This is a genomic window from Natrialbaceae archaeon AArc-T1-2 (assembly GCF_030273315.1).
GTDB lineage: Archaea > Halobacteriota > Halobacteria > Halobacteriales > Natrialbaceae > Tc-Br11-E2g1.
The window spans coordinates 2,904,737-2,959,890 of sequence record NZ_CP127174.1; the positions used below are offsets into that span (position 1 = coordinate 2,904,737).

The 55,154-nt window shown below is 60.9% G+C and carries 54 protein-coding genes, 1 tRNA gene and 1 pseudogene (1 of these 56 cut by a window edge); 25 read left to right on the forward strand and 31 right to left on the reverse strand.

Annotation, left to right across the window (positions count from 1 at the left end; translation table 11 throughout):
* The 3 genes in view from QQ977_RS15015 to QQ977_RS15025 are tightly spaced (at most 40 nt apart) and all read right to left on the reverse strand, a layout consistent with a single transcriptional unit that may run on beyond the window.
* Positions 1–623, reverse strand: the 5' portion of a protein-coding gene (locus QQ977_RS15015) for a 3-hydroxyacyl-CoA dehydrogenase family protein (protein ID WP_285926577.1). Its footprint begins 259 nt before the window's first position; only the first 623 of its 882 coding nucleotides appear in the window; it begins with the start codon at positions 621–623; its stop codon lies off the left edge, out of view.
* A gap of 40 nt (positions 624–663) precedes the next feature.
* Complete coding sequence (locus tag QQ977_RS15020; RefSeq protein ID WP_285926579.1) at positions 664–1,011, reverse strand: AzlD domain-containing protein; 348 nt, start codon at positions 1,009–1,011, stop codon at positions 664–666.
* Positions 1,011–1,706, reverse strand: a complete 696-nt coding sequence (locus QQ977_RS15025; RefSeq protein WP_285926581.1) for an AzlC family ABC transporter permease — start codon at positions 1,704–1,706, stop codon at positions 1,011–1,013. The genes QQ977_RS15020 and QQ977_RS15025 overlap by 1 nt, the downstream gene beginning before the upstream one ends.
* A gap of 457 nt (positions 1,707–2,163) precedes the next feature.
* Between QQ977_RS15025 and QQ977_RS15030 the strand changes: the two genes are divergently transcribed.
* Entirely contained in the window at positions 2,164–3,300 is a 1,137-nt protein-coding gene (locus tag QQ977_RS15030; protein ID WP_285926582.1) for a thiolase family protein, read from the forward strand.
* 37 nt (positions 3,301–3,337) lie between these two features.
* On the opposite strand, the gene QQ977_RS15035 is transcribed toward QQ977_RS15030, so the two are convergent.
* Positions 3,338–4,762 carry a zinc ribbon domain-containing protein gene (locus tag QQ977_RS15035; RefSeq protein ID WP_285926583.1) on the reverse strand — a complete coding sequence of 475 codons (1,425 nt, stop codon included), beginning with the start codon at positions 4,760–4,762 and terminating at the stop codon, positions 3,338–3,340.
* On the reverse strand, positions 4,759–5,934 hold the full coding sequence (locus QQ977_RS15040; protein ID WP_285926584.1) for a thiolase domain-containing protein: 1,176 nt from the start codon (positions 5,932–5,934) through the stop codon (positions 4,759–4,761). Before QQ977_RS15040 ends, QQ977_RS15035 begins: the two co-directional genes overlap by 4 nt.
* Positions 5,935–6,032: 98 nt before the next feature.
* Between QQ977_RS15040 and paaK the strand changes: the two genes are divergently transcribed.
* Positions 6,033–7,319, forward strand: coding sequence for a phenylacetate--CoA ligase PaaK (gene paaK, locus QQ977_RS15045; RefSeq protein ID WP_285926585.1), 1,287 nt, complete (start codon positions 6,033–6,035; stop codon positions 7,317–7,319).
* 168 nt (positions 7,320–7,487) lie between these two features.
* Here the strand turns inward: paaK and paaI are convergent, their stop codons facing one another.
* Together paaI and QQ977_RS15055 are read right to left on the reverse strand one after the other, a co-directional pair.
* Positions 7,488–7,883 (reverse strand): hydroxyphenylacetyl-CoA thioesterase PaaI, encoded by a 396-nt coding sequence (gene paaI, locus QQ977_RS15050; RefSeq protein ID WP_285926586.1) that lies wholly within the window; start codon positions 7,881–7,883, stop codon positions 7,488–7,490.
* 77 nt (positions 7,884–7,960) lie between these two features.
* Positions 7,961–8,599: a helix-turn-helix domain-containing protein gene (locus QQ977_RS15055; RefSeq protein ID WP_285926587.1), complete on the reverse strand. Its 639-nt coding sequence runs from the start codon at positions 8,597–8,599 to the stop codon at positions 7,961–7,963.
* An 88-nt stretch (positions 8,600–8,687) separates the two neighbouring features.
* On the opposite strand from QQ977_RS15055, the gene paaA reads away from it, so the two are divergent.
* Genes paaA through paaE form a run of 5 tightly spaced genes read left to right on the forward strand, consistent with a single transcriptional unit; the run spans position 8,688 to position 11,443 of the window.
* Positions 8,688–9,629, forward strand: coding sequence for a 1,2-phenylacetyl-CoA epoxidase subunit PaaA (gene paaA / locus QQ977_RS15060; RefSeq protein WP_285926588.1), 942 nt, complete (start codon positions 8,688–8,690; stop codon positions 9,627–9,629).
* A gap of 2 nt (positions 9,630–9,631) precedes the next feature.
* On the forward strand, positions 9,632–9,952 hold the full coding sequence (paaB, locus tag QQ977_RS15065) for a 1,2-phenylacetyl-CoA epoxidase subunit PaaB (RefSeq protein ID WP_285926589.1): 321 nt from the start codon (positions 9,632–9,634) through the stop codon (positions 9,950–9,952).
* Positions 9,952–10,848 (forward strand): 1,2-phenylacetyl-CoA epoxidase subunit PaaC, encoded by an 897-nt coding sequence (gene paaC, locus QQ977_RS15070; protein ID WP_285926590.1) that lies wholly within the window; start codon positions 9,952–9,954, stop codon positions 10,846–10,848. The genes paaB and paaC overlap by 1 nt, the downstream gene beginning before the upstream one ends.
* The gene (gene paaD, locus QQ977_RS15075; protein WP_285926591.1) at positions 10,848–11,273 is read left to right on the forward strand and encodes a 1,2-phenylacetyl-CoA epoxidase subunit PaaD; all 426 of its coding nucleotides are present in this window, start codon (positions 10,848–10,850) and stop codon (positions 11,271–11,273) included. Before paaC ends, paaD begins: the two co-directional genes overlap by 1 nt.
* 2 nt (positions 11,274–11,275) lie before the next feature.
* Positions 11,276–11,443: a 1,2-phenylacetyl-CoA epoxidase subunit PaaE gene (gene paaE, locus QQ977_RS15080; protein WP_285926592.1), complete on the forward strand. Its 168-nt coding sequence runs from the start codon at positions 11,276–11,278 to the stop codon at positions 11,441–11,443.
* 224 nt (positions 11,444–11,667) lie between these two features.
* Here paaE and QQ977_RS15085 read toward each other — a convergent pair whose 3' ends face one another.
* The gene (locus QQ977_RS15085; protein WP_285926593.1) at positions 11,668–13,119 is read right to left on the reverse strand and encodes an aldehyde dehydrogenase family protein; all 1,452 of its coding nucleotides are present in this window, start codon (positions 13,117–13,119) and stop codon (positions 11,668–11,670) included.
* A 132-nt stretch (positions 13,120–13,251) separates the two neighbouring features.
* Here QQ977_RS15085 and QQ977_RS15090 point away from each other — a divergent pair, with 132 nt between their 5' ends.
* The gene (locus QQ977_RS15090) at positions 13,252–13,638 is read left to right on the forward strand and encodes a PaaI family thioesterase (protein ID WP_285926594.1); all 387 of its coding nucleotides are present in this window, start codon (positions 13,252–13,254) and stop codon (positions 13,636–13,638) included.
* Between the two features lie 26 nt (positions 13,639–13,664).
* On the opposite strand, the gene QQ977_RS15095 is transcribed toward QQ977_RS15090, so the two are convergent.
* From QQ977_RS15095 to QQ977_RS15120, 6 genes are all read right to left on the reverse strand, one after another.
* Positions 13,665–14,672, reverse strand: coding sequence for an LLM class flavin-dependent oxidoreductase (locus tag QQ977_RS15095; protein ID WP_285926595.1), 1,008 nt, complete (start codon positions 14,670–14,672; stop codon positions 13,665–13,667).
* A gap of 73 nt (positions 14,673–14,745) precedes the next feature.
* Positions 14,746–16,020, reverse strand: a complete 1,275-nt coding sequence (locus QQ977_RS15100) for a M24 family metallopeptidase (protein ID WP_285926596.1) — start codon at positions 16,018–16,020, stop codon at positions 14,746–14,748.
* Between the two features lie 66 nt (positions 16,021–16,086).
* A complete protein-coding gene (locus QQ977_RS15105; RefSeq protein WP_285926597.1) occupies positions 16,087–16,251 on the reverse strand; it encodes a hypothetical protein in 165 nt (54 codons plus the stop codon).
* 55 nt (positions 16,252–16,306) lie between these two features.
* Entirely contained in the window at positions 16,307–17,269 is a 963-nt protein-coding gene (locus QQ977_RS15110) for an NAD-dependent epimerase/dehydratase family protein (protein ID WP_285926598.1), read from the reverse strand.
* A gap of 70 nt (positions 17,270–17,339) precedes the next feature.
* On the reverse strand, positions 17,340–19,088 hold the full coding sequence (locus QQ977_RS15115; protein ID WP_285926599.1) for a thiamine pyrophosphate-binding protein: 1,749 nt from the start codon (positions 19,086–19,088) through the stop codon (positions 17,340–17,342).
* Entirely contained in the window at positions 19,085–19,408 is a 324-nt protein-coding gene (locus QQ977_RS15120; protein ID WP_285926600.1) for an EthD family reductase, read from the reverse strand. Before QQ977_RS15120 ends, QQ977_RS15115 begins: the two co-directional genes overlap by 4 nt.
* 155 nt (positions 19,409–19,563) lie before the next feature.
* Between QQ977_RS15120 and QQ977_RS15125 the strand changes: the two genes are divergently transcribed.
* Entirely contained in the window at positions 19,564–20,325 is a 762-nt protein-coding gene (locus QQ977_RS15125) for an IclR family transcriptional regulator (RefSeq protein WP_285926601.1), read from the forward strand.
* Between the two features lie 711 nt (positions 20,326–21,036).
* Here QQ977_RS15125 and QQ977_RS15130 read toward each other — a convergent pair.
* Positions 21,037–22,683, reverse strand: coding sequence for an acyl-CoA synthetase (locus tag QQ977_RS15130; RefSeq protein WP_285926602.1), 1,647 nt, complete (start codon positions 22,681–22,683; stop codon positions 21,037–21,039).
* Between the two features lie 719 nt (positions 22,684–23,402).
* Between QQ977_RS15130 and QQ977_RS15135 the strand changes: the two genes are divergently transcribed.
* The 3 genes from QQ977_RS15135 to QQ977_RS15145 all read left to right on the forward strand — a co-directional run bounded on the left by QQ977_RS15135 (position 23,403) and on the right by QQ977_RS15145 (position 24,776).
* Positions 23,403–23,837, forward strand: a complete 435-nt coding sequence (locus QQ977_RS15135; protein WP_285926603.1) for a DUF2267 domain-containing protein — start codon at positions 23,403–23,405, stop codon at positions 23,835–23,837.
* 254 nt (positions 23,838–24,091) lie between these two features.
* On the forward strand, positions 24,092–24,367 hold the full coding sequence (locus QQ977_RS15140; RefSeq protein WP_285926604.1) for a PadR family transcriptional regulator: 276 nt from the start codon (positions 24,092–24,094) through the stop codon (positions 24,365–24,367).
* 94 nt (positions 24,368–24,461) lie between these two features.
* Positions 24,462–24,776 (forward strand): hypothetical protein, encoded by a 315-nt coding sequence (locus QQ977_RS15145; protein ID WP_285926605.1) that lies wholly within the window; start codon positions 24,462–24,464, stop codon positions 24,774–24,776.
* Between the two features lie 141 nt (positions 24,777–24,917).
* Here QQ977_RS15145 and QQ977_RS15150 read toward each other — a convergent pair.
* A pseudogene (locus tag QQ977_RS15150) lies at positions 24,918–26,371 on the reverse strand (transposase).
* A 269-nt stretch (positions 26,372–26,640) separates the two neighbouring features.
* Positions 26,641–27,870 carry a Cdc6/Cdc18 family protein gene (locus QQ977_RS15155; RefSeq protein WP_285926606.1) on the reverse strand — a complete coding sequence of 410 codons (1,230 nt, stop codon included), beginning with the start codon at positions 27,868–27,870 and terminating at the stop codon, positions 26,641–26,643.
* An 802-nt stretch (positions 27,871–28,672) separates the two neighbouring features.
* Between QQ977_RS15155 and QQ977_RS15160 the strand changes: the two genes are divergently transcribed.
* The 3 genes from QQ977_RS15160 (at position 28,673) to QQ977_RS15170 (ending at position 30,461) form a co-directional block, all read left to right on the forward strand.
* Positions 28,673–28,855 carry a hypothetical protein gene (locus QQ977_RS15160; RefSeq protein WP_285926608.1) on the forward strand — a complete coding sequence of 61 codons (183 nt, stop codon included), beginning with the start codon at positions 28,673–28,675 and terminating at the stop codon, positions 28,853–28,855.
* Positions 28,856–29,393: 538 nt separating this feature from the next.
* A complete protein-coding gene (locus tag QQ977_RS15165) occupies positions 29,394–29,885 on the forward strand; it encodes a plastocyanin/azurin family copper-binding protein (protein ID WP_285926610.1) in 492 nt (163 codons plus the stop codon).
* A gap of 219 nt (positions 29,886–30,104) precedes the next feature.
* A complete protein-coding gene (locus tag QQ977_RS15170; protein WP_285926611.1) occupies positions 30,105–30,461 on the forward strand; it encodes a hypothetical protein in 357 nt (118 codons plus the stop codon).
* 4 nt (positions 30,462–30,465) lie between these two features.
* On the opposite strand, the gene QQ977_RS15175 is transcribed toward QQ977_RS15170, so the two are convergent.
* Complete coding sequence (locus QQ977_RS15175; protein WP_285926613.1) at positions 30,466–31,812, reverse strand: tryptophanase; 1,347 nt, start codon at positions 31,810–31,812, stop codon at positions 30,466–30,468.
* A gap of 364 nt (positions 31,813–32,176) precedes the next feature.
* On the opposite strand from QQ977_RS15175, the gene QQ977_RS15180 reads away from it, so the two are divergent.
* The 5 genes from QQ977_RS15180 to QQ977_RS15200 all read left to right on the forward strand — a co-directional run bounded on the left by QQ977_RS15180 (position 32,177) and on the right by QQ977_RS15200 (position 36,672).
* Positions 32,177–32,422, forward strand: coding sequence for a ferredoxin (locus QQ977_RS15180; RefSeq protein WP_285926614.1), 246 nt, complete (start codon positions 32,177–32,179; stop codon positions 32,420–32,422).
* Positions 32,422–33,201 (forward strand): alpha/beta fold hydrolase, encoded by a 780-nt coding sequence (locus QQ977_RS15185; protein ID WP_285926615.1) that lies wholly within the window; start codon positions 32,422–32,424, stop codon positions 33,199–33,201. The genes QQ977_RS15180 and QQ977_RS15185 overlap by 1 nt, the downstream gene beginning before the upstream one ends.
* A 56-nt stretch (positions 33,202–33,257) precedes the next feature.
* Positions 33,258–33,332 (forward strand) — tRNA-Ile (locus tag QQ977_RS15190).
* 383 nt (positions 33,333–33,715) lie between these two features.
* A complete protein-coding gene (locus QQ977_RS15195; RefSeq protein ID WP_285926616.1) occupies positions 33,716–34,633 on the forward strand; it encodes a Hachiman antiphage defense system protein HamA in 918 nt (305 codons plus the stop codon).
* Positions 34,633–36,672 (forward strand): DEAD/DEAH box helicase, encoded by a 2,040-nt coding sequence (locus QQ977_RS15200; RefSeq protein WP_285926617.1) that lies wholly within the window; start codon positions 34,633–34,635, stop codon positions 36,670–36,672. Before QQ977_RS15195 ends, QQ977_RS15200 begins: the two co-directional genes overlap by 1 nt.
* On the opposite strand, the gene QQ977_RS15205 is transcribed toward QQ977_RS15200, so the two are convergent.
* The 4 genes from QQ977_RS15205 to QQ977_RS15220 all read right to left on the reverse strand — a co-directional run bounded on the left by QQ977_RS15205 (position 36,643) and on the right by QQ977_RS15220 (position 42,434).
* On the reverse strand, positions 36,643–37,983 hold the full coding sequence (locus QQ977_RS15205) for an ISH6 family transposase (RefSeq protein ID WP_285926620.1): 1,341 nt from the start codon (positions 37,981–37,983) through the stop codon (positions 36,643–36,645). The genes QQ977_RS15200 and QQ977_RS15205 overlap by 30 nt on opposite strands.
* 1,220 nt (positions 37,984–39,203) lie before the next feature.
* Positions 39,204–40,121: an NmrA family NAD(P)-binding protein gene (locus tag QQ977_RS15210; RefSeq protein ID WP_285926622.1), complete on the reverse strand. Its 918-nt coding sequence runs from the start codon at positions 40,119–40,121 to the stop codon at positions 39,204–39,206.
* A gap of 233 nt (positions 40,122–40,354) precedes the next feature.
* Positions 40,355–41,041: a haloacid dehalogenase type II gene (locus QQ977_RS15215; protein WP_285926624.1), complete on the reverse strand. Its 687-nt coding sequence runs from the start codon at positions 41,039–41,041 to the stop codon at positions 40,355–40,357.
* A 196-nt stretch (positions 41,042–41,237) separates the two neighbouring features.
* A complete protein-coding gene (locus QQ977_RS15220) occupies positions 41,238–42,434 on the reverse strand; it encodes an MFS transporter (RefSeq protein WP_285926625.1) in 1,197 nt (398 codons plus the stop codon).
* Between the two features lie 145 nt (positions 42,435–42,579).
* Here QQ977_RS15220 and ggt point away from each other — a divergent pair, with 145 nt between their 5' ends.
* Positions 42,580–44,196: a gamma-glutamyltransferase gene (gene ggt / locus QQ977_RS15225; protein ID WP_285926626.1), complete on the forward strand. Its 1,617-nt coding sequence runs from the start codon at positions 42,580–42,582 to the stop codon at positions 44,194–44,196.
* 186 nt (positions 44,197–44,382) lie between these two features.
* A complete protein-coding gene (locus QQ977_RS15230) occupies positions 44,383–45,396 on the forward strand; it encodes an Ldh family oxidoreductase (RefSeq protein WP_285926627.1) in 1,014 nt (337 codons plus the stop codon).
* 73 nt (positions 45,397–45,469) lie between these two features.
* On the opposite strand, the gene QQ977_RS15235 is transcribed toward QQ977_RS15230, so the two are convergent.
* The 3 genes from QQ977_RS15235 to QQ977_RS15245 form a co-directional block, all read right to left on the reverse strand.
* Positions 45,470–45,724: a hypothetical protein gene (locus QQ977_RS15235; RefSeq protein ID WP_285926628.1), complete on the reverse strand. Its 255-nt coding sequence runs from the start codon at positions 45,722–45,724 to the stop codon at positions 45,470–45,472.
* Positions 45,725–45,785: 61 nt separating this feature from the next.
* Positions 45,786–46,844 (reverse strand): TAXI family TRAP transporter solute-binding subunit, encoded by a 1,059-nt coding sequence (locus tag QQ977_RS15240; protein ID WP_345783341.1) that lies wholly within the window; start codon positions 46,842–46,844, stop codon positions 45,786–45,788.
* Between the two features lie 27 nt (positions 46,845–46,871).
* Positions 46,872–47,189 (reverse strand): hypothetical protein, encoded by a 318-nt coding sequence (locus QQ977_RS15245; protein ID WP_285926629.1) that lies wholly within the window; start codon positions 47,187–47,189, stop codon positions 46,872–46,874.
* 205 nt (positions 47,190–47,394) lie between these two features.
* On the opposite strand from QQ977_RS15245, the gene QQ977_RS15250 reads away from it, so the two are divergent.
* Together QQ977_RS15250 and QQ977_RS15255 are read left to right on the forward strand one after the other, a co-directional pair.
* Positions 47,395–49,320, forward strand: a complete 1,926-nt coding sequence (locus QQ977_RS15250) for a TRAP transporter permease (RefSeq protein WP_285926630.1) — start codon at positions 47,395–47,397, stop codon at positions 49,318–49,320.
* 40 nt (positions 49,321–49,360) lie between these two features.
* Positions 49,361–49,594 (forward strand): hypothetical protein, encoded by a 234-nt coding sequence (locus tag QQ977_RS15255; protein WP_285926631.1) that lies wholly within the window; start codon positions 49,361–49,363, stop codon positions 49,592–49,594.
* A 165-nt stretch (positions 49,595–49,759) separates the two neighbouring features.
* On the opposite strand, the gene QQ977_RS15260 is transcribed toward QQ977_RS15255, so the two are convergent.
* Positions 49,760–50,197 carry a universal stress protein gene (locus QQ977_RS15260; RefSeq protein WP_285926632.1) on the reverse strand — a complete coding sequence of 146 codons (438 nt, stop codon included), beginning with the start codon at positions 50,195–50,197 and terminating at the stop codon, positions 49,760–49,762.
* Between the two features lie 121 nt (positions 50,198–50,318).
* Here QQ977_RS15260 and QQ977_RS15265 point away from each other — a divergent pair, with 121 nt between their 5' ends.
* Entirely contained in the window at positions 50,319–51,569 is a 1,251-nt protein-coding gene (locus QQ977_RS15265) for a sulfite oxidase (protein ID WP_285926633.1), read from the forward strand.
* A 12-nt stretch (positions 51,570–51,581) separates the two neighbouring features.
* Here QQ977_RS15265 and QQ977_RS15270 read toward each other — a convergent pair whose 3' ends face one another.
* From QQ977_RS15270 to QQ977_RS15290, 5 genes are all read right to left on the reverse strand, one after another.
* On the reverse strand, positions 51,582–52,553 hold the full coding sequence (locus QQ977_RS15270) for a C-terminal binding protein (RefSeq protein WP_285926634.1): 972 nt from the start codon (positions 52,551–52,553) through the stop codon (positions 51,582–51,584).
* 175 nt (positions 52,554–52,728) lie between these two features.
* On the reverse strand, positions 52,729–53,058 hold the full coding sequence (locus tag QQ977_RS15275; protein WP_285926635.1) for a hypothetical protein: 330 nt from the start codon (positions 53,056–53,058) through the stop codon (positions 52,729–52,731).
* The gene (locus tag QQ977_RS15280) at positions 53,055–53,414 is read right to left on the reverse strand and encodes a hypothetical protein (protein WP_285926636.1); all 360 of its coding nucleotides are present in this window, start codon (positions 53,412–53,414) and stop codon (positions 53,055–53,057) included. The genes QQ977_RS15275 and QQ977_RS15280 overlap by 4 nt, the downstream gene beginning before the upstream one ends.
* A gap of 104 nt (positions 53,415–53,518) precedes the next feature.
* Entirely contained in the window at positions 53,519–54,682 is a 1,164-nt protein-coding gene (locus QQ977_RS15285) for a UxaA family hydrolase (protein WP_285926637.1), read from the reverse strand.
* Positions 54,683–54,700: 18 nt separating this feature from the next.
* Positions 54,701–55,024: a UxaA family hydrolase gene (locus tag QQ977_RS15290; protein WP_285926638.1), complete on the reverse strand. Its 324-nt coding sequence runs from the start codon at positions 55,022–55,024 to the stop codon at positions 54,701–54,703.
* Positions 55,025–55,154: the final 130 nt, after the last annotated feature.

A 55,154-nucleotide genomic window follows, 5' to 3' on the forward strand; every position in this document is an offset into this window, starting at 1 on the left:
TCGGCGACGCCTTCCTCGACCATTCGCATCGCCTCGACGCCCAGCGCGACGCCCAGCCGCGAGGAGGCAAAGCCCGGCGAGTCGGTGACCTCGACGGGGGTCTTCTCGATGTCCTCGACGTAGCCGTGGGCGAACTCGAGGGTTGCCTCGTCGGTCTGTTCGGCGACGACAATCTCGACGAGTCCCATGATGTGGACGGGGTTGAAAAAGTGCAGCCCGATCACGCGGCCGTCGTTCTCGGCGGCGCTTGCGATCTCCGTGACCGACAGCGAGGAGGTGTTGGTCGCGATGATCGTGTCCTCGTCGACCAGTTCCTCGACGTCTTCCATCGTTCCCTTCTTCAGGTCGATGTCCTCGGGCACGGCCTCGACGACGAGGTCTGCCCCCTCGACGGCGTCGGCCAGGTCCGTGGTGCCCGAGAGGCGCTCGAGCGCCGCGTCGGCCTCCTCGCGGGTGACTTTCTCGCGTTCGATGCCGCCCTCGAGGGTGTCCTCGATCGCCTCGAGTCCGTTCTCGACGTACTCCGTCTCGATATCCCGTACGACGACGTCGTGGCCGGCCATCGCTGTAACCTGTGCAATGCCGTGGCCCATAGTGCCGGCTCCGAGTACTGCAACCTGCATACACGGGAGTATCGCGGGGAATGTGAAAGCCGTTTTCGTTTCAGAAGACGAGTCCGGGACCGAACTGCAGCGCCCAGAGCGCGACCATGCCGACGATGATCGTCAACAGGATGTCGCCGCGCCACCACGCGACGGCGGTGGCGACGATCGCGGCGAACAGCCGTTCGTCGAGAACCATCTCGGCGACGTCCGGGCTCGGCGTGACGAGCTGTGGGGCGACCAGCGCCGCAAGCACCGCTGCGGGCACGAACTTGAGGAACAGTTTGACCCGCGTCGGGACCTGGTTGATCCGGCCGAACAGGTGGATGAACGATAGCCGGATGAGGTAGGTCGCGACAGCGATGACGAGGATCACGGCCCAGATCTCGAGCAGCGAGTAGTCGTTCATCAGCCAATCACCTCCTCTGTGGTCACGCCGGCAACGATCCCGACGGCCGCCGCGAGCAGGAGGTCAACCCCCTGAGGCATGCCGAACTCGGCGACGGCGTAGGCTGCAGCGATCGCGACGACGGCGCTGGCGAGTGCAGCGACGACCTGTGGCGCGTCCTCGATCGCCGGAACCAGGATGGCGAGAAAGACCAGCGGAACCGCGAACATGAGGTTCAGCGACTCCGGAATGCCGGCACCGAGGAGATACCCAATCGCCGTCGTCGCGACCCAGACGACCCAGATGGTCACGCCGAGTCCGAGGTAGTACAGCCGCTTGTTACGGTCGCTGTCGTCCTTGCCGTACTCGGCGATCGACATCGCGTAGACGTGGTCGGTGAGGAAGTACGCGAGGTACGCCCGCACGCGCTTTCCGTACTCGGTGAAATGTGGCGCGATCGACGCCGAGTACATGAGCATCCGCAGGTTGATCACGATACCGGTGACGATCACGATGACGAGTCCGGCGTTCGCGCCGATCAACTCGGCGGTGACGAGCTGTGCGGTGCCCGCGAAGATGACCGCGGACATCGCCACCGTCTGGGCGGTCGACAGTCCCGCACCGTCGGCGGCGATCCCGAAGACGATCGCGAACGGGATGAGTCCCAGCAAGATCCCGACGGAATCTCTGGCCCCCGCTTTGAAGTCCCCGTTCATTGTACCGAGTGGTTGTCTGGGGCGAGGGTACGGAGGGTGTTCGAGAGCGGTACGGCCGGTTGAATCGACGGGAGCGACGGCCCCGTCGATGCGGTATCTGTCCCTAACATAGTGGGATCGGTCCGAATGTCGACAGGTGGACGACCACGACCACACGGTCCGGTTCCGGCGACGAACGGGGATGTGGTCCCGCCGTCTCTGCCCAGGCAGTCGCCAGTGTGGAACGTGTGGCTATTTGTCATGGTCGTGGCACTACCTCGCAGTGGGCATTGCCTACGTCTCTCTCAGCCACGTCCCCTTCAAAACCGTATCGAACTTTCACGATATCGTGTGTTGGTACCTATCACACTACGGGTCGTCGTCTCACCGGGTCGTCGTCTCACCTCACCTCACCTCCGGGCGTGTGAGGCGGCCGAGAGCCGAAGGCTTAACCCCGAACCGTCCGACCTACCGCGTGATGACCGACGCCGAGGCTGTAATCGTCGACGCAGTACGGACGCCACAGGCGAAAAAGGACGGCGGACTCGCCGACACGTATCCGGAGGACCTCGTGATCGCGATCCTCGAGGCACTCGAGGAGCGAACCGGCGTCCCCGCCGGGGAGTGGGACGACTTCCGGCTCGGCTGTGCAAACCAGGAGAACGAACAGGGCCGAAACCTCGCTCGCCAGTCGCTGCTCGCCGGCGGGTTCCCCGAGGAGGTCCCCGGCGCGACGACCACCCGGCTCTGTGGTTCCTCGCTCACCACGCTCGTCGACGCCGCCCGCGCGATCGAGACGGGCGACGGCGAGGTCTTCCCCGTCGCCGGCGTCGAGCACATGAGCCGGATCCCCTTCTCGGACTGGCTCCACCCCGGGATCGAGGAGCGCTACGACCCCGACGACCTCCCGATGGGCGCGACCGCCGAACGCGTCGCCCGGAAGTTCGACGTCGGCCGGGAAGAACAGGACGAGTTCGCGCTTCGATCTCACCAGCGCGCCCTCGAGGCCTGGGAGGAGGGTCGGTTCGACGACGAGGTCGTTCCCGTCGAGACCGAGGACGGCGTCGTCGACCGCGACGAGGGCCCACGCGAGGACACGGACATGGAGACCCTCTCCGGCCTTCCGACCGTCTTCGCCGACGACGACCAGGGAACGGTCACCCCCGGCAACGCCTCGCCGCTGACCGACGGCGCGGCCGGCCTGCTGGTCACGAGCGCCGAGTACGCCGACGAACACGACCTCGACGTGCTCGCACGCGTCCGCTCCCGCGGCGTCGCCGGCGTCGACCCCACCATCATGGGGATCGGCCCGGTCCCGGCGACGAGAGACGCACTCGAGGGCACCGACCTCACCGTCGACGACATGGACCTCGTCGAACTCAACGAGGCCTTTGCCTCCCAGAGTCTCTACTGTGCGCGCGAACTCGGTATCCCCGAGGAGAAACTCAACGTCAACGGCGGCGCGATCGCACTCGGCCACCCACTGGGCTGTTCCGGTGCGCGCATCGCGACCACGCTGTTGCACGAACTGAAGCGTCGCGACGGTCGGTACGGGCTGGCGACGATGTGTGTCGGCTTCGGGCAGGGCGTGGCGACGGTGTTCGAACGATCCTGAAGCGGCACTCGTTTCGAAACAGACGACGTTTCGGCAGTTACGCGTCCGCGAGCCGCATCTTGAACCCGTAGCGGGTCACACCCTCCTGGGTGTAGATCCGGCGGATCGTCGCCTCGACGCGATCGCCGACGTCGACGTTCTCGTCGCCGACGGCGAGTACCTGCGTCGGGGTCGAGACGGCCTCGTCGCGGTCGCCGCCGGGACCGTCGAGGGCGACGACCGCGCTGACGTAGGCCCCTTCTCTCGCTTGCTGTTCGACGAACTCCGGGGGCGCGCCGCCCTGGCCGATGACCGTCGCGGCCTCGACGGTCCCCGTACCGGGGAGGGAGACCTCGTCGTAGGCCTCGAACGCCCCACACTCCGTACACGCACCCTCTGGCGGGAACGCGAGCGACCCACACTCCTCACAGCGACCGGCGACGAGCCGGTGGCGCTGGGGGATCGTGCGCTTCCAGCTCGGAACGGAGACGTAAGCGCCGCCGCCGTCGGGCTCACCGGGGGTGACGTCACCGCGCATCCGGAGGTACTCGCCGTAGGACAGCGTCTCCACGCCCTCGAGTCGGGTCCGGACGGCCACGCCCTCGCCTGCGAGCCGGGCCGCGGTCGCGCCGCCGCCGGAGCCGTAGCCGATCAGCCCGAGATCGGTGTGGCCGTCCTCGAGTGCGCTCGCGAGTCCGAGGAGAACGCTCGCCGCGCCGGTGTCGCCGAGATCGTGGACGGTCGTTCCCGCCTGGAGCGCGTCGGTGTCGACGCCGAGGTCGCCCGCTGCCCGGTAGGGGAGCTTGCCGTTTGGCGACTGCAGGCAGACCGCATCGGCGTCGGCGAGGTCACCCTCGAGGGCGTCGGCCGCGGCGGCGACGGTCTCCGTGAACGCCTGCCGGTCGTAGCCCGTGACCCCGAGACCGGTCGTCTCCTCCGAGCCGCGGGGACGGAACCGGGTGCCAGGGAAGAGGCTGACGTGTTCTGCGGTGTCGGTCACGGCTCCAGGGCCGTCGGGTGCGAGCACGACGGCAGCCGCGCCCGCGCCGCCGGCGTGTTCGACCTCGTCGTCGGGTGCGCCACGCGGGGCGTCGCTGGCGACGACGAGGGTCGGCTCGTCGGCGAACTCGAGGCCGGTCACCAGCGCCTCGAGGCCGGCACGGGTCGAGCCGGTGAACTGGCGGGTCTCGAGGTCCGTGCCGAGCCCGAGGGTGCTGGCGAGCCGTGGCGGAATCGCCTCCTCCTCGTAGGGCGGGGTCGTCGTTCCGATCAGCAACGCCCCGATCTCGTCGGCGTCGACGTCGCCGGCTGCGAGCGCGAGTGCCGCCGCCTCGTGGGCCATCGTCAACGCGTCTTCGTCGCCCGCGGGGACCGCCGTCTCGGAGATGCCCGCGCCGTGGAACTGGCCCCAAGCTTCTTCGACGGCCTCGGCGGTCAGCCGGTAGCGGGGCGCGTACGCGCCGACGCTTGCGATCCCGGTCATCGTTTCACCCCCTCGTTCTCGAAGACGTGAATGGCCGTCGCACCGCCGCTGCCGCCGACGTTGTGGGTGAGACCGTATGTGGGTTCCTCGAGCTGGCGGTCGCCCGCCTGGCCGGTGAGCTGGTCGAAGGCCTCGACGACCTGGCCGGCACCGGTCGCGCCGATCGGGTGGCCCTTCGATTTGAGTCCGCCGGAGGTGTTGACCGGCAGCTCGCCGTCGGGATCGGTGACGCCCTCCCGCAGCAGACGGGGAGCCTCGCCGGGCTCACAGAAGCCGAGATCCTCGTAGGCGATCAGTTCCGCGATGGCGAAGCAGTCGTGGACCTCCGCGAAGTCGAGGTCGTCGGGCTCGATGCCGGCCCGATCGTAGGCGGTCTCGGCGGCGACCTGCGAGGCGGAGATGCCGGTGTAGCTGTCTCGTTCGGCCAGTCCGACACGTTCGCTCGCTGCGCCCACGCCCGCGACGCGAACGCGTTCGTCGGTGTACTCGGAGACGACATCCTCGCTCGCGAGCAAGACGACGGCCGCTCCGTCGGAGGTCGGACAGCAGTGATAGAGGTTCAACGGCTCGGCGACCGCCGGCGCACCCGTGGCCTCCTCGAGCGAGCACTCGAAGCCGAGGTGGGCCTTCGGATTTTTCGCGCCATTTTTGTGGTTTTTCACCGCGACCCGGGAGAGGTCTTCGTTGGTCGCGTCGTACTCGTCCATGTAGACGCTTGCCATCTGGGCGTAGACGCCCGAGAAGGTGGTTCCGGTAAGACGTTCCCACTCGGTCTCGCCGGAGACGCCCAGCCAGTACTTCGTGACGTCGCCGGACATGTCGGACATGACCTCGTAACCGCTTGCGAGGACGACGTCCGCGAGACCGCTTTTGATCGCCTGGACGCCCTGTCGGACGGCGAAGCCGCCCGCGGCACAGGCGTTCTCGATCCGCGAGCAGGGCGTGTTGTGCAGCCCGACGTGTTCGGTCACTGCCGGCCCGGAGAGGCCGAGCTGGCGACCGCCGACGCCGAGGCTCCCGACGACGGCCTCGTCGATCTCGTCCGTGTCGATTCCGTACTCGACGCTGTCACGGGCCGCGGCGTACGCCTTCGCGAACAGATCCCGGTAGCTCCGGTCCGGGAACGCGCCGAAGGCGGTCTGTCCCGCGCCGATGACGTAGACATCCCGCATACTCGAGCGTTGGGACGGGCCGGGATATAGCTTCTGAACCGGACGCTCGTCGCGTATCACATCATTTTTGGTCCGGCACTCGAGATACGGAGTCGAGGATGACCTACAAGGCTATAGAGACTGCCTCACGCGAAGAGATTCGTGAGGTCCAGAACGAACGGCTCCGCGAGACGGTACGCAACGCCTACGAAAACGTCGAGTACTACCGCGAGGCACTCGACGAGGCCGGCGTCTCCCCCGAGGACATCGAGACCGTCGACGACGTCACGACGCTTCCGTTCACGACCAAAGAGGACTTCCGCGACGAGTATCCCGACGGCTTATTCGCCGTCGACGACGAGGAGATCACACGTATCCACGCCTCCTCCGGCACGACTGGCAAGCCCAAGATCGTCTCCTACACGGACGACGACCTCGAGGTCTGGAACGAGGTCGTCGCCCGCAGTCTCACCGCGGCGGGCGTCGAACCCGGCGACACCGTCCAGAACGCCTACGGCTACGGGCTGTTCACGGGCGGTCTCGGACTGCACTACGGCGTCGAGGAACTCGGCGCGACCGTGATCCCGATCGGTGGCGGCCAGACACAACGCCAGGTCGAGATGCTCAAGGACTTAGAGAGTGACGCCATCTCCTGTACGCCATCCTACGCGCTGTATCTCGCCGAGACGGCAGAAGAGATGGGCATCGACATCAAAGACCTCCCGCTGTCGACGGTCATCTTCGGTGCCGAACCCTGTACCGACCCGATGCGCGAGGAGATCGAAGAACGCCTCGACGTCAACGGAATCGACATCTACGGTCTCTCCGAAATCGTCGGCCCCGGCGTCTCCAACGAGTGTCACGAGGCCCAGGACGGGCTGCACATCTGGGAGGATCGCTTCTACCCCGAGGTCGTCGACCCCGAGACGGGCGAGCCCCTGCCCGAGGGCGAGGAAGGGGAACTCGTGCTCACCACGCTCTCGAAAGCGGCCCTGCCCGTGCTCCGGTACCGCACCGGCGACCTCACCACGCTCACCTACGAGGAGTGTGCGTGTGGCCGCACGATGGTCCGGATGGACAACGTCACCGGCCGCGCCGACGACCTCATCATCGTCCGCGGCGTCAACTTCTACCCGAGCGAGGTCGAGGACGTCGTCCTCGAGTTCGACGAGATCGCCCCTCACTATCGCATCGACCTAGAGCGCGAGGGCAACCTCGACACCATCGAGATCACGGTCGAACTCGTCGAGGATTTCGATGGCGACGAGGAGCGACTCCACAGCGAGATCCTCACCCGCCTCGAGAACGTCCTCTCGTTTACCCCCGACCAGCTGACGCTCGCCGAGTACAGCTCTATCGAGCGTTCGGAGGTCGGCAAAGTCCAGCGCGTCTTCGACCACCGGTAAACTGCGCTCTCGAGTCGAGACGGTGGCCTGTCCTGGCTTCGATTCCGTTCCGTACGGCTTATACTGTCGGTCATGGACCGGTGAACTGGCGTGTGCCAGAGCCGGCGGTACAGCGCATGTCAGCCCGTCCGCTCTCACAGGTAGGGTACGTATGTATGACCGACAGTATTACCCCAGAACGTACACCCGGCCGCGGAACGTCGAGATCCGGCCGTCGTTCTCGTCGGTGATGACCACCTCGTACTCCGCCGTTCGGCCGGCGACGTGTGTCTCTTCTGCAGTCGCCGTGAGGACGTCGCCGACGTCGACGGCGTCGAGGTAGGAGATGTTCGTCTCGAGCGCGACGGCGGTGTCGCCGTGGGAGTTCGAGGCGGCAGCGAACGCCGCGTCGGCGAGCGAGTAGACCGCCCCGCCGTGGGGCGTGCCGTGGAAGTTGAGCAAATCCTCGGTGATCTCGAGTCGGGTACGTGCCCGTCCTGGCTCGAACTCGACGAGTTCGATGCCAAGCGTGTCACAGAAGGCGTCGCTCTCGATCTCCGCTCTGATAGCGTCGATGTCCGTCATGTACGCACACGACTGGCTCGGGGGCCGAAGAATCTATTGGAATCGGAAACGAGATCGAGACGGACAGAATCGATCGTTCACTCGAAAACCTGGTGAAACAGCGTCTCCTCGGCGCGTCGGAGCCGTTCGAGGAACGCGGACTTGCTGATTCCCAGCTCGTCGGCGACCTCCTCGGAGGAGGCCTCTCGCGGGATCGAGAAGTAGCCCATCTCGAGTGCCGTCCGGACGCACGCCTCCTGTGGCGGCGTGATGTCCCAGCGCTGGCTGGGCGATCCTTCGGCGTCGGACTGCAGCGGGTAGACACGCTCTAGGCGGACGCCGACGGTTTCGCCGGCGGTCTCCATGACGCCTTTGAGCACGTCGCGACCGACGACGGCTCCGAAGAACGTCGCTGCGCCGTCGCGGTACCGGAGGTTCTCGACGATGAGTCCGCCGTCGATCAGCTTGTGGACGATACAGGGCTCTTTGGAGAGACAGCGATACCGGTACCGGCCGTCGGTCTCTGCGACGTGTAAGTACCGGATCCGATCGTCGTCGTCGAGTACACGTTTGAGTTCGTCGTCTCGAGGCGAACTGAACTGCAAGAGAGCGTAGCCGTCGGCCCGGAGCTGGGGCGGCTGGGCGTGGATCTCGACGCCGACCGCCTGCGTCGCCTCCGCGAGCGGGCAGCCATCGTCCTGGACGCGAAACTCCACCGCGAGACACTCGTCGATCATACCGGCGGTACGAGTCCGGGAAACTTAAAGCCCGTCTATGTGGCGGTCAAGGGATAAGGACACAAACGCCGTGTATTCGAACGAAACGATGGACATCGACACGGTCAAACAACGAGCGGGTCCGCGGGAGTTCAGCCCCGCGGACGATATGCCGGAGGAGTACCGGAAAGCGGCGACCCGGATGATCGAGTTCCACGCCAACAGCGAGATCATGGGCGCGTACCTCGAGCGTCCGTTCATCCGGGAGGCTCCGAGTATCGACCGGAAGCTCGCGTTCTCAGCAAAGGTCCAAGACGAGATCGGCCACGGGCAGCTGCTCTACCGTGCCGCCGAGTCCCTCGGCGTGAAAACGCGCGAGGAGATGCTCGACGACCTCGCCGAGGGCACGGGCAAGTTCCTCAACTGTTTCCACTACCCGATGGACAGCTGGCCCGAGACGGCGATGATCGCCTTCTTCGTCGACGGGGCGGCGATGCGCCGGCAGGCGACGCTGCGACGAACCAGCTGGGAACCGTACGCCCACGCGATGGACAAGGTCTGTTTCGAGGAGGGCTTCCACGTCAAACACGGCGAGGACATCCTCGCGACGCTGATGAGCGGTTCGAAGAAAGAACAGGAGATGACCCAGGCGGCCTTCGAGGAGTGGTGGCCTCGCATCATCCAGTTTTTCGGCCCCACCGACGACCAGAGCAAACACCACGGCTTCGCCTCCGAGGTCGGCCTGAAACAGCAGTCCAACGACGAACTCCGCACCGCCTTCCTCAACCAGTACATTCCGAAGGCCGAGAAGTACGGTCTCGAGATTCCCGACGAACCCCGCATCCGGAAAAACGACGAGGGCGACTACGAGGTCGTCGAGGACGATCTCGACTGGGAGGAGTTCTTCACGATCGCGAAAAACGAGTACGATCCCGGCGTCGGCCAGATCGACGGCCGCAAGGCCGCACAGGAGGCCGTCCAGTGGGTTCGAGACACCATCGAGGGTGACGACATGCCCTCGGGCAGCCAGACGCCACAGGCCGCTGACTGACCATGATCTGGGAAGTATTCAGACAGGAGAAACCGGGCGAGTACCACACCCACTGTGGGAACGTCCACGCGCCGGACCGCGAGATGGCAAAGCAGTTCGCCGCGATCCAGCACGGCCGGCGCAAGCCGACGAACAGCCTCTGGGTCGTCCCGAAAGACGAAATCGGCGAACTCGACGGCGAGGAGTACGCCTTCGGCGGAACGACCGACAAGAGCTACCGCTGGTCGACGGGCTACAACGTCACCGCCGACGACGCACGCGAGGTCGTCGAATCGTCGGACGAACAGGAAGACGCCGAGAGACGGCGCAGTGAGGTGGCGTGATGAGCGAATTCGACTCCCCCGCCGACCTCGACGACGACCAGGCAGACGCCCTCGAGGCGCTCTTGCTGTCCCTGGCCGACGACGAGTACGTCCTCGCGGAACGGTACACCGAGTGGCAGGTCCGTGCGCCCACCCTCGAGTCCGACCTGGCGTTCGCGAACAACGCCCAGGACGAACTGGGCCACGCTCGCCTCTGGTACGACGTCCTCGAGGACCTCGGCCACGAGGAACACGAGCTGATCTACGAACGCGAGCCGGACGCGTGGCGACACAGCACGCTGGTCGAACAGCCCTTCGCCGAGGGCGACTGGGCCGACGCCATCCTCCGGCACTACCTCTACGACGTCGCCGAACAGCTGCGTCTCGAGGCACTCGAGGACTCGAGCTACGCAAAGATCGCAGACCGCGTCGGCAAGATCCAGAACGAGGAGGAGTACCACCGCGAACACGCAGAGAGCTGGATGGAACGGCTCGCCGACGGCGAGGAGGGCCACGAACGCCTGCAAGAGGCCGTCAATCGGCTGTTCCCGCACGCGCTGACGCTGTTCGAGCCGTGCGCGCCGCTTTCAGACGCGGGAGACAAAAGCGGCGACGAGGACCTCGAGGAGACGATCGTCGAGGCCGGCTTCCGTGAGGTCTCCCTCGAGGAGCTTCGCGAGGAGTGGCTCTCGATCGTCGTCCCCTATCTCGACGAGCTCGGTCTCGTGACGCCAGTCTCGGAGATCCTCCACGACGACGACTACGACCTCGAGGTGACCGACGACACCCTCCCCGACGCTCGCGGCCGTGACGGTGACCACACCGACGCGTGGGAACAGCTCCAGGCGGAGTTCACCAACACCTACCGCGAGCTCGGACGGAGCGAAGCGACGAAGATCATGGCCAAACCCGAATAATGACCAGCGATACTCCGGACACGGATTCGAACGCCGACGCCACGCCCTGTGCGTACACCGAGTACCGCGAGGGCGAGGATATCGAAGAGCTTCCCGCGATCGGCGAGGGAGCCACCGGCGTCGAGGCCGACGTGTGGGAGACCCTCTACGAGATCGACGACCCCGAGATGCCGGTCAGCATCGTCGACCTCGGACTGATATACGGCGTCTCCGTCGAAGACGGCGTCGCGACGGTCGACATGACGCTTACGTACTCCGGCTGCCCGGCCCGCGACATGCTGCTCGAACAGGTCGAGCGGGAAGTCAGCGAGGTCGACGGCGTCGAAGCGGTCGACCTGCGGCTCGTCTGGAGTCCGGAGTGGACGATCGAGATGGTCACCGACCAGGGGAAAGCCGACCTGAAAGAGTTCGGCCTCAGCGTCTAAGCATGAACAAACCGGATCCAAGCGTGACGACAAGCGGCGAACAGGCGGGCGCGGAGTGTCCCTACTGCGGGTCGACGAACACGGTCCGTGAGCACCCGAAAGGGCCGTCGCTGTGCCGGTCGATGCACTACTGCAACGGCTGCGAACAGCCCTTCGAGAAGTTCGAGTAACCCCCGGATCACCACCAACCCCGTCACGAACGCATCCCTCGCGTAGCCGTCCGTCTCGAGAGCACGGAGTCGCTCCTCGAGCAGTCGCTCCCGGTTTCTCAGGCGTTCTGACGATTGCAAGAGGCGTACCCGATCGGGTCGACTGGCGCTTCGAGCGCGTTCCTCGGCGACCCAGAACGCTACGCTTGTCAGTCAGCCGGCTCGATCGCGACGGCACCGACGCGTCATTCGAAGTTGATGTTCACGTTCTTCGCCTGGGTGTACTCCCGGACCGCCTCGTAGCCCTGTTCGCGGCCCTCGCCGCTTTCCTTGACGCCGCCGAACGGCGTCTGCGGGAACGTCACCGGGTACTCGTTGACGCTGACCATGCCGTACTCCAGCTCCTGGGCGAAGCGGTGGGCCCGCGAAAGGTCGTTCGTCCAGACGCCGGCGAGCAGGCCATAGGGCGAGTCGTTGGCGACCTCGAGGGCTTCGTCCTCGTCTTCGACCTCGATCACCGACAGCACGGGGCCGAAGATCTCCTCGCGGGCGACAGTCATCTCGTTCGTGACGTCGGTGAGGACGGTCGGCTCGAGGAAGTATCCCTCCGGTTTGTCGGCGGGAATCTCGCCGCCGGTCGCGAGGGTCGCTCCCTCCTCGAGACCGATCTCGACGTACTCCATGACCTCCTCGCGCTGGGCCTCGCTGACCAGCGGCCCCATCCGGGCGTCGTCGTCGATGCCGTCGCCGAGTGGGGTCGCCTCGGCACCGGCGACGACCTGCTCGACGACCTCGTCGTGGACGTCCTCGTGGACGACCAGCCGGGAGCCGGCCCAGCACATCTGGCCGGCGTTCATGAAGATGCCGTAGTGGACGCCCTGGGCGGCGGCCTCGAGGTCGGCGTCGGGGAAGATAATGTTCGGTCCTTTCCCACCCAGCTCGAGGGTGACGCCGGTGACGTTCTCGGCGGCCTGGCCCATGACGCGCTTGCCGATCTCGGTGCTGCCGGTAAAGGCGAGGTGGTCGACGCCCGGGTGTTCGGCGAGTGCGTTGCCGGCGACGCTGCCACGGCCCGGCACCACGTTGAGGACGCCGTCGGGGAGGCCGACCGCCTCGGCGGCTTTCGCGTAGTACAGCGCCGACAGCGGCGTCTGGCTCGAGGGCTTGACGACGGCGCTGTTGCCACAGGCAAGCGCCGGCGCGAGGCTGCGGCCGGCGAGCTGGAACGGGTAGTTCCAGGGGACGATGTGGCCGGTGACGCCGACGGGTTCGCGGACGGTGAAATCGAGCCGGTCGCCGGGGACGGGAATCTGACTCCCCTCGAGTTTGTCGGCCCAGCCGGCGTAGTACCGGAACGTGTCGATCACCATCCCGACTTCCATCTTCGCCTCGAACAGCGTCTTGCCGTTGTCCCGGGACTCGACGAGAGCGATGTCGTCTTTCCAGGCTTCGATCTGCTCTGCGAGCTGGTGCATGTAGGAAGCACGCGCTGCCGGCGCGAGTTCGCACCACTCGCTTCCCCGCGAGACGGCCGCCTCGGCGGCGTCGACCGCCGCGTCGACGTCTCGGTCGCTCGCGGCCGCGACCGTCGCGTAGGGGACGTCCGTGGCCGGATCGACCGTCTCGATCGTCTCGTCGGTCTCGCCGTCGGTCCATTCGCCGTCGATGTAGCAACTCGTCGGTCCGTCGTAACTCATGCGTCCGTTCGGAGGGACCGAGCAATGTTATACGTTTATATTTCGACCCCGTTCCGGCGGTCGTGTGATACGGAAAACAGTGTGACTCGCTGTAGTTTTATGTCGATTCCGAACGTCGGTGGGAGTATAGACATGGACGCCGAAGCCTTCTTCGAAGGGATGCCCTTCGCATCGCTGCTTGGTATCGACGTGACCGAATGCGCCGACGGTCACGCCGAGGGCTCCCTCGAGATGACAGAAGAGCTCTCCTGGAACGAGGATCGGCTCATGGCCCACGGCGGGGTCACGTTCACGCTCGCCGACACCGTCGGCGGCGCGGCGCTCGTCTCACTCGTCGATCGGCCGGTGCCGACGATCGACATGCGAATCGACTACCTCGAAGCCGGCACGGGCGACCTCTACGCCGAAGCCGACGTGCTCCGGTGTGGGGACGACGTCGGAACGGTCGACGTCGAGGTCTACGCGGCGGAGGACGAGACGCCGGTCGCGGACGCTCGAGGCGTCTACAAGACCGGTTAGCAGTTTTCGATCCGAGATCGCCCGCGTTACCGAAGTTCGGGAGCTACCTCGTCGCCGAGCCGACGCACGCACTCGATCATCTCCTCGGTGCCGACGCCGGGGTGGTAGGTCCGGAGGATGACGTGGACGTCGTCGCCGACGGCTTCGCGGTAGGCCTCGAGGTCCTCAAGTACCTGCCCGGGTGTGCCGAAGATCGCCTGTGCTTTCAGCTCCTGTTTGCGCTCCTCGTCGAGTTCGTCGACGGACTCGCCGGAGAAGATCTCCTGGTAGCGTCGCTGGAGGTAGAGGTAGCCGTCGCACATGGTCTCCCAGGCCTCCTCGCGCGAGTCGCCGACCCAGCCGTGCTGGAGAACGTAGACGGTGAAATCGTCCTCGAGGCCTTCCTGCTCGCGCACGGTCCGGATGTCCTCGACGCGCTTGCGAACGCCCTCGACCGAGAGCGACGAGGGGGCACACCACCCCTCCGCCGTCCGGGCCGCACGCCTGACTGCGGGTTTGGCCGCGCCGCCGAGCATGATCGGCACCTCGCCGCCGACCGGCTTGGGCGTGATCGAGACGTCCGTCGGCACGTCATAGAACTCGGCGTCGTACGCGAGTTCGCCCTCGCTCCAGGCCCCTCTGAGGAACGAGACGAGGTCTGCGAGGCGAGCGGCGCGTTCCGCTCGCGGGACGCCGAAGACGTCGAACTCCCGCGGGTTCGAGCCGATCGCCAGCCCGAGCGTGAGCCGGCCGGCCGAGAGCAGGTCGACGGTGGCGGCGTCTTCGGCCAGCCGGATGGGGTCATACAGCGGACCGAGCGCGACACAGGAGCCGATCTCGAGGTCGTCGGTGACGGCGGCCATCGCCCCGAGCGTGGGCATCGTCGCCGAGAGGTAGCCGTCGTCGGCGAAGTGGTGTTCGGAGACCCACGCGCTGTCGAGCCCCGCGTCCTCGATCTCACGGGTCAGCGTCAGTATCTCGTCGTAGCGTTCGCTCGCCTCGCGGTCGTCGTCGGGCCGTCGCTGGGCGGTGAACAGACCGGTCCCGAGTTGCATACGGAGTATCTCCGTCCGAACGTTCATAACGGTTGGTGATGGCGCGGGTCGTCTGCTGTGAGTCGGTCCGCGATCAGTGATCGACGACGGTGATCTCCTCGATCGGCCACTGGCTCAAGATCTCGACGCCGTCTTCGCGGACGACGACCATCTCCTCGACGCGCACGCCCTGGCGATCCGCGGGTTCCTGGGTCTCGACGGCCATTGTCATCCCTTCCTCGATCTCGATGGGGTGCTCCGGCGAGAGGCCGCGCCAGATCAACGGCACTTCGTAGAGCTGTAGCCCGAGCCCGTGGGCCCAGTGGTTCGTCGTCAGCTGCCAGTGCTCGTCGGCGTCGTAGACGTCAGCGTGCTCGCCTTCCATGTCCGGAAAGCCCGTCGCGATCTCGTCGGTGGTCGCGCCGGGCTCGATACGCTCTAAGACGTCGTAGAGGTTGTCCCGGGCGGTCTCGTAGGCCTCCCTTTGCTCCCGGGTGGGCTCGCCCATGCTGAAGGTACGATAGTAACACGAGCGGTAGCCCAGATACCCGACGTTGTAGAAGTCAGCGTAGACGAGGTCGCCGGGGCGGATCATCCGGTCGGTCGTGTTCGCCTGATGTTTCGGCCACGTGTTCGGCCCCGACGTGAGGTAGCCGCCGCCGACGAACGCGCCGTGGCGCCAGAGTTCGCTCACGGCTTCGCCCCAGACCTCGGTCTCGCGCATGCCCGGCCTCGCGGTCTCCGTGATTTTCTGAAACCCCGCCTCGCAGATCGCCGCGACCATCCGCAGACACTCGATCTCGTCTTCGGTCTTTACCTTCCGGGCGTCTTCCATGATCGCGGTGCAGGTCTCGACGTCGGTTTCGAGGCCCTGGTTCTCGAGCGCCGAGACGAGCGCCTGATTGCCGACGTCGACACCGAGTGTCTCGTCGGCGACGCCGTACTCGGTCATCGCCTCGTTGACGCCGTCGGCCATCGTCTCGAGCAGAAACCGGCGGGCGGAGTCCCGACCCGAGGCCCGCGGGACGTTGCCCAGGCCGGGGCAGGCGTAGCGGATGTCAGAGAGCCACGGGCAGTTCGCCCGCTGGTTGCTCGCGTGGTCGGCGGTGTCCCAGTGGACGACGTCGCCTTCCTCGGTCAACAGCGTGTAGTGGTCCGCGCCGCTGCCGCCGGTCATCGCCAGCCCCGTGACGTAGCGGATGTTCGGATCAGAAAGCAGCAACATCGCCCCGAGGTCGGTCTCCTGTAAGCGCTCGAGTGCCCGTTCGCGCCGTTGCTCGCGCAGCCGCCTGACGTCGATCCGCTGTTCCCAGTCGACGGCCTGGGTCCCCAGCGTTCCCTCCATGAAGCTTCGCTCGTGGAATGACATGTATGATCGTACCAACCCGGGCGCAGGGCTAAACTGTACCGCTTTCGGCCGATCCATCCGGGACAGCTACGACGAGTCGCCCCGGTTCATCGCTACCAACGCGCCGCCAGCGAGTGCGACCATCGCGACGGCCCACACCACCCAGAGCACGGGATCCTCTAGCCGATAGACGACGAACAGCGTCACGCAGAACAGGGCAGCCAGCGCGCCGACCGCGTGTGTGTCGTCCATCTCGAGCGAGCGGTGCGCAGGCGACGATAAAAAGCGTTCCGCCGAACCGACACGTCTAGACGGGCTCGAGCCCCTCCTCCTCCCGAAGCACGTTGACGTACGTGCGGAAGCCGGACTCGAGGTCGTACTGGGCCTCGTAGCCGAGGTCTTCCTGTGCTGCGGTCATGTCGAGGTTCTGAGTCCAGGGCAGTTCGCCCTCGTCTGAGACCTCGACGTCTGCGTCGGGTACGATCGACGCGACAGTCTCGGCGGCCTCACGAACCGTCGCGAGGACGCCTCGGACGTTGTAGACTCGCTGGGTGAGCGCTGTCTCGGGCGTGAAGGTAGCCAACCGGAACGCCTGGGCGACGTCTTCGACGTGTTGCCAGTCGATTTCCTGGTCGCCGTAGTCGACGCTGTAGGACTCGCCGAGGGCGGGTTGTTCGACGATATTCGCGAGGAAGGCGGAGCCGCCGGTCTCGCGGTAGGGACCGTAGGCGACCGTCGGCCGGAGCGCGACGTGGTCGAGTCCGTAGTCCTCGTGGTAGACCCGCGCCTGGTGTTCGTTGTACTCCTTGGTCGCGCCGTAGAGGGTGTCGGGGTAGACGAGTTCGTCTTCGTCGACCCAGTCGGCGTCGTAGTTCTCGGGTGGCGCGTACGCCGCGGCCGAGGAGGCCCACGCGACGCGTTCGACCTGGTCGTCGAGGATGCGTGCGGCCTCGAAGACGTTGTTCGTGCCGACGACGTTGACGTTTGCTGCGGCTCGAGGCTCTTTCCGTGCCGCGGTCGTCAGCAACGCCGCGAGGTGGACGATATGGGTCGCTTTCGTCTCCTTGACCGTGCGGATCACGTCGGTCGGCTCGGAGACGTCGCCGCCTCGCACCTCGACGTCGTCGGCGACGCCGAGGTTCTCGAGGATCTTGGTGTCTCTCGAGCGGTCGTAGGCCACGACGTCGTGGCCGTGTTCGAGCAGGTCCTGTACCACGTAGGAACCGATGAAGCCGGTTCCGCCGGTGACGAGTACCGTGTCGTTGCTCATACGTCAGTCGTACTGGGCTCGGTGGTGATCTGTCCGTCGGTTCGTCCGGTCGCGCGATCGATCGTGGGGACTACTCATGAAGTCCCCCGATCGAGTCGTAGAACGAGGACGAAAGCGTCTCGGCCATGTCCTCTTCGCGGTCGATGCGAACGTCGAGGACGTGGGGGACATCCGCCGCTTTGCCTTCCTCGAGGGCGTCGGCGAGTTCGTCAGGGGTCGTTATCCGGGTGCCGACCGCGCCGAAAGCCTCAGCGACGCTCACGAAGTCGGTGTCGTGAAACTCCACGCCCGCGATATCCTCGTCTTCGCTTTGCATCTGGCGAACCATCCCGAGGCTCGTGTCGTTCAAGACGACGACCGTCGGGGCCACGCCGTATTCGACGGCGGTCTCGACGCTCGTCATCGTCATCGCGAAGCCGCCGTCGCCGGCGACGGCGATCACGTCCGTGTCGGTCGAGAGTTCCGCGGAGACGGCAGCCGGGACCGACCACCCCATCCCGCCGACGCCGCCGCTGCCGAAGTAGGTGCGGACGGCGGGCGTCTGCAGGTAGTACAGCAGCCAGAAGCGGTTGTTGCCGGAGTCAGCAGTGACGATGGTGTCCTCGTCGACGACCCGCTGGATTTCTTTAACCGCGCGCTGGGGTTTGATCGGACTCGAGTCGTCCTCGCACTCGGACGCGGTGAACCACTCGCGGGCCTCGGCCGCGCGCTCTGTCGCCCAGTCGTTCGATGCGCTGCCGGCCTCGGCGAGTGCCGCCAGACACTCTGTAGCGTCGCCGATTAACCCCACGTCGGCCGGATAGACCCAGCCAGCGTTTCGCGTGTCGACGTCGGCGTGGATGATCGTCTGCTCGCCGGGCCGGACGAATCCGGGTGCCTGCCAGTTGGTGTCCATCGGGTTCAGCCGACAGCCGACCACGAGCAGCGTGTCCGCCTCGCTGACGACCCGGTTCGCTCCTTCGTGGCCGAACGAGCCGATGACGCCGGCGGCCCGCTCGTCCGTCTCGGGGAACGTCGACTTTCCGAGGTAGGAGGTGGCGACCACGCAGTCGTACGTCTGCGCGACGGCCGCGAGCTCGTCGTAGGCTCCCGCGGCGTGGACGCCGTCGGAACGGCGTTCCGACGAGCCCCCGCTCGCTGCGCTCGCGTGGACGCCGTTTCCGGCGACGATGACTGGTCGGTCGGCGTCCTCGAGCGCCTCGACCGCCGCCGCGACGTCGTCGTCGGTCGGCGCGGCGTCCCACGTCCGCGTCTGCTCGGTCGGCTCCCACGTGGGCGGAATCGGCTCCTCGGGGACGTCGTCGGTGATTGCGTCCCCGTCGAGGATGACCGCCGTTGGACCAGGCCGACCCGCGACGGCGTGTTTGAATGCCAACTGGACCGATCGGAGGGTCTCGGTGGGCGTCCGGGGGAACCACCACTCCTCGGCCACGCCGTCTAAGACGTTCGGGAGGCTGATGCCGCCGTAGTCCCCGCGGGCCTGCTGATACGGCGCGAGCGTCGAGTACTCGCCCCGCTCTGAGGCCTCGGTGAGGACGACCATCGGCGAGGACGCGAGCCGACTTTCCATCTGACCGATCATCCCGAGACTACCGATCCAGGGACCCTGACCGGCCAACACCCCGGGGTTCCCGGTGAGTCGGCCGTACATCTCCGCCATTACGCTCGCCTCGCGTTCGTCGCGTGGCCGGACGAACTCGATGTCTGACTCGGGGAGGTGATCGAACAGTTCGATCACCCGCCCACCCGGGTAGCCGAAGACGTACTCGACGCCGAGTTCCTCGAGCGTCTCGACGAGTTCGGCGGCCGCGGTCGTCATTCGCCGTCGTCGACGTGAACCGTCTCCTCGACGATCATTCGTGGTCCCGCACCGACGTCGACGAACTCAGCGGCGTCTTCCTGGACGGCCCGGCCGACCTCCGACCGGAACGCCTCGCCCAGTGCCTGCTCGCTCTCGAAGGTGAGCTCGAGGACGCCGTCGTACTCGACCGACTCGGGATCGGTCGGGACCGAGGTGCTGTAGCGAACCAGTCCCGGAAGCTCGCGCGCGATCTCGGCGTGTTCGCCCTGCCAGCGCGCGAGAAACTCCTCGTGGCTGTAGCCGTCTCTCCGGACGAGCAACTCGACCAGTTTGATCATGCAGTTCACACCGTCGGGAGCGGGTGACTTTGCTCTATCGGTGTCTCTCGATTCGCCGTCCCGACGGCCTCGCGTCGCCGAAAGCGTGCCCGATCGCGACGCGGCTGTTCGGCTCTTCAAAACACCTAAGTTCGCCTTCTCCCTCGGGTTCGAGCATGAACGAGGGGACACGGACGATAAATGCGGTCGAAACCGCGTTCGACATCGTCGAACATCTGAAGGAGGTCGACGGTGCCGGCGTCACCGAGTTGGCGACGGAACTCGACCTCGCGAAGAGCACCGTTCACAACCACCTCGCGACGTTATACTCGAAGGGATACGTCGTCCGCGACGGCGACACCTACCGCGTGGCGCTTCGGTTTCTCGATCTCGGGAACTACGCTCGCGAGGAGGATCCACTCTACCAGGTCGGCCAGGAGAAAGTCGACGAGCTGGCCGCAGAAACCGGCGAGAAAGTCTGGATCCTGGCCGAAGAACACGGCAGGGCCGTTCACCTCTACGACGCGTCGGGCAAACGGTCGGTCCGAACCTACGCCCGCACCGGCCAACTCAACTACCTCCACCAACTCGCTGCGGGGAAAGCAATTCTCGCATACCTCCCGGACGAACGGGTTATGGAGATCATCGATCGATACGGCCTCCCCGCCCGCACCGACGACACCATCACCGACCCCGACGAACTCCGGGCAGACCTCGAGCGGATTCGTGAGCGAGGCTTCGCACAGAACCGTGAGGAGTCCATCCCTGGACTCCACGCCGTCGGAGTGCCGATTACGGATGAAGACGGTGTGGCGATCGGATCGCTAAGTCTCTCCGCGCCGGCGAAACGGCTTCGGGGAGAGCGATTCGACGAGAAGATCCCGAACCTGCTGCTCGGCGTCGCAAACGAGATCGAGATCAACATGGCGTACATCTAACCAGGCGTTCGCATGTTGCGAACGGTTTCGAGCCGTACCGTTTCGCCGCCGTCGGCTCGACGAACCGAATTGGCCGCCGACGCCGGACGATACACTGGTTCCACGGCGACCGCGACGTCACTTTCGTTCCCGCCTGCCGAACGGCTATGGGTAGCCATTACGAGTGTATGTATGTAATACGTTCATTGCTATCGGATACCATAACTAGCGGAACGCATTAGTTACGTTGTCCGTTACGGACCGGGTTTCGACGGTGGCCGAGACTGGAACCCGTTGCCAACTGCCGTGTCCGTCGCATTACACTCGTATATCTGTAACTCAATGTCAGGTCCAGAATTATATTTTAAGATATGTGTTATAGGAATGCATGATGGTATTAATATATTTATTCAGTTACAGTGGTGGCATACTACGTTTCAAGCTCGAGCCGATCACGGACGAAGACGGTTCGACCGGGACGTTTACCGGCCTCGAGTTTTCGGAATGGGGTTCTCGCACACTATCGGCTGTCGGATACGGCGCTGGCTGACTGAAGAGGGGCTCTTCCTCCAGAATACGGCCTTACTGCCACTTCCTCGGCGTTAGGCCAGTTGACCGCCGGTTTCTATAAAATCCCATACCTATTCATCTATCTGTCTGATCTGATACTGTTCAATTTACACACGGATGTGAGCAGACGCGTCATTCGAGGATACGTCCGAAACGGCAGGCTCAGTTTTCGGTCTCGCGCTCGCGCAGATCCAGCCGTCGGATCTTCCCGGTCGAGGTCGTCGGCAGCTCCGCGACGAACTCGATGTGGCGTGGATACTCGTACTCGGCGAGGTTCTCCCGGACCAGTTCTCTGATCTCCTCTCGGAGCGTCTCTGGGTCGAACTCGTCGACGGCGGGCTGGACGTACGCCTTGATCGCCTCGCCTCTCGTCTCGTCGGGTACGCCGACGACGCCGGCCTGTTCGACCGCGTCGTGCTCGAGAATCGCCGATTCGACTTCCATCGGACCGACGCGATAGCCGCTCGTGAGGATGACGTCGTCGGCCCGCGAGTGAAACCAGAGGTAGCCGTCCTCGTCGCGGGAGACGAGGTCACTCGTCAGGAACCAGCCGTCATCGGTTTGTTTTGCGGCCGTCTTCTCGGGCAGTCCCCAGTACTCGTCGAAGAAGATCCGCCGATCGTCGGGTTTCAGGGCGAGTTCGCCGACCTCGCCCGTCGGCACCTCCTCGCGCGTCTCCGGATCGAGAACGGTTGCCTCGTAGCCCGGCAGCGGTTTGCCCATGCTTTCAGGGCGGGTCTCGAACCAGTTCGAGGAGTTGGCGACGACGAGATTCAGCTCCGTCTGTCCGTAGACCTCGTTGATCTCGAGGTCCGCGAACGACTCGTCGGCCCACTCGAGGACCTCCGGGGTCAGCGGCTCACCGACGGAGGCGATCGTCTCGAGTGTGAGGTCGTACCGATCCTCGGGATCGTCGACGTTCATCAGCATTCGGATCGCTGTCGGCGGCATGAGCGCCTTCGAGATACCGTGGCGCTCGAGCAGGTCGAACGCCTCCTCGGGATCGAAACTGTCGCGTGGCCAGCCGACGATCGTGCAGCCGTTGTGCCAGGCCGCAAACAGCGTGCCCCCCAGCGCAGCTCCCCAGGCCCAGTCCGCGGGCGTCCAAAGCGTCGCGTCGTGCAGTCCCTGGTCGAAGTAGTTGTACGCAGCGGCCGCACGACCGAGCCACAGCGCGTGGCTGTGTAAGACGCCTTTCGGCGGCCCGGTCGACCCGCTCGTGTACATGATCGCCGTCGGCGTCTCCGGCGTCGCGTCGTAGACGTCGATCCCCGGCTCGTAGTCGGCCACGAGGTCGTCGAACGCGTCGGCGTCGCCTGCGACGTCGTCCGCCGATCCCAGCTCGACGACGTGCTCGAGGTCGGGACAGTCTCCGCGGATCGCCTCGACCGTCTCGCGAACGTCGGGGTCGACGACGACCGCCGTCGCACCGCTGTCCTCGAGGCGGTACTGGAGCGCATCCGGGCCGAAGAGGACGGTCAACGGCACCGAGATTGCCCCGAGCTTCCAGTTCGCGAGGTGGGTCAACGGGTTTTCGGGTTTCTGCGGGACGACGACCCCGACACGGTCGCCCTCCGCGACGCCGAGGTCGGCGAGTGCGGCCGCCAGGCGGTCGGATCGCTCGTCGAGGTCACGAAACGTGTACGTCTCGAGACCTGCCGGAGACTCGTATCGCAACGCGACCCGATCGGTGTCGTCGTGTTTCCGCAGGAAGTCGACGGCGGGGTTGAACTCCGCTGGAAGGTCCCACTCGAACTCCTCGCGTGCCTGCTCGTACCGATCGTACGTCGGCATGACTCGCCACGTCATTGGCTAGTTCGTTTCACTGCTGTGACTTAGAGCTTTTTGACATCCTCCAGCGCCGAAAGACGCGGGAATCCACGAAGTGGATAGCAACTCACACACCGGTAGCGTTCGTCGGGTTTCGGAGTGCCGTCTCTGACAAATCAACATTCTAATATTTCGACAGTATGATAATATATATGATGTATTTGTGGTGTCTGGGTTCGGCGTTTTCCGTATCGAAACCGGGGCCCGCGTCGGTTCAGCACAGCACGTACCGAATGTCGAATCAGTGAGGCGTGTGTGTCGCCTGCGTCGTGTTTCGGAGCGTTCGGAGAAGTCGATCTCCGCCGGATCAGTCGCTCGAGCTGAAGCAGACGCTGCAGGCTGGTATTCGTCGACCGCCGAGCCGTGACAGCGAACAGTTAGCATACCAGTTCGTGAACGGAGCCACGGTCGCCCGCTGTGACGCACTCTCGCCGGCTCGTCGCTAGACCTCTCTTTAAGAAATGAAATCTCTTGGAGAGACATATTATCGTATTGATTATGTCGCTCTCTCGTCTCGCCGCGTGGTCACGGACTCCCGGTACATTCCTTGAGGTGGTCGGGTTCTGTCGTCGATAGCCAGTTCCGGGAGCTGGCTCCGGGAGTGTATCGACACGGCCTCTCGGACGCAGCCTTGCTGTGCGACGTTTCGTGTACAAGCAGACGAACTATCCCGGCAGGTGCCAGACTGTCTACACGACATGGACCGACCTGAATTCACCGACAGCGGCGACAGCTTTACGGAAACGATCCAGTCCAGAACGGGACTCGACTCGCGTGAGGCGGCACAGGACGCCATCGTGGCCACACTCTGGACACTCGGGGAGTGTATCCCGGAGCCGCGAGCGAGGGCCATCGCCGAGGACCTCTCAGACGAGTTCAAGACAGCGCTCGTCGACGCAGGCGGTACGGAGGAGGTGTTTCCGATCGACGAGTTCCTTGATCGGGTGAACGACCGCGAACGCCGCTCGGATCACATCGACGAACCGGCCGCGTCGACGCACGTCGGATCGGTAATGGACGCGCTCTCGAATCGGATCGACCGGTCCGTCTGGCTCTCCGTGCTCGCTGGACTTCCACCGGAGTACCAACAGCGGTGGGGGGAGCGGTCGCCAGTCGGCGACCTCTCGGGATGAGGTCGCCGACGATCCCGAGAAGGTCGTGACTGATCGTGCTCATCCGAGGATGTCAGTCATACTGTCGATCATGGACCGGTGAACTGGTGTGTGCCAGAACCGGCGTTGCAGCGCATGTCAGCCCGCCCGCTCTCGCGGGTGGGTTACGTATGTATGACCGACAGTATCATCAGACCCAGACCTTCACATCACATATACATACCACATGATTCCGAAAAGAAGTCAAATACAGGCTCGTTGACGACTCATATGGGATGAACGACCTCACCGGGTTCCAACGTGATCTGCTGTACGTGATTGCAGGTGCTGACCAGCCGTCCGGTCAGGACGTCAAGGACGAAGTCGAAGCGTACTACAGCGCCGAAATCAATCACGGTCGCCTGTACCCGAACCTCGATACGCTCGTCAACAGGGAGTTGGTCGAGAAAGGACAGCTCGATCGCCGAACGAATTACTATGCCATCACCGATGCCGGTGAGAAAGAACTCGAGAAGCGGCGGGAGTGGGAGAACCAGTATGTAGAGGCCTAACGTGCGACGCGTATTCGGTTGCAGCGTACGTTCACCGAACCCGACGTTTTCATCGAAGAGAAGGCTTATACCGAGAGAATAGCCTCATCGGAGTATGTCGAGCGAGACCGACGACAACCTATCAAACCTCGTTACCATCGTTGGGAGAGGCGTGCCTTCGAACTACGAAATCACCGTCGACGGCGACATCGAGCTAGCGGATGCGGACCCACTCGAGGAAGCGACCGTCGTCACAGACCACTCCGCCGAGGGTGCAGTCGATACCGGCGTGATGCGGTTCCAGTTCTCCGGCCAGCTGGCAAACGTCCACGTTGTCGACTGGAACGGTGTCTCCGCGCTGGAATCGTCGAGCACACCGGAAGTCCACATCGACTACGGTGCATCCGCTCGAAACGAGAGCGACTACTGACGACGAAGGTTTCTTGCTCTCCGCATCCGGATACGTAGGACCCGAGGGTACAGGAGAAAGGAGTGTCGCAGGGAACCCCCATTTGACGTCCTCCACACGGCTGAGCCGTGGGATTCCTCCGTGGGCAATCCGGCCAGCAGATTACCCCGGCTGTGAACTTGCGGGTTCGCCGACGCTGGTTTGGTCGGTCGGACTCGACTGTTCCCCAAACCGAGCGGGTGTCCAGTCGTGTCCGTTCCACTCCCAGTACGCCCCATCGGAGGGTGCGTCCCTGTCGCGTCCAGCGGACAGGGCGGCGGGCCGCGCCATCGGCCCCTCCAACATCTTGGAGCAAATTCCACGCCCCGACGATGTCACTGTGGGCGTCCAACCCACAATCGTGACATCGGAACGAATCACCATCTCTCGACGCCTTTTCGCTTCCACACGCTGGACACTCACTGCTCGAATGAGCCTCGCTCACGTGCTCGACGCTGAGTCCAATATCGCCGAGTGTGAGCTCGAGTCGGTCGACGAGCTGTCGGTATGACCAGAACGCATGGGTTTTCTCGTTCACCGCTGCCGACCAGTGCGTGTCCAGCACGTCGGTGAGATCGCCGACGTAGACGGTGTCGACGTTGCGTTCGAGCAGCCAGTCTGCTGCGTGTTTCACCGCGGCATCCCGACTATGGTCGCGTTTCTCCCCACGTTTGTCGTACACGCGCTGCATCCGCTTGCTCGTATACTGGCCGTCGGGGAGTGTCGATTGCAACTGGGCAATCAGATCGGACAGGATCTGGAAGCGTTCAAACTCGGGTCGAGCGTGATAGACTGCGGTGTCTCCAGTGGTGGTGACGATCGCGAGCGTGTTGTTCGCGCCGATGTCGATCGCACCAGAGTGCGTCGTGTTCTCCGTTTTGAGTGTGTGAGTGAGGGCATCCCGTCGCTGTTCGCGTAGTTGGTCTGGCCGTATGCGAACCGGATGCGTGACACGAAGTCTATCTGCTGGGTCGTCGTAGACGAGTTCCAACCGCGCATCGTCACCATCCCACTGCGGGTTGCCGCGGACTTCGAGTGTGATGCGTTCCTGGTACTCGAAGTCGTACTTCGCTTCGAGTGCGTCACCGACGCCGAACTCCAAGGTACTCCGATTTTCGTCCCAGTCGAGGGTGTAGAGGTCGTTGCGGACGAGGCCGTGAAGTTCGTAGCCGTCGTCGCGGTTCCCCCAGTATCCGGACGGGGACGGTTTTTCGGTGACCGTCGGGTCCGAGTCGTCGTGGTATTTCTCGAGGAGGCGGAAGTGGCTTCGCCATGCGTCACTGTTCTTCCGGGCGACTTGCTGGCACGCAGCCTTCCCGAGTATCGGGGCGTACTCGTCGTACAGATCAGTGTACTCGGCGTCCCAGACGTCGCCGTCGTCATCGAAGTACTGCTGTCTGCGTCTCCAGACGCTTCGCGTCTGGATGGCCCACCAGAACTTCGTTCTGGGGACGTCGGTAGGTGATCTGGTTCCACAACGGAACGTGGGCGGCCAACCACTCGAACAAACACTGCCGATACCGGTCACTGGTGGGTTCGGCAGTGTACTCGTTCGTGCGTTGTGGTCGGTCGCTCACATCTAACATGTCGGTTTCTAGTACTGTAAACGTTGGGATTGCGGTCGGGCAACGGTGTCGTGGTTGTCTTCAGCAGTGACGGATTCATCCGCACGACTACAGTCGTGGGCATTCTCCTGTTGTTCCTGTAAGTTCAGAAACTCCCCTTCGGCTGGATTATCCAGCCGCTTGCGTCGGTGAGCAAGCGCTAATTTCCGCTCGTAGAAGCCGTAACTGTAGAACTACTCTTTCTCCATTCGCCCCGAGATACGTTGTCACCGAGCGTCTCCTTACTCCCCGTCGTCGAGCACCGCCAGTCGGGAGTCCCGGAGGAGGACCTTCTTCACAATCGACGGGTTCTCGAGCAGCCGGTGTTTCGCGTGAGCGCCGCGGCCACGGCCACGCCCCTCGCGTTCGGACTGGATCACGTTGAGGAAGTTCTGTTCCTGAAGGATTTCCTGGACGCGACGTTCCGAGAGGACGTCGAAATCGAGCTGGCGGGCGACTTCCTTGTACTGGTTGTAGATAATCTTCGTCGGAAACTCCTTTTCGGTGCTGTTTTCGGTCAAAAGTGTCAGAGAATATAGAATCGCTTTGGCTTGTTGGGGCGACCCTTCGATCAGTTCGTTGAACCGGTCGGCTTCAGTCTTCTCTTTCGCGTCGCGGACGTGATCAGCGGTGACGCGGGCGTCGTTTTGCTTTTTGGCGATCCGGCCGGCGTTTCGAAGGATATCGATCGCCTTGCGTGCGTCGCCGTGTTCCTGGGCTGCGAGTGCCGAGGTCAGCGGGATCACGTCGTCGGCGAGAACGCCGTCGTGGAACGCGTCACGACGTTTCTCCAGGATTTCGACGAGCTGGTTCGCATCGTACGGCGAAAAGACGAGTTCGTCGCGCGAGAGGCTCGATTTGACCCGTTCGGAGAGATGATCCGGGAAGTCGATCTTGTTCGAGATACCGACGATGCCGATGCTCGCGCTCGATATTCGGCGGTTCTCGCCCGCTCGAGAGAGTTTTCGGAGCACCTCGTCGTCCTCGAGCATGTCGATCTCGTCGAGGATGACGATCGTGACGTCGGTACAGCTGTCGACGGCCTCCCAGAGTCGTTTGTAGTAGTCACCTGTTCCGAGACCCCGGTCGGGAACGCCGACCCCACTTTTGCCGGGTTCGTTGACGATCTGGGCGATCGTCTTGACGATCGACGCCTCGGTATTCTGTTCTCCGCAGTCGATGAAGGCGTACTTGACCGTGACGCCGTCGCGTTTGGCCTCCGAGATCACACGTTTGGTGACCGACCGGGAGATCAACGACTTGCCGGTGCCGGTCTTCCCGAAGATGAATAGGTGGTTGGGCTCGCTTCCAAAGATCGCCGGGTTCAACGCGTCCGCCACTCGTTGCATCTGCTCGTCGCGTCCGACGATCCGGTCCGGGCCGGGGAGGTGGGTGATCTCGAGTAGTCGTTCGTCAGCAAAGACCGGATCGTCGTATCGAAAGAGCGGATCGCGGTCGTCGTCCGCAGCCATTGTCGTCTTCCTTTCTACCAGACCGGGATAAAGCCACGGGGATCGATCGCGGATGTAAATGCCGTCGTTGAGTGACTCGAAAAACGGGCTAAGTGGGGGAAGACGGGAGCACACGCTGACCGCTATCCTCGCGTTTCTAACGGTGACACCGAGCGTGTGACGGACCACCTGATCTCTGGTCGGATTCCGGGCAACTGGCACCGACACCCCCGTCGCGGGTGTAACGGCCGTCGTTCGATCGAATCCATGTCCTCGCCGAGTCGAGCGTATCGATCGTCATCCCACCTCGAGTGGCCGACGTGTCCGAGATAGGAAGAACCGTCGCGTCGAACGGCCGGCAAACGTCGGTTCGAGCAGGTACTGACCCGCTCTCCGGTCGAGTGTGGTACACACACACCCCCATCGCGGATGTAACGGGTTCGAACGTGGGTGAGTCAGGAACTCGGGTGGTTTCGAAGGGGAGACCGCTTAGTGACGCGAGTTTACATCCGCGATGGTGGTGTGTTCCGGTAGAAGACCACCCCAGGCGTGGACGGCCTTACAAACGCGAGGGTGGTGTGTCCCCGTCTCAAACCGCTGATCACAAGCAATAGCCACTCCATATCTCTCATATTATAATGTATTCTTATATCATATATGGTTTACATCACGTATACACACAACATATAGTCAGTGGGATAGTCAAAAGAACGCCTCGAATCGGCGAGATCGACCGGCAAAACGTTTTTCGGGACCGATTACCAGTCAGAACGTTCGAGTACGACTGCGATAACTATGCATCCAATTCGCGTAGCGTAGACGCATGTCACAGTCGAATAACCCGGAGATGCACGTTGGCTGTCCACGGTGTAACGCCACCGTGAACGCGACCGTCCCACCAGGTCCCGGCATCGACGGTTCCCGAACCGACGAGGAAGACCGGCTTCGGGGAACGGAAACAGCCTGCGATCACTGCGGGCACGAACTCGAGTTATACTACTACTAGGGATACCAGAACCATATCCACCTGATCCCTCCCGGCGTTCGCGCGGTGGGTGAAGCCGACCCCGTAAGAGCGCAGGAACGAGGCCGTCTCGAGCCGTCGAGTCGTTCTCTCGTAGATCGACCGCGTTTTCCGGGCGTGGTAAAGACTCGACCCCACCGAACGTAGTTTGGGAATGTTCCACGTGAAAGCGGACGAAGAATCATCGATCAGCATTGTCGGAGCGGTTGTGTCGAGTAATCGATCGAAGCTCGCACTCGATACCAGCAATACATGCCGAATGATACCATCCAACGAGATGTACTGATAGAACGACTCTCGAGACGACCACTGGAATCGGTACCAGTCGGAACCTACGCTGTACGTCCGCCTGCAAGGATTCTCTTCGGCCGCCAGCATACGATCGTCGTCACGGTAGTCGACGACGACGACTCCTGCAATTTACCAGAAGTTATTGCATTAATATTCTATATTGGATAGAATAGGAAGCTTTTGCACCTTTCGATGTCGTTATGCTCCCTGTATATTGAAGTAAACGTGGATGACAGACGACAGACACAGCCGTCGAAAGTACTTGAAATACGCAGGTCTGCTCAGTGCAGTCGGATTTGCAGGATGTCTCGGTGGGGACGAAGAACCGAGTGACGACCAGAATGCCGAACCGGACGACGATGGGCAAGACGACTCGGGATCGGACGACGACGCAGGTGAGGAAGACGAGAACAGAGTCATCGTCGCGCCGGACGGCAACTGGTCGTTCGAGCCAGAGGAACTCACGATCTCGGTCGGCGAAACGGTGACGTGGTACTTCGACGCGCCGGGTCACAACGTGTCGTCCCATCCCGATGGATCGGACGTAAACGAAAATCCGGACGGTGCGGAGCCGTTCGCTTCCTACGAGGGAGAGAATCACTTCGACCTGGACGAGCCGGGTACGGAGTACGAACACACGTTCGAGGTCCCAGGTGAGTACACGTACGTGTGTACCCCCCACGACGGAAGTATGATCGGCACGATAATCGTCGAAGAGTAAACAGCGTTCTTCGGTATTGGCAGACGATCAACCCGTTGTTCGAACGGTATCGACGATGGTAGCCGCTCGTGTCGGCTCGAGCACCGACTGCTGTTCGTCGACGGAGTCAGTGCACGATCGATGAAATACACAAACTAGAATATATTCTACGAATGGTATGTATCGACATCGTGATCACGTGCTAACAGCTATCAGTGACGACGTGGTACGTCGCCTCGCATGGCGCTACAACGGATGCTACGCGGCGACCCTGCGAAGAATTCGACGCTGTACCTGCTCGTGGGCGTCCTCTCGTTGGTGAAAGCGATCGCAGTGCGGGACGACCGTGATCGGTTCCGACGAGAGCTACTTGACGCCGGCCTGTTTATTGGCGTCGGACTCGCTCTGCGACGGTACAGCACGCTCAAAGAAGAAAAGCGCGACGAACTACGCGAGACCGTTCCCGACTGGGTAACGGGAGAGCCAGGCGAATCGACAGGCCTGACCGAACTGGCGCGGAGTCGGTTGGAACGCGAGCCCGAGCCCGAACCGACGATTCGAGACCGAGCCATGAACTTCGTCGGCAACCAGCGATAAGCGATCAGGCGAGGATCGGCTCGAGTTCGGCGGTGAAGTGGCGCAACTCGGGGATGGCAGACTCGCTCTCGATTCGCAGCCCCCGAACGTCGTCGCCGTTTTCGAGGACCGCGGCGGCGGTGTCGACGACGTGTTCCAGGTGCTCGCGGTGGTACGTTCGCCTCGGAAGTGCGAGCCGGACGAGTTCCGGACGGTCGGCGTCGGGAAAGGCGAAGCTCCCGAGTTCGACGCCCCGAACTCCGCCCTCGCGGTAGAGTTCACAGACGAACGCCTGGCCCGGAAACTCCGATGGAGCGAGATGTGAAAGCGCCGTCTCGGCGTCGACGTAGACCGCGTGTCCACCCGTCGGTTCGTAGATCGGGACTCCCGCGTCCGTGAGCATCTCTCCGAGCGTCCGGACCTGCTCGAGGCGGTCCTCGACGTAGGCCTCCTCGACGGCCTCGCGGAGCCCGACGGCCATCGCCGCCAGGTCCCGGCCGGCCATCCCGCCGTAGGTCGGAAACCCCTCGTAGAGGATCCCCCGTTGCTTGCACGTCTCGTACAGTGACGGGTCGTCTGTCGCGACGAAGCCGCCGGCGTTTGCGAGTCCGTCTTTTTTCCCGCTCATTACCACGGCGTCGGCATACGAGAGCTGTTCGCGAGCGATTTCTGCGACCGATACGTCGGCGAATTCGGGCTCACGACGCCCGACGAAGCAGGCATTCTCCGCGAATCGGCAGGCGTCGATCACGAACGTCGCATCGATCTCGTCGGCGAACGCACGGACCCGGCGGGTGTTCTCGACGCTGACCGGTTGTCCGGCCGCGGAGTTGTTCGTAATCGTCTGGATCACGACCGGAACTGCATCCGGGCCGACGTCGTCGACGACCGCGCGGGCGCACTCGAGCGAGACGTTCCCGTCGAAAGGGCTACCGTCGTCGGGATCGAACGCACCTGCGGCCGGACAGTCGACCGGCTCGGCTCCCTGATTGGCGACGTGAGCCCGCGTCGTATCGAAGTGGGTGTTGTTGAGTACGACATCGCCGTCCTCGAGCAGGCCTCCGTAGAGGACGTTCTCGGCACCTCGACCCTGGTGGGCCGGCACGACGTGAGAAAATCCCATCACGTCTGCGACAGCTTCCTCGAGGCGCTCGAAGCTCCGGGAGCCGGCGTATGCTTCGTCGCCACGGATCAACGCGGCCCACTGGGCGTCGCTCATCGTTCCCGTTCCGCTGTCGGTCAGCAGATCGATGTAGACGTCCGCAGCGTCGAGATTGAAGACGTTGTAGCCGGCGGCCTCGAGGTTTCGCTCTCGAGTCTCGCGATCGGGTAGCGTGATGCGCTCGACCATCCTGGATTTGTAGGCGACCATACCCTAGCTAGAACGGACGAACAGTTCAAATCGAGTGTCGAACGCTGATCGCCACACGACTGTACTGGCGGCGAGCCGACGGACCGGGCGGTTGATGGACGGATCCAGCCACATACTGTCGGTCATACCGACGTGAACACGGCTGGTGACAGCACGGCCAGACACACGTTCAACGGCTGGATCAACCGGACACCAGCTCACAGGTCCATGACCGACAGTATAACTGTCACCCGTTTCGGCTGTCGCGTTACGCGTCGCCACACCGACTCGGTCCGTCGAACCGGTAGCTCGGGTGGGTTGCTCCGCTGGCCCATCGAACGATCGGTCCGTCAAGGATTTACGCCGATCGGTCGAACGGTCAGCTATGAAAGTCGAATTCGACCGCGAGACCTGTATCGGCATGTACCAGTGCGTCGCCGAGTGGGACGCCTTCGAGGAGGATACTACCGCCGGCAAAGCCGTCCTCGAGGGAAGCGAGGAAGTCGAAGACGGGATCTTCGTCCGCGAGGTTCCCGACGACGCCGAACTGGACGCGAAGTTCGCCGCTCGAACCTGTCCCGTCGACGCGATCACGATCTACGACGACGACGGCGAACAGCTGATCCCCTAATGCCGACCGCGTCGAACGACGGCGTCTCGCTGTACTACGAGACCGCCGGCGACGGCGACGTCGTCGCGTTCGTCCCCGAGGCCGGCCTCGGTGGCTGGTCGTGGGGGTGGCAACACGCCGCCCTCGCGGGCCCCTACGAAGTCCTCGTCACCGACCTTCGGGGCACCGGTCGGTCTGACACCCCACCCGGTCCCTACGACCTCGAGATGCTCGCGGCCGATCTCGAGGCCGTCCTCGCCGACCACAGAACGCGTACCGCCCACGTCGTCGGTGCCGGCCTCGGCGGGGCCGTTGCGCTTTCCGCTGCGCGGATCTCGAACCGGGTCGAGACGCTCACGCTGTTTGGCACCGGCGCCCGCGCTGAAGCGTTCGACCTCGAGCCATTGTTCGCCCCACCGGACGATCCCGACGCCCTCTATCGCTCCCTCGAGACTGCGTTCTCGGCCGACTTCCGGGAGCGCCAGCCCGACGTCCTCGAGGGGATCGTCGACTGGCGCGTCGACGGTGACGCCACCCGTGACGGCTGGGAATCACAGATCGCTGCTCTCGAGAACTTCGACGCCACCGATTGGGGGTACGAAGTCACCCAGCCGACGCTGGTCTGTCACGGGACGGCAGACGACCTCGTGTCCGCCGCTTCGGGTCGCGAGCTTGCCGATGCGCTCCCTCGCGGCGAGTTCGAACCGCTCGAGGCGGGGCATCTCTGTTTCGTCGAGCAATCGCGCGTCGTGAACGACCGGTTGATAGGCTGGCTCGAAGCGCATACCGTTACGGGATGAGAGTCGCGGGATCGGACAGCAAGGATTAACTATCGGCCTCCGTTTCTCTTACTCGAGGGCCCTTAGCTCAGTCTGGTAAGAGCGCTCGGCTCATAACCGAGTGGTCGATGGTTCGAATCCGTCAGGGCCCATCCAGATTCTGCATGATTCTGAGCCACCGGAATCACAGGTTACAACGCCTACAGCGCTCATTTTCCAAACTCCGGTGGTGGTCGAACCGTGAGTCGTATTTGGGGTTCATCCAGCTGCTAGACGGGGATCGCTGCCATCGTGCCTTCTATGATAGCCGATGGACTGGGGCCATTTAATCAATTAGCGGTTGAACCGTGGCGACTCCATTATCCAATAAAATCCTCTTCTTTAAGTTTGACTGATCGGTAAATCCACGGATTTCTTCGATGAGGACGTACCCATCAAAAAGTAGGAAGGAATGGATATAGCTGATCTTCATATCCATATCGGAGAAAACATTATGTCCATGGGGTTGTAGATGAGCTAGTATCACTGGTCATGCATGTCTGAGTCAACGATGAAGTCTTGGTCCAACGCTACCCTGATTGACCAAAAGGATCTCTTCGAATACATATTTGAAGGAGGAGCCTGGGATTACGATAACTGTCTGGATATTTCTATTTACTGTATTAAACCGGCTCCCGACTCACTTGATGAAACAGCATTTGTCCAATTTCTTTCCGAGAAGTATCCCTATTTTGTGATGCCTGAGGATGAGGTGGAAGATCATAAATATCCTTATAGAGAGGCACAACGTCGGGCCGATTTCGATGAAGATTCTAGGTATGATGGAAAACTTGGGGAGCTGGTGCTGTTTGTCTTGGTAGACGCTCTTCTTGAACTCCCGTTAGTCTGCCACAAATTGGGTCAAATGCAGGAGCCGGTCCAGGATCAGAAGGGGGCAGATGCGCTGTTCTACGGCATTCACGAAGGAACTGAGTCATTGGGAGTCGGAGAAGCTAAAATCTACTCAAATCCGGACCAAGGCATTGACTCCGCTCTCGAAAGTACAGACCGTTTCCATGGTGCAGAGGGTGCGGCAAAGACTCAGCATGAACTTACCGTGGCCCGGAATAACCTCAGCGACAATCTAGACAAGGATCAAGTTGATAGACTTCTTGACGTCTTCTCCAGTCGACGCACCCAGTACAAACATCTTCATCCGATCTTTCTAGGTTATGAAGCCAATTGGCTGAAAGAGAAACAGAAGGAGTGTAGCGGCCCAGATGAACTGGAATCAGAAATTATCGATGAGATCGAGGACTGTGGGATTCAAGACGATATCAAGGAAACCCTCGAATCTGACTATAGTGACCTTGAGAAATATGAATTGGTATTCCTGATGCTACCTCTAGAGGATGTCGATAGATTCCGTGAGAAGCTCCAAGAAGAAATCTTTCCTCATGCGGTGAGACACTAATGAGCACCTACGATACAATTGAAGAGTTAGATGTCTTCAATCATTGTTTGGACGAGTTATCGATTGACTTGATTAAAAACGATCTTGGTGCAGAAGAAGTTCAGGGGACCAACGGTGAGATAGATTGGGGGAAATGGGGGAGCGGCGACGAAGAAATTCTTCCCGGTAGTTTGGACCACGAAGAAGTCGAAAAGGGTGCGTTGGCTGCTTCACTACTCGCCTCAAGTAACGATGATGTTCACAAACGTAAGGCACTTGCTTTCGGAATACTGGCTTATCTAAAGTACCATCATGAAGAAGAATTTGAGGAGATGTATGAACGATACTTGTACGTTATTCTTTCTCGGGTTGGGAATCTTCCTGCCTTCCAAAATGTGAAGCAAACTGAAGGTCGGGTTCAATTCGAATACGATCTTTTAGAGTCTCTTGACTCCGTGCTGAGTACTGAAATTGACATGAACCTGAGCCGATACAGTATGGAAGACGGTGGAGTTCTCTCTGGGTTCCAACGGCAGATTTACGACTACCTTATTGAGGGCAAAGACGTTGCTATTTCCGGCCCCACTTCTGCCGGAAAGTCTTTCATTCTCCGACGTTACATTGAACACAAGGCGGAGAGTGAATCTGACTTCGAGGCGATTTACGTCGTACCAACACGAGCCTTAATATCTGAAGTCAGTCAGAAACTCGCCGAGCTTAATGAAGAACTTGAGGAACCAGAGAAAGAATTCGAGGTGTTGACTGGTGCACACTTCTCTGATCAAGATACAGATGACGAGAGTGAAACGGATGCCACCACAAACAATCGTTTTCTCGTTGTTACTCCTGAGCGCTGTCTGAAGTTAATCGATCCAGAGGTAAGTCGTGAAATATCTCCTAACCTTGTTTTCTTCGATGAATTTCAAAACCTTGAGGATGACGAACGAGGCGTTCTTTTTGAGAGTATCATCCGAACGTTGCAAGAGAGTTATTCTAATGCACAGATCGTCGCAGCTGGTCCTTATCTTGAGGAACCGAAAAACACCCTTGAAAATCTTACGAATAATGAAGTGGAGCAGGTGACAACCAAGTTTACTCCTGTCTTACAGCTTAAATCTACTCTCAAATTTATTAGCCAGAGAAAATCTAGTGATAGAAAACTGGAACTAACCATTCACAGTCCTTCAGGTAACAAAAAGTCACTCGATATTAGAGAACCTGAGGAAATCACATATTCCGATGTGAAGGGCAGTTACAAGCAGACTCTCCCAGTCATTATTGAGGAGTTCGGTGCGGGAAGCCAGAATCTGATATACAGCGGTCGGAAGGACTATGCAGAGGACCGAGCGAAGGCGCTAGCAGGTTCTAATGATCCCCGACCGCGATCCGAGCGTACTGAGAATCTCATGAATTTCCTCGAAGAAACGATTCATGAAGAGTACTCTCTCATCAGATGCCTGAAACGGGGCGTGGCCTTCCACCACGGGATGGTACCGAAAATAGCCAGAGAGGAAATTGAAAACATCTATAGCGAGTCTGCAGATATCAGAACGATCGTTACTACTCCTACCCTAATGCAGGGTGTCAATCTCCCTGCGGAGAAAATTTTCTTAGTAGGTGCAAATCGGGGTCAGGACGAACTTAGTGACTTCGAATTCAATAATCTGATCGGACGTGTTGGCCGAATCGACGAGAAACTATACGGAGCCATCTACTGCATAGAAACTGAGGGCGACGAGTGGGCAGATGAGAAATTGGAAAACTCAGGCGAAAAGGAGATCGAGCCTGCGACTGATCAAGCAATTTCTGAATCCAATGAGTTGATAAATGCGCTACAGAAGCCAGATCTCGGAGATATCGATGAACCCTCGATTAAATATACTTCTGTACTACTTCGAGGTCGGTATTTGAAAGACAAAAGCGTGGACGATTACCTTGAAAAAAAGGGAATGAACTCAGAGGATATTAGCCGCGCCAAATCCGCACTTGAAAAGTCTGTGTCTAATATCTCGGTCCCGTCACAAACTCGTCTAGAGTTCGCCTCTGGTAGCGTCAACTGACACCTCCAATGTCATGGCTGTTTTGGCTGAACGCTCGAGCAGTTCGTCGGCGAACGCCGCGAACTGCTCGGAATCGGCATATCTCACGAGATTGAGCCAGAGGAGCGATTCTAAGCCGGACTCTGTCCATCTCATCCACTGGTTTTTACACCGCTTCGAGATTTCGCCCATGGCTCGTTCAACCACGTTCGATGTCCACAGAACCTCTTGTCCCTCGAGTGCGAGTTCGGCGAATGTGACGGTTGCTTGTGCCCATTTTCGGAGGTACGCCGCTGCTTTTGGAGAGTCCTGTTGCTCTAAGCGCCACGCCTCCTTCGTGAGGTTCTCGAGCGTTTGGTCGATCCGCTCGCGGATCGCCAAACGCTCATTCCTCGATGCATGGAGCGCAACCGAGTTTTTCAGATGGAACAAGTCGTTTGTGACGTCTGAGGCGATCGCTTTCCGCGTTTCGAGCGAAAAGGTACCGTCCTTCCACAGCTTGTATCCAAGCGTTCGACCGACATGAACGAGATCGAGCTGATGAGATCGATAGCTGGTCTCGAAGGCGTCGACGAGGGATTCCTCGGCGTCACTGACGACCGTCGCGTCGTCAGTGATCGCCTCGTTCTCTTCGAGATCTTCTGCTGTATCGTCCCACGGTTCGTTGACATTGACGTCTAAGAGCGTGGTTTCCGCGTTGTCTTCGGTGATCTGTCCGAGAGTGACGTTGACGTCGTGGTACGTGCAGTGATCGTCCTGGCTATGACACTTCGTTCCGTCAGGAACGACAGTGTCTGCATTCGTCCCAGGAAGCCGATCACGAACGAAGTCACCGAGTTTGCTGCCGTACTCACGGACTCGGCGGTTGATCGTGGTTCTCGAAGGCATCGGAGTGAAGCCGTCGCCGTGGGCAACGGCATCACGAAAGCTGAGCGACGTAGCGAGTTCGGTACTCTGGAGCGAAATATCCTCTTGATAGATGCGCTGCCCGTCGAATTTGATGAGATCTTCGAGAGGGCGGAAGTAGGTAGGATCGTCACCGGTGGCAGCGGTGTCTTTGACGTGATGAAGGGAAAATTCGTGCTCTCCTGCGGTTGTCACAGCTGTTCGTGTTGTGGTTCCGGCGCGCTGGAAACGGCGATCGCCGTTTCCGCGCGCGTGTTTCTCCCCACAGTACGCCTCGACGAGGCGCTCGTCGAGGCTTTTGACAAGCTCCTCGAGGATCGTCGCCTCGAGGTGAAGCTCTGTGAGAGATTCAGCGAGAGTGGCAAGCGGTAGCGTTTTGTCTAAGTCGATGCTAACCGTGACTTGCGCGTCGATTGTGGCGTGCATGGGTCACTTCGGGGTAGGTACCAGAGGTGACCCTGTTTCCACAGGAGTCAGTTACGACTCTAGACGAGTTTGGGACACGACCAAACCGTTTCGCTTGTTCCATGGGTCAAGTACTGACGCCGATCTTCAAATTACTTTTCAAGAAACACTGAAAGATGCCAAACTTGGACCGAGAGTGGATATGCGCATCGACGGGATCGAGAATTGAACCTGTGCGTCTACTGGGGAAAACCGTACAACATCCAGAGAATGATTTTAAAAGGATGTCTCGCCCGCTGAACTCGGTAAGGTTATCGATGCCGTCCTGTTCACACCACTGAACGAACTGCTTGAGTCGATACCGGTGAGATTGGATCGTCGCGTCCGCGAGTTCGTGTCGTCGTTCATCGAGGTACCTCTGCATGGCCTCTGCTGGTGCGAGGGGTTCGAGGGTGTCATTCATGGTCACTCACTGAAGGCCGAAGACAGCGAGTTCTAAACGCGCTTCTGAGTGCTTCTCGCGTGCACTAACAGCTGGATGAGACCCGGAAGATTCTGAATGTTCTCAATCAGCCACTATCCGGAACTTACTCAATCTGTGGGCAAAATAAAACCGGCCACTAACCGGATTCCGAACCACTCGAGAGAGACGCCTTTCGCTCTCGAAAGTGACAAAGTCTGAACACGAGCCGGCTAGCCACTAGTTTCGGGCTCTCGCCTGTCCTCTCCATCGAAACAATCTAAATACTGACCATTCGCCGAAACCATCTCTTCTAAATACTGTTTTGATAGCTGAGAGATCGGTACTATACACCGACGCTCAATCGTTCGTACTCGAAGCAGAAAACGCGCTGCAGCCAACCGGCGGCAAAAACACGGACCACAGTATATGAGATCGAAGCAGCCCAACGTCAGTACACTGGTTACGCCGCCGATCTCGAGACGAGCGGACTGTGTCATATCAGCACGGACGATTATGCGCCGCTACGTTTTCGGTGGCTCAAACGAACAATCCCTTCGGAAATACCGCCCTTTCGACGGTTCAGCGCCGTGGTTCATAGCTGTTCCTTACGGGCACAGACTCCCGTGCCGGTATAAATGACATGGGGTTGAAACGAAAGTGGAGATATAATATGGAAAAGAGGCCCTAAAGATTTTGATACATTCTCTTAAAACATCGAAATACAATCATGTCATATTGTATTCTGTGTTGGTAGACCGTCACTCCGTTCGTATCGGCTTTACTGCATTGCTTTCACCCAACCAGGGACGTGTGTCGGTTCGTCTTTTCCGTCTTCCCAGCCGTTCTCACGGAGGTACTCCTCGAGTGTCTGTGGCGTGAACCCGAAATCGCGCTCGATTCGACGAATGTTTGCCTCGAACGAGGTATGCCCGCCCTCGTTGATGAAGTGATCGCACATGACGGCGAACTCTTCGCCAAACTCCGCTTCGGCGTCCTCGAGTGGGACGTGATACGGATCGACGTGCTGACCAGTCACGTCACTAATGACAGCAGCGGTTTCATCCAACGTCAGGAGGTCACTGGCGATAGTGTACGCCGTACCGGCGAACTCGTCCGTATTGTGGAGTGCGATGGCGGATGCTCGCGCCGTATCGTAGTACGTCGTCTGGTGATGGTGCGTCTCTTCATCGAGCGGAAATGCGAGCATACCATCTTCGATGCCGATCGGTTCCCAGTTCTCCATGAAGTATACCGGCTTCAACGCGGTGTATGGGACACCAGTTTCGCGGAGGCGTTCGGAGACGACGTAATGGGAGTGGAGGTGTGGAACCTCCGTCTCTTCTTGTTGATCTCCGGCACCGCTGTAGACGACGTGCTCGAGGCCACCGACCGTTTCGATGGCATCTCCGAGGTTGTTACCCAACTCGATGTGAGCGTCGTAACCGACTGCCCAGAAGTTGATCGTCGCCCAGACTTTGTCGGCGCGCTCGAGATGCGGACGAAGGGTTTCCGGCTCTGTGAGATCGCCTTCCACGAGCTCGGCACCGAGTTCGGCAGTCGCCTGTGCGTGGGTGGTCGACGCGTCCCGTGTCAGGGCGATGATTTCGTCCCCAATTCCGAGATCGGTCAATCGATCGATCACGGCGCGGCCCTGGTTGCCGGTTCCGCCGACGACGAGGATCGTATCAGTTGACATGAGCCTACTCGAGATATGAACAAACTACTACTAAAAGTCTCGTCCTTGCCGGTCGCCGGTCGTTCGCTCGTGTAGGTTGTTGGCAGTGGTTAACGGCGAGTGAAGAAGAAACGACGTAAGCTGTCAGGGTTCGCATCAGAGATTGTCTCGTCAAGTATGTTACTATTCGATCGTCGATTATATTTCTAACCGGCGTCGCGACGCGGCGATCACCCGGCCGCGATGGGTCAGTACTACTTCTCGAGCGCCTCAACCAGACCAGTTAGGTCGTCGACGATCAGATCCGGATCGCCGTTGTACACTTCCCAGGGGCGGTTGCGTCTGTTAACCCAGACGGTCTGCATACCCGCATTCATTGCGCCGAAGACGTCATACCAGGGCGTCGCGACGTGAAGTACGTTCGCAACCGGGGTATCGGTTCGATCCGAAGCGTGGTCGTAGATTGCCACGTCCGGTTTGTAGGTCTCGATTTCGTCGGCGCTGATCGTGTCGAGAACGAAGTCGGTAACGTCTGCGCGTTCGACGATCGCGTCGAGGAGGCCGGGCTCGCCGTTCGAGACGATATAGAGGTCGTATCCCGCCTCGTCGAGTCGTTCGAAGCTGTCCGTTACGTCTTCGAATACGTCGAGGTCGTGGAAGACGCCGGCGATCTCGTCGATCGCTGTCTCCGGAAGGTCCACTCCATGAACCGCCAGCGCGTACTCCAGCGCCTGTCGTGTCGTCTTCTGGTACGGTTCGTACATCCCCACGAAGTTACACAACATCCGGTACTCGACGGCCCTCGTCCGCCAGCGGTCGACGATCGGGTCGGGCTCGTCGACGTACTGCTCGAGGACGCTGTGTGTCGACCCGAGCACGTCGACGAGGGTGGTAAACGAGTCGAACGTCACCGTTTCGATGTCGTCTACGGTCAGTTCCATACTGGCTCATGTACGCCAACCTGTAACAACATATCGGCCAACGCATTTCCGGGTACTGTCAAGGGATCGAACGTCACTCGAAGGAGCAACTTCGACGAGTCGCCGTCGGCGTCAGTCTCGAGTCACGGTATTTCGTGGTGTGGTGACCGCGAGTGAGGTTACCGCCGGAGCGTCGAGAGCACTGTGACCGGCAGAATCATTCTTTCATCGCCGGCTGCTCCGTCGTCGACTCGACCCGGATGACCTGAAGAAGTAACAGAGCCGCGACCACACATCCGGTCGCGAGAAAGAGCCAGCCCGCTCTGTAGCCGACCGCGTCGGCGAGGTATCCGAACACTGGCGGCGCGAGGAGTCCGCCGGTGGTGAGTGTGAGCTGCCCGCCAGCGGTGGCGCTACCGATCTCTTCGACTTCGACGAGCGTCGCCATACAGGAGTAGTAGATACCCGTTAGACCGAGGACGAAGAACCCAAGTATCGCGAAAGCGATCGCGGCGAACAGCGGCGTCGACGATATCGAAACGAAGACGAAAAGTACGACACTAGCGAGTGTCTGTGCGAGCAGTATACCGCCAATTCGAGCCTGGGGGTCTCCTGGAAGGACGTCACTCAGCCACCCCATCACGACCCGTCCCACACTGCCGAAGATCTGCAAGAGAGCGAGTACGACGCCGCCAAAGACGACCGAAGTTCCGATCGACTCCTCGACGTACAGGACGGTGTATCCAGTCGTCGTGAAAACTGCTGCACCCAAAAACAGTCCTGCGAGGACGAGACTCCGGTACGGGCGGTTCGACAACAGCGCACGGAAGTCGGGACGTCGCGACGATCCGTCCGTGTCGCCACTCCGATAGTGAACGTAGAACAACACGGCAACGACGAGACCAACGCCTGCGATGACGAGAAACCCGGACTGCCAGAACAGGATACCTGCAAGCCCCGTGATCAGCAGCGCACTGGCTCCGCTCCCGGCTGTGACTCCCACCTGTTTAATTCCGATTGCAGTGTTCTGACGCCCCGCCGTTACGTTGTCGTAGATCGCCTTGTTGGTACCGGGCATCGCCGTTCCGTATAGCGATCCAAGACAGAAGGCCGCGACCAACAGGAGTACGAACGTCGGCGCGACAGCGACGGCCAGCAGTGCAGTCGATAACCCGATCAGACCGATCGTGAGTATTCGCCGTTCGCCGAGCTGATCGGTCAGTGCGCCCAGCGGAAGCAAAAAGACGGCGTACCCGAACGTGACCATCATGATCACGATACCAACGCGAAACCGCGTGAGTCCGAACGCGTCTCGAAAGAACGGAGTAGCGGCGTACACGGAATAGTAACACAGACTCGCAGCAACCTGCCACGACAGTACGAGACCGACCGTTCGCCAATACGACTGCGCCATTGTATCGGGGTGATTCGTGAGAGGAAAAAATCGTATCGGCTTCGGCTAGAAGTGCGTCGCCGATAGAGACCGAGACGTTTTCACCACCGCTTCGGTCGTGGAAATCGCCCCGAGTTACTAATATCCTGCTCTCTCAACGGTAGCCATGGTCGATCCTGACCTCGATAGATTCTCGTCGCGCCGATCGACGGTGTATGCCACCCACGGAGTCGTAGCGACTAGCCAACCGTTGGCAGCCGAAGCTGGCGTTGACATCCTGCGTTCGGGCGGAAACGCTTTCGACGCCGCCGTCGGAACCGCCGCCACGTTGAACGTGGTTGAGCCGGCTTACACGGGACTCGGCGGGGACGTCTTTGCGCTGTATCGGACGGCCAGCGGGGAAACCGGTGCGATGCGAGCCTGTGGTGGTGCACCTGCCGAGGCCACTATCGAACGAGTCCGGGACGCAGTCAGCGATGGACACCCGTCCACGGCTACGATGCCGATGACCGGACCGCACACCGTCACAGTCCCCGGCACCGCTCGAGGGTGGGAGGCGACCGTCGAGGAGTTCGGTAACCTGACCCTTTCCGACGTACTTCAGCCGGCAATAAACTATGCCGTGGACGGATACCCGGTCACGGAAGTGATCGCCGAGGCGTGGAAACAAGCCGAGGATCTATTTACAGACGAACACGCCCGCGAGGCGTACCTCGTCAACGGGGAGCGAGCGCCGAGGGTCGGTGAAACCGTCCGCTTTCCGGAGTTAGGTGAGTCGTTACGATCGATCGCCGACCACGGGGCGGACGTGGTGTACGAGGGCGAGATCGGAGAGGCTATCGTCGAAGAGGTACGGTCGAAAGGCGGGTTTCTCACGATCGACGATCTCGCCGACTTCGACGTCGAATTCCCGGAGCCAGTTTCGACGACCTATCGCGGTGCCGAAGTCTACGAACTACCGCCGAACAACCAGGGACTGATCGCCCTCGAGGCGCTGAACATCGCCGCCGAGCTCGAGGCAGGCGCCGAACCGACGGGATCGGCCGCCCGGATCCATAAACTCGTGGAGGCGATGAAGCTGGCCTTTCACGACGGCCACCGTTACATCACGGATCCCGACTACGAGCCGATCCCGCCGCTTGCTTCTCGAGGATGGGCTCGCAAGCGAGCGACGGCGGTCGGCCAGGAGGCGCTCGAGGACGTCTCGGTTGGCGTCCCGAATGCGAACGCAGAGGACGCGGATACGGTTTTACTCTGTGTCGCCGACGACGAAGGCAACGTGGTCTCGTACATCAACTCCCGGTTCAAAGGCTTCGGATCGGGGTTGGTCGCTGGCGATACGGGGATCGCGCTCCAGAACCGAGGAGGATCGTTCTCTCTGGATCCGGATCATCCGAATCGGCTCGAGCCGGGAAAGCGTCCGTTCCATACGCTGATTCCCGGCCTCGTCCGATTCGAGGACGACGACTGGGCTGCCTTCGGCGTCATGGGTGGATACATGCAGCCACAGGGCCACTTGCAGGTTCTCTCACACGTTCTCGACGACGACCTCCCGCTTCAGCGTGCGCTCGACCAGCCGCGGTGGCGGTATCGTGAAGACGGCACGCTGGCAGTCGAAGACCGCTTCAGCGGTTCCCTCACGGCCAAACTCGTTCGGCGCGGTCACGACGTACGAATCGATCTGCCCTCGGGATTTGGGGGAGCACAGATCGCCCGAACCGACAGCGGAACGCTTTCGGCTGCCACCGATCCCCGGAAAGACGGTAACGCGACAGGGTACTGACGAACTCGGCACGCGGGAGATGTCGTCATCTCCGTCTCCCTACCCAAGTAATTTATACGAGATACGTCAACTAACGGGACGCCTGTCCAGACGAGCACCGACTGATGCCAGCCGGTGAACTGATAGCCGAACCTGTGACAGGGGAACCGTCGGTACAAACAATTAAACGTCAGAGATACACTACCAATGCAAATCGATCGGGAACACGCAGAAGCGATCGCCACCAAAGCGTTTCGTACGAAAGGTCTACAGGTAGACGATGCATCGTTGGTTGCGGACGTCCTCGTTACGGCGGACGCATCCGGGAAAAGTTCACACGGACTGCTTCGATTACCTCGCTACGTCCGTGGAATCGAACACGGAAACGTCAATCCTGAGGGGGCCATCGAAATCGTCCGTGAGAGCGGGGCGACAGCGACGATAGATGGTGGTTCGCGCCCAGGACCAGTTGTTGCAGCGACGGCGATGGGGGAGGCCATGGACCGCGCAGACGAGTTCGGAATTGGCGCCGTCGGCGTCCACAACAGCAATCATCTCGGAATGCTGGGGTACTATACTCAGAAGGCTCGATCGGAAGGGTACATCGGCGTCGGTATGACGAATACCGAACCGGCGATGCCCCCGTACGGGGGAGCCGAACCCGTCCTGGGAACCAATCCGATTGCGATCGGCCTCCCGACGGAGCCACCGTTTAATCTCGACATGAGTACGTCTGCAATCGCGCGTGGAACGGTACTCAAAGAGAAAGAAGCGGACGGCGCGATTCCGGACGACGTCGCGCTCGATGCAGACGGTGAGCCGACGACCGACCCCGAGGCTGCCCTGGACGGGACGATTCTCCCGTTCGGTGGGCCGAAGGGATCCGGTTTAGCGATCGCGGTAGAGGTTCTTGCCGGTGGACTCGTTGGGGCAGCTATGGGTCGCGACGTCACCGGAACGTATCACACCGAAGACCCCTGTACGAAAGGAGACCTGTTCCTCGCGATCGATCCAACAGCGTTCGCTGGAGACGGGTTCGTAGAACAGGCGAGTAGCTTTCTCTCCAATCTGAAAGACGAACCGACGGCTGCCGGGGTCGACAGTATCCGTCTCCCGGGAGAAGCCGCCCTCGAGCGCGAACGCGACGCAACGACCGTCTCGGTTGGTGACGATCTCTGGGAAACTGTCCGTTCGATCGCCGACGGTGAGACGGACGAGTAAGTGAACCTGGAGATCACTCGGTCGGAATAGTTGTTTTGCAGCCACCCCGGATAAATATCCGGGTGTTCGGGAGTTATTCCCCGTCAGGCCGAGCTGATAGGGTACTTTTCTTGAATTTTATCCCTGCAGTGATAGCGAACAGTACGACGAACGCGAGTATCGCCACCAGCGCACTCGGCTCGAACGGAAGGGGGAGAAAGCCACCCTCGTAGAATATTGCCACTGCGAAGACGATGAGGCCACCCAGAACGAGAGCCTCGAGCAGTGCTAGCCATGCCAAAATGACGGAGTCCGGAACGGGAAAGTCCCAATCGTCAAGGTCTACCATATTTTGTCTGTATTATCCTGGTGTTCGTTTCACAACGGCAAAAGTCTGAGGGTCGACCTCCTCACATCAGGCCGGCGTCCTCGTAGGCCTGTTCAGCGGCCGGATGGAGTTCGAACGGCGTATCGTCGAACATCGCTTCGTCGGCTTCGAACATCTCGAGCGTATCGGTGGTCTGTGGAACCTGCTCGGCTTCCTCTATAACGCCGGAGACGAACATCTCGATTGCCTCGTCTGGCGCGTCGACGTGGGTTGCGATGTGGCCGCCATCGATCATGGTGTCGAGATCACGCTCGAGTCCGGGCAGTCCGCCCTCTTCTAGCGTGTGCGGATCGAGGCCGTAATTGTCCTCGAAGAACTCCTGATCGTCCTCGGTCCAGTCGAGGAAGCGGGGGTCCCGGGTTGCTGTGATGTTTTCCAGCCACCCGACTGATCGACCACTCACTGCCAGGATCGCATCGAGGTCCTCATCGAGGAACATATCTGCTGCGTCGTCCCACTCCGTCCGGACGAAACGGCCACCGTAGTCTTCGATCTGTTCCTGACCGTAGTTCGCCTCCTCGAGGACGGTGTCCCAGACGAAGCCACCGAACGTACCATCGGCTTGGTTCATCACCTCGATCGGGTACTCGTCGTCGGCTGCTTCCTGTAAGGAATCGTACGGGAAGTCAGGCTGTGTGAGGACGTAGTAGAACTGCTCTGACTGGTCGTTTATCACTGACCGAATGTTCGATGGTGGCGTGTCCCAGTCTTCCTCGTCGTATGGATCTTGGCCGGTTGCAGCCAGCGTTGCAGCAACGACCGTCGTGTGTGCCATATCGACTTCCTGGTCCTGCAGCCGGTTGTTGTTCCCGAGCCATCCACCCGGAAGCACGTTGTATCCGAGATCCGGATGCGCTGAGGATGCCGTAGAAAGCATCGACGTCATAATGACATATCCGGTTCCCCCGGGCGAGCCAGCAGCCGTCTGAAGCATGACGTCGCCTTCGGCCATTTCGGAATCGTCATCACCAGTTCCGGCCTCACCATTGAGATCCCCTTCGGTACACCCAGCGGCAGCTATCGCGCCTGCACTACCGATCGCTGTAAGCATCTGACGTCGATTGAGCTTGTTATTTTTCATTGTTGAGTAAGTCGCGTGTTGGAATTATCACTCGTAACTCGTGCCACCCATCTCTGGCTCTTCGTGGAGCTGGTCCCGACTTCGCATCAGCTGCAGATACAACAGGAACCCGATCGTCATCACCCCCAGGGTAAGCCAGACGTTGAATCGGCTTCGGCTAATCGTGACACTAACGGCCCATGTTAGGATTGCTCCACCAGTTATCACCCCCATCAGTACCCACTCGTACCGACTTTGGATACCCTCGTTTCGTAGCGTGTTTATGACCGGGAGGAGCCCGAACACGAATACGAACAACAGCTCCATGGGGACGATCGCCAGTACGTCGATGTCAACCCCTAACATGGGATGTTCGATTTTTCTCCTAACCAAATATAAAGGTTTCCATTATTTATTGATCGGTAATATAAATTACAATAACGCAAACCCGTGAGACACTGTCCAGTAGCTGAAACTATATCTTTATGACATGAATAGAGCGTTGCAAGTACGTACTTCGAAGTTAGACAAAAGGTTTAAGTATAAAAGGCAGAGTTCTAAGCATAGTGCCATGGATACTATTACCATAGGAAGATACGAGTCTAATCTTCGAACGATCGGCGCATATGGTATTTCAGCACTTGCCATTATCACGTCGCTATTTCACCTTTATACGGGCGCGTTTGGTGTGTTTGGGGCGCTCATTCAACGACCCGTCCACGTGTACCTCCTCGCTGCCCTGACGTTTGCAATCGTTCCGTTCATGGGGGAGGAGAGAATCCGGTACCGAATCGTCGATCTCGTCCTCGTTACCTGTTCTCTCGGTGCGATGGGATACGTCCTCGTCGAATACTCCCGGCTTCTAAACGCGACCCCGTACGTCGGGATGCCCGAGACGATGGACTGGGTTGTCGGCGTCCTAAGCGTTATACTCGTAATTGAAGCGACGCGACGAATCGTGGGTCGGTTACTCGCTGCAGTGGCGATTCTCATACTCGTCGCCACGTTCTACGCGGACGTACTTCCGGCACCGCTTACGGCACCCCGACTTCCTGCGTCGAACTGGATCGATGGGCTGTTCGTTACAACACAAGGGTTGTGGAGCGTCCCTGTTCGTGTCAGTGCATCGTTCATTTTCCTCTTCGTGGTCCTGGCAGCGTTCCTCGAGGCGACTGGTGCAGGCCGATTCTTGCTCGATCTGGCAAACGCCTTGGTCGGACACCTCGTCGGTGGTGCAGCGAAGGTGTCCGTCGTTGCGAGTTCGATCTTCGGGAGTCTCTCCGGAAGTGCGGCTGCTAACGTATACGGAACCGGGATATTCACGATCCCGACGATGAAAAAGTTCGGGTTCTCCTCTCGAATGGCTGGTGCGACGGAGGTGTCGGCTTCGAACGGCGGTCAGCTAATGCCGCCGATCATGGGAGCAGGTGCCTTCATTATGGCACAATTCCTCGGGACGGAGTACATCGTCATTGCACTCGCCGCGATCATTCCGGCGGCGTTGTACTACTTATCAGTGTACTTCTCTATCCACGCACAGGCGATCAAGCTGGATATCGATCCGGTACCAAAAGAGGAGCAAAAGAACGCACTCAACGTGCTGAAAGAAAAACCCGGTCAGGCGTCCACGCTCGCTCTTACGGTCGGTGTATTGTTCTTCATGCTCATGCAGGGATACACGATCTACCGTTCGATCTTCTTCTCGATCGCGGTCATGATGATCGTGAGTTCCCTGCAACCGGATTCGAGACTCGGCGTCAAGGAACTCGTCGTCGCATTCGATAAAGGAGCCCGCAACGCCACGCAGATCGCGATGGCCTGTGCCGCCGCTGCGATTGTCCTCGGGGCGTTGAACATTTCTGGACTCGGCGTCGTCTTCGGTCAGATCGTGGTCGCGCTCTCTCAAGGAATCATTCCGCTGCTGTTGATACTCGTTGCAGCCTTCTCCATCATTCTCGGGTTCGGGATGCCGACGACGGCGGCATACATTTTGGCTGCCTCCCTTCTAGCGCCCGGACTTGCGGAGGTGGGACTCGCAGGACTGCCGGGGCATTTCTTCATCTTCACGTTCGCCGTGTATTCGACGCTCACACCGCCCGTCGCTCTCGCAGCGTTCGCCGCCGGTCAGATCGCGGATGCAGACCCCATCAGAATCGCTCTCATCGCGATGAAGATCGTTCTCCCCACCTTTATCATTCCAGCCCGGTACGTCCTCTACCCGGCAATTCTACTGGAGATGGCGTGGGCGTACGTGCTTCTTGACGTCTTCATCCTCTCGGTCGCCGTCATCGCGATCCAGGCGGGTATCTGGGGATGGCCGGTCAAAAACAAGATGGCACGCGGGTTCGCGACGTTCGGTGCACTGGTTTTGATCGTTCCACCACCGCTCCTTCCGATCGGCGTCATCGAACTGGCCGCTCTCGGCCTCGTGCTCGTGGCTTTCGCTGGCGTCTTACACGTCACGGCTGAACGTCGTGCACAGCAGCCAACGGCGTAAACACCGTTAGCGTTTTGGTTCCCCTTTCACTGTATTATCTATGGCACCCGCAGATGACGCCTCGAACAACGAAAACCCAATTGCCGAATTCCTGGGGCTGATTCCGACGTCACTGTTCGTTATTTTCATCACCTTTCTCTGGGCGGGCTCACTGTATCAATCGCTCGAGCAGTACGATCTCGCACCGGTACTGACGTACAGCATTATCGTCGGCAGTGCAATTCCCGTTGGCATGCTGTTTCGGCGTCTCCACGTACGTATCAAAGAGCGATAAGCTGTTCTTTCCGCTCACGCGATGTTCGTTCGGCTGAGACGGACCCCTCGTCCTCCAAGATGCCGACGAGGACGGGTTCGGACACCAGTTCTGACCGACGATCCAGATACAACGGGGTGAAACCTGCCGTTCCGGCAGATCGCTACAGCAGACCGTACCCAGCGGTTACGCGTCCTGTTCGTCGATAACGGAAACCGTTGGAGCTGGCGAATTCAGCAGGACCTGCTGTGCTACGCTCCCGAAGATGGCTTTTCCGGTCGGAGATTTCTTTCGGGGACCGATAACGACGTACCTCGCGTCAACGTCCCCAGCGTATTCGACGATCTCCGTGCTCGGTTCGCCGACCAGCCCAACACACTCCAACTGATCGGAGCGGTCACCGACCACGTCTTCAGCCGCTCGAGCAGCGATATTCTGTTCGTCGATGTCGTCAATCGGTCCACCTTCCTGATTCGCTGTTGCCCGCCGTCGTTCGTTTGCTTCGGATTCGGCCATCACGTGAACGACGTGAACTGGATCGTCGAACGCCATCGATAGTGACAGCGCCTCGTCGATGACCGAAGTCGCGTGCTCGTCCGGGTCGATTGCAGCGACGATTACCATAGAGGCTATGTTGTGCAAGAATGACCATTAACCTTCCGCCCCACGTCCTCAGAGCCACCGATCGCCGACGCCGAGACGTGTGTGAACTTTTTTATACTTTCCGTGCGACTGCAACGATCGAATGGACGACGATCACAACGCAGAACGGACGCTGCCGACCGACGTCGACAAACGAGTCGAAGAGGTACCGGATCCGAACGAGCGGTACACCTGTCTCGGGCCGGAGTCGAGACGGGTGTTCGCCGACTGGCTCACCCCGATCGAGAACCACTACGTTCTCCATCGTTCGAACACGCCCGATCTCGACGCGTCCTCGTGGACGGTGTCACTGACGGGAGCACTCGATGGAGTGACGCTCTCGGTCGAGGAGCTCAAGACGGAGTATCCGACGCTCACCGTCGCTCACACGATGGAGTGTGCGGGGAACTGCCGGGCGTACTTCGATCCGCCCGTTTCCAGCGTCGAGTGGGGACTCGAGGGCGTCAGCACCGCGGTGTGGACGGGTGCGTCCCTGCAAGCGGTGTTGACTGACCACGGGCTCGAGAACGAGGACACGTGGGTGACGGCGATCGGCGGTGACGATCCGGGAACGGACGGGGACGCCTTCGCTCGCTCGATTCCGACGTCGAAGGCTCTGAAGGACTGCATCCTCGCCTACGAGATGAACGGCACGGAGCTTCCCAGAGAGCACGGTGCTCCCGTCAGACTGCTCGTTCCTGGCTGGTACGGCGTCAACAGCGTGAAGTGGCTCGAGGAACTCCGCGTCATGGACACGATGGTCTACGGTCCGGAGTGGGACCAGCGACGCGGTGAACCGTACTACACGCGATGGCAACAGGAGGGGTATCGGATCGTCCCGGCCGGGGAAGAGCCGGAGCCGAACCCGTCCGTGCCGGTCTTCGATACCTGGGACCAGCTTCGCCACGACGAGATCGACCATCCATATACCTTCGACGCGAACGTCAAATCGATCATCGCACACCCGACGGGCGAAGAACCGGTCACGCAACGCGAGGACGGGACCGTCGAGGTGCTTGGCGTCGCGTGGGCCGGGGACGACGACGTGACGACGGTCGAGATCTCGACTGACGGAGGGGAGACGTGGGAGACGGGACGATTCCTCCACCCACCCGTCCCGAACGCGTGGCGCACGTTCCGGTATCTCTGGGAGCCGGAGCCGGGGGCGTACACGCTCACATCGCGGGCGACCGACGACCGTGGACGGACACAGCCTGCCACGATTGGGTCGCCGGAGACGGGGCTCGAGACGTTCGAGGACGACGTGTATCCATGGAACGAGGGCGGGTACGCGGCAAACGCGTACGAGCCACTCACCGTCGACGTAACCGTCCGCTCGGCCTCGTCGACGTAACCCGCGAACCGCTCACCCCCCGAGTGCGTCCTCGTTGACCAGGTTTGGTGGGCGCTGCCCCTCCAATGCCCGCCGGACACACCTCGCTGCGGTTCGCCGCCGTTCCGCGTTGGCTTCTTCGGAGTACCAGCCGACGTGTGGCGTCGAGAGCACGGCGTCGTGATCCCGAAGCGGGTCGTCCACCGCTGGCGGTTCCTCGGGGAAGACGTCCAGCCCGGCACCGCTTATCTCGCCGGCATCGAGTGCATCCACGAGCGCTGCCCGATCGACTATCGGACCGCGAGACGCGTTGATTAGATATGCGCTGTCGCGCATTCGGTCGAACGCTTCCTCGTCGAACATTCCCCGTGTCGAATCTGTCAGTGGCGAGTGCACCGAGACGACATCGGCGTGCTCGAGAAGCTCTTCGAATTCGAGCAACTCGACGTCGTACTCGACGACGGCGTCGTCGTCGACGTACGGATCGGATGCGACGATGTCGGCACCTAAAGCGGCGGCTCGCTCTCCGAACGCCCGTCCGATCGCTCCGAACCCGACGACGCCGACAGTCTGTGTCGAGAATCGACGAACAGGCGCCCCAACGTCTCTGTCCCACTCGCCGGCGGCGACGGAACGGTCGTACTGAGGGAGCGACCGGGTTAGCGAGATAGCCATGCCGAGAGCGTGTGTGGCGACCTCTTCCAGGCAGTACTCGGGGACGTTCGTGACGTAGATCCCCCGCTCGCCAGCCGCGTCGACGTTCACATTGTCGACACCGATTCCGTATCGGGCGATGATTCTGCAGGCGTCGAGGTCGGTAATCGTCGATCGATCCAGCTCCGCACGGAGGGTGAGTATCCCGTCGGTGCCGGCGGGAAGATCGCGAGTGACGTCGCCGACGTCCTCGGCCAACGGCTGCACCTCGGCGATGCCGTCGAGAACGTCACGTTCGATCGACAGATCGTCGAAATCGTGATCCGTCACGACCACGAGATAGTCTCCCATAGTGGTAAGCTGACGAGTTGGATCCAGAAAACTCCACCGATCGTCGGGACGTCTACGATCTCTCCGGCCGAACGGAAGCGTCACGGGCGGGAAACGTACATCGGCAGCTTCGCCCACTGGGCGAGAATGCCAGGGAAGTCGGATAGAAGATAGTATCGCGCTCGCCCGTGGACCGTCAGACCAGCAATCGGACGGCAAAGAGCAGGAAGAACGCAGCGCCGAACAGCCAGACGACGAGGCTCGTTCGCCGGGGTGAAAGCCGCGTTTCGATCACGGTCGATCGAACTCCGAGGAAGGCATGGAGCAACACCAGCCCGAGTGTGAGATCGAGTATCGGCCGATAGATTCCCCACTCGACGAGTACAACGAACCCGTACTCCGGGTACAGCTGGACACCGACGTGAGCCGCAAGAAGCGCCACGAGGGCGAGTGCGCTCACCCGGTGCAGTACCCAGGGGAGGTATCCGATCGTCGCTGGCCCTCGGGTCGGCGTATCGGTGCTCATAGGCTCACCCCCATGAGGATGACGAGTGCCGCCGATGCGCCGACTGTCAGCCAGAACGACAGCCGGTTCCCCGATGCGGTGAGCCCACCCAGTTCGACGATTACGAGGCGGATACCGTTGAACGAGTGAAAGACGAGGACCGCCAGGAGCGCGACGATTATCCACGTCGATGTTGGGTTGTAGACGCTCGATGGCGACGCCTGCAGGATCGGAACGAGTAGGTGAATGCCGATCCAAGCAAGTAATAGCCACCCCGTCAGCCGATGGAGCGTAAACGCTACGTGTCCAACCGCGAAGTTTCGCCAACTGCGAGCGGCCAGTAGATCCCGCCCGTAGATGAGTTGCTCGTCATCCATGTGTATGCTGTGAGTCGTCGAGTGGTGTGATTTGTATGACACCAGTGACGCCTGTATCGCCCAGGTGTCGTGATGGTCGTATACTGTGCGCCGATCGAAACCGTTCAGGTCGAGGGACCGATTCTGTGGATCGCGAACTGGCTTTCGCCGAGGACTTCCGAGAGCGTGTACTTCCCGTTTGCGACCTCCATAATCTCCTCCCAGAGCTGGTCGGTCGCCCAGTCGATGGGCTTGTCGCCGACTAACGCCTCGCTGACGTCGACGTCGGTCTCTTCGGGCACCCGTTCGGCGCTTCCGGGGTTCCCCGTAATCTTGATCGTCGGCATGATCGCGTTCGAGAGGGTGTGTCCCTGGCCGGTCGAGATGACCATGAAGTGAGCGCCGCCGGCACCGATACCGGTCACGCTCTCTGCGCCGTGTCCGGGCGTGTCCATGATGTACATTCCGGATTCGTCGGGGATCTCCTCGCCGTAGTCGACGAGGTCCTGAATCGGGCCGTCACCGGACTTGACCAGCGCACCGAGAGACTTCTCCTCGATCGTCGTCAGCCCACCGTCCATGTTGTCGGGCGTCGGCTGGGCACCCCGGACGTCGTAGCCGGTCGCCTGGAGGCGTTTGTCCCAGTTGTCGACGTACTCGAGGATCTTTTCGGCGACGTCGTCGTTGACGGCACGCTCGGCCAGCCCTTCTTCACCACCGAAGAACTCCGGCGTCTCAGCGAAGACACCCCGTCCACCCTGCTCGATCAGCCGCCAGACGGCCCCTGCGGTCGCGTAGTGCTGACAGAGTCCGCTGGTCGTATCGGAGGTGGCGCAGTTGATTCCGAATGTGAGATTCGAGATGTCGTGTGGCTCTCGCTGCTGTGCGGAGGCGTCCTGGACCATCTCCTGGGCGGCCTCGACGGTCGCTTGCAGTCCGTTCATCACGCCTTTTTCACCGTGGATGTTGACGCTTTCTGCGGGACGCCCCGTCTCCGCGACGTCTGCAGCCAGCTCGTCCCCGTCGACGCTCTCGCCAGCGTGTGCGACGACGACTGCACCGTAGCTGTTCGGATGCGTGGCATACCCCAGCAACGTCCGGTACGTCTGGAACACGTCCGGCTTGGTCTGACAGCGCCCCAGGGGGTGGGTGATCGGGACCGTTCCCTCGACGATGTCGGCAGCGCGCTTTACCGTGTCGTTTGCGTACGGTGCCGTCGAGATGATCGGGACGTGGTTTCGGATGCCGATACTACCGTCGGGTCGCTCGTATCCTAAGAATTCAGTCATTATTCGTCTCCGTGATAGTCACTCGCTAATCCCTTCGATCGCTTCACTGTCGGACTGGTCGCCACGGCCGTAGTTGCTATCGACGTTGTGTGTATGTACCCAGTCGCCAGCCTCGATATCTTGGCTGGCGTAGCCGATGCTCAATCCGTACTTGCATACAGTGTCACCTTCGTCGATGTCGGTGAGAGCCACTTTGTGTCCAAACGGAATGTCCTCGTTAACAGTGACCGTTCGAACTTCGTCGCCGACGGGGACGTCGACGACCTCACCCTCCTCAACCTCTCTGATGAAGGTCCCGACGTTGTCCTCCGGTGTGACGACTTCGATGTATTGCTCTGCCATTGCATACCGGCCTTCTGGTCGATAGACCATATATGTTTCGGAGAGGTGGCATTCACGGTATGCGAACACGATTAGCTCCGGAGACGATGAACCGGACGTCGTCGAGATCCGTCGTGATTCGGTAAGGACC

What these genes read in the sequence shown, in the direction of transcription:
- QQ977_RS15255 (WP_285926631.1), top strand. Translation starts at nt 49,361, where the DNA reads ATGGCACCCGCAGATGACGCCTCGAACAACGAAAACCCAATTGCCGAA.
- QQ977_RS15030 (WP_285926582.1), top strand. Translation starts at nt 2,164, where the DNA reads ATGACCGACGCCGAGGCTGTAATCGTCGACGCAGTACGGACGCCACAG.
- paaB (WP_285926589.1), top strand. Translation starts at nt 9,632, where the DNA reads ATGATCTGGGAAGTATTCAGACAGGAGAAACCGGGCGAGTACCACACC.
- QQ977_RS15275 (WP_285926635.1), bottom strand. Translation starts at nt 53,058, where the DNA reads ATGAGCACCGATACGCCGACCCGAGGGCCAGCGACGATCGGATACCTC.
- QQ977_RS15215 (WP_285926624.1), bottom strand. Translation starts at nt 41,041, where the DNA reads ATGGAACTGACCGTAGACGACATCGAAACGGTGACGTTCGACTCGTTT.
- QQ977_RS15280 (WP_285926636.1), bottom strand. Translation starts at nt 53,414, where the DNA reads ATGGATGACGAGCAACTCATCTACGGGCGGGATCTACTGGCCGCTCGC.
- QQ977_RS15130 (WP_285926602.1), bottom strand. Translation starts at nt 22,683, where the DNA reads ATGACGTGGCGAGTCATGCCGACGTACGATCGGTACGAGCAGGCACGC.
- QQ977_RS15085 (WP_285926593.1), bottom strand. Translation starts at nt 13,119, where the DNA reads ATGAGTTACGACGGACCGACGAGTTGCTACATCGACGGCGAATGGACC.
- QQ977_RS15140 (WP_285926604.1), top strand. Translation starts at nt 24,092, where the DNA reads ATGAACGACCTCACCGGGTTCCAACGTGATCTGCTGTACGTGATTGCA.
- QQ977_RS15100 (WP_285926596.1), bottom strand. Translation starts at nt 16,020, where the DNA reads ATGTCATTCCACGAGCGAAGCTTCATGGAGGGAACGCTGGGGACCCAG.
- paaA (WP_285926588.1), top strand. Translation starts at nt 8,688, where the DNA reads ATGGACATCGACACGGTCAAACAACGAGCGGGTCCGCGGGAGTTCAGC.
- paaI (WP_285926586.1), bottom strand. Translation starts at nt 7,883, where the DNA reads ATGACGGACATCGACGCTATCAGAGCGGAGATCGAGAGCGACGCCTTC.
- QQ977_RS15290 (WP_285926638.1), bottom strand. Translation starts at nt 55,024, where the DNA reads ATGGCAGAGCAATACATCGAAGTCGTCACACCGGAGGACAACGTCGGG.
- paaC (WP_285926590.1), top strand. Translation starts at nt 9,952, where the DNA reads ATGAGCGAATTCGACTCCCCCGCCGACCTCGACGACGACCAGGCAGAC.
- QQ977_RS15055 (WP_285926587.1), bottom strand. Translation starts at nt 8,599, where the DNA reads ATGATCGACGAGTGTCTCGCGGTGGAGTTTCGCGTCCAGGACGATGGC.
- paaK (WP_285926585.1), top strand. Translation starts at nt 6,033, where the DNA reads ATGACCTACAAGGCTATAGAGACTGCCTCACGCGAAGAGATTCGTGAG.
- QQ977_RS15115 (WP_285926599.1), bottom strand. Translation starts at nt 19,088, where the DNA reads ATGACGACCGCGGCCGCCGAACTCGTCGAGACGCTCGAGGAACTCGGC.
- QQ977_RS15240 (WP_345783341.1), bottom strand. Translation starts at nt 46,844, where the DNA reads ATGAAAAATAACAAGCTCAATCGACGTCAGATGCTTACAGCGATCGGT.
- QQ977_RS15135 (WP_285926603.1), top strand. Translation starts at nt 23,403, where the DNA reads ATGGACCGACCTGAATTCACCGACAGCGGCGACAGCTTTACGGAAACG.
- QQ977_RS15145 (WP_285926605.1), top strand. Translation starts at nt 24,462, where the DNA reads ATGTCGAGCGAGACCGACGACAACCTATCAAACCTCGTTACCATCGTT.
- QQ977_RS15195 (WP_285926616.1), top strand. Translation starts at nt 33,716, where the DNA reads ATGTCTGAGTCAACGATGAAGTCTTGGTCCAACGCTACCCTGATTGAC.
- QQ977_RS15260 (WP_285926632.1), bottom strand. Translation starts at nt 50,197, where the DNA reads ATGGTAATCGTCGCTGCAATCGACCCGGACGAGCACGCGACTTCGGTC.
- QQ977_RS15200 (WP_285926617.1), top strand. Translation starts at nt 34,633, where the DNA reads ATGAGCACCTACGATACAATTGAAGAGTTAGATGTCTTCAATCATTGT.
- QQ977_RS15175 (WP_285926613.1), bottom strand. Translation starts at nt 31,812, where the DNA reads ATGGTCGCCTACAAATCCAGGATGGTCGAGCGCATCACGCTACCCGAT.
- QQ977_RS15035 (WP_285926583.1), bottom strand. Translation starts at nt 4,762, where the DNA reads ATGACCGGGATCGCAAGCGTCGGCGCGTACGCGCCCCGCTACCGGCTG.
- ggt (WP_285926626.1), top strand. Translation starts at nt 42,580, where the DNA reads ATGGTCGATCCTGACCTCGATAGATTCTCGTCGCGCCGATCGACGGTG.
- QQ977_RS15265 (WP_285926633.1), top strand. Translation starts at nt 50,319, where the DNA reads ATGGACGACGATCACAACGCAGAACGGACGCTGCCGACCGACGTCGAC.
- QQ977_RS15245 (WP_285926629.1), bottom strand. Translation starts at nt 47,189, where the DNA reads ATGTTAGGGGTTGACATCGACGTACTGGCGATCGTCCCCATGGAGCTG.
- QQ977_RS15095 (WP_285926595.1), bottom strand. Translation starts at nt 14,672, where the DNA reads ATGCAACTCGGGACCGGTCTGTTCACCGCCCAGCGACGGCCCGACGAC.
- QQ977_RS15020 (WP_285926579.1), bottom strand. Translation starts at nt 1,011, where the DNA reads ATGAACGACTACTCGCTGCTCGAGATCTGGGCCGTGATCCTCGTCATC.
- QQ977_RS15105 (WP_285926597.1), bottom strand. Translation starts at nt 16,251, where the DNA reads ATGGACGACACACACGCGGTCGGCGCGCTGGCTGCCCTGTTCTGCGTG.
- QQ977_RS15235 (WP_285926628.1), bottom strand. Translation starts at nt 45,724, where the DNA reads ATGGTAGACCTTGACGATTGGGACTTTCCCGTTCCGGACTCCGTCATT.
- QQ977_RS15210 (WP_285926622.1), bottom strand. Translation starts at nt 40,121, where the DNA reads ATGTCAACTGATACGATCCTCGTCGTCGGCGGAACCGGCAACCAGGGC.
- QQ977_RS15120 (WP_285926600.1), bottom strand. Translation starts at nt 19,408, where the DNA reads ATGATCAAACTGGTCGAGTTGCTCGTCCGGAGAGACGGCTACAGCCAC.
- QQ977_RS15185 (WP_285926615.1), top strand. Translation starts at nt 32,422, where the DNA reads ATGCCGACCGCGTCGAACGACGGCGTCTCGCTGTACTACGAGACCGCC.
- QQ977_RS15125 (WP_285926601.1), top strand. Translation starts at nt 19,564, where the DNA reads ATGAACGAGGGGACACGGACGATAAATGCGGTCGAAACCGCGTTCGAC.
- paaD (WP_285926591.1), top strand. Translation starts at nt 10,848, where the DNA reads ATGACCAGCGATACTCCGGACACGGATTCGAACGCCGACGCCACGCCC.
- QQ977_RS15285 (WP_285926637.1), bottom strand. Translation starts at nt 54,682, where the DNA reads ATGACTGAATTCTTAGGATACGAGCGACCCGACGGTAGTATCGGCATC.
- QQ977_RS15170 (WP_285926611.1), top strand. Translation starts at nt 30,105, where the DNA reads ATGGCGCTACAACGGATGCTACGCGGCGACCCTGCGAAGAATTCGACG.
- QQ977_RS15040 (WP_285926584.1), bottom strand. Translation starts at nt 5,934, where the DNA reads ATGCGGGATGTCTACGTCATCGGCGCGGGACAGACCGCCTTCGGCGCG.
- QQ977_RS15205 (WP_285926620.1), bottom strand. Translation starts at nt 37,983, where the DNA reads ATGCACGCCACAATCGACGCGCAAGTCACGGTTAGCATCGACTTAGAC.
- QQ977_RS15110 (WP_285926598.1), bottom strand. Translation starts at nt 17,269, where the DNA reads ATGAGCAACGACACGGTACTCGTCACCGGCGGAACCGGCTTCATCGGT.
- QQ977_RS15230 (WP_285926627.1), top strand. Translation starts at nt 44,383, where the DNA reads ATGCAAATCGATCGGGAACACGCAGAAGCGATCGCCACCAAAGCGTTT.
- QQ977_RS15180 (WP_285926614.1), top strand. Translation starts at nt 32,177, where the DNA reads ATGAAAGTCGAATTCGACCGCGAGACCTGTATCGGCATGTACCAGTGC.
- QQ977_RS15160 (WP_285926608.1), top strand. Translation starts at nt 28,673, where the DNA reads ATGTCACAGTCGAATAACCCGGAGATGCACGTTGGCTGTCCACGGTGT.
- QQ977_RS15090 (WP_285926594.1), top strand. Translation starts at nt 13,252, where the DNA reads ATGGACGCCGAAGCCTTCTTCGAAGGGATGCCCTTCGCATCGCTGCTT.
- QQ977_RS15250 (WP_285926630.1), top strand. Translation starts at nt 47,395, where the DNA reads ATGGATACTATTACCATAGGAAGATACGAGTCTAATCTTCGAACGATC.
- QQ977_RS15165 (WP_285926610.1), top strand. Translation starts at nt 29,394, where the DNA reads ATGACAGACGACAGACACAGCCGTCGAAAGTACTTGAAATACGCAGGT.
- QQ977_RS15155 (WP_285926606.1), bottom strand. Translation starts at nt 27,870, where the DNA reads ATGGCTGCGGACGACGACCGCGATCCGCTCTTTCGATACGACGATCCG.
- QQ977_RS15270 (WP_285926634.1), bottom strand. Translation starts at nt 52,553, where the DNA reads ATGGGAGACTATCTCGTGGTCGTGACGGATCACGATTTCGACGATCTG.
- QQ977_RS15220 (WP_285926625.1), bottom strand. Translation starts at nt 42,434, where the DNA reads ATGGCGCAGTCGTATTGGCGAACGGTCGGTCTCGTACTGTCGTGGCAG.
- QQ977_RS15025 (WP_285926581.1), bottom strand. Translation starts at nt 1,706, where the DNA reads ATGAACGGGGACTTCAAAGCGGGGGCCAGAGATTCCGTCGGGATCTTG.
- paaE (WP_285926592.1), top strand. Translation starts at nt 11,276, where the DNA reads ATGAACAAACCGGATCCAAGCGTGACGACAAGCGGCGAACAGGCGGGC.